The sequence below is a fragment of the Akkermansia massiliensis genome, assembly GCF_018847375.1.
Classification (GTDB): Bacteria; Verrucomicrobiota; Verrucomicrobiia; order Verrucomicrobiales; family Akkermansiaceae; genus Akkermansia; species Akkermansia massiliensis.
The window spans coordinates 2,473,393-2,531,063 of sequence record NZ_CP072036.1 but is presented as its reverse complement, the minus strand read 5'-3'; the positions used below and the strand labels follow the sequence as shown (position 1 = coordinate 2,531,063).

Here is a 57,671-nt window from a genome sequence, read left to right as displayed (position 1 = left end):
AGAAGAACTGGCCCAGGGAGTCCTGGCCGGGAACCGCGCCCTGCTGGGAAGGGCCATCACCCTGGTAGAAAGCAACGCCGCTAAAGACCAGGAAGCCTCACGGGCGCTCATCTCCAAGCTCCTGCCCCATTCGGGCAATGCCGTCCGCATCGGCATCACGGGCGTTCCCGGCGCGGGCAAATCCTCCTTCATTGAAGCCTTCGGCACCTACCTGTGCAAAAAAGGCTTCAAGGTGGCCGTGCTGGCCATTGACCCGTCCTCTTCCGTTTCCCGCGGTTCCATCATGGGGGACAAAACCCGCATGGAAGAACTCTCCGGGGAGGAAAACGCCTTCATCCGCCCTTCCCCCTCCGGCGGCTCCCTGGGCGGCGTAGCCAGAAAAACGCGTGAAACCATGATCGCGTGCGAAGCCGCGGGCTTTGACATCATCCTCATTGAAACCGTCGGCGTCGGCCAGTCGGAAACCACCGTCCGTTCCATGGTGGACATCTTCATGCTCCTGCTCATCACCGGAGCCGGAGACGACCTCCAGGGCATCAAGCGCGGCATCATGGAGCTGGCGGACATCCTGGTAGTCACCAAGGACGACGGCGACAACCGCCAGCGCGCGGCGGCCCACTGCCAGGAACTGAAAATGGTGCTCCATTACCTGCAAAGCCCCACCCCCGGCTGGACTCCCTCCGTCCTCACCTGCTCCTCCCTGGAAGGGCGCGGACTGGACACCATTGAAGAAACGCTCTTCCGCTTCCGGGACAGCATGAAGGAATCCGGCTTCTGGTACAACCGCCGCCGGAACCAATCCCTCTCATGGGTTCAGGCCCTGGTGCATGAAGCCCTGCTCACCGCCTTTGAACAGCATCCCGCCGTGGCGTCCCGCATGCCCGTCCTGGAAAACATGGTGGCCGGGGACAAGATGGACCCCGTCTCCGCCGCGCACGACCTGCTGAGCCACTTCACTTATCCCGTGCCCGGACATTGAAGAAATCCGCCAGCACCCTGGCGTACACCTCCTTCTTGAACTCCGGCAGCCACTCCAGCCTGAACTCGGAGGGAGCTATCCATTTGCAGGCGCAGAACTCCCAGTGGTCCAGGCTGGGCTCCGGGGCGTCCGCATGCAGCCGGCACAGGAAATACTCCTGCTCCTGCCCCACAAAAGGCTGCTGCCGCTTCTCGCGGACGTAATCCAGCACCTCCGGCGGATAATCGTAACGGTACCCGCCCCGGGATTCCACAACATCATACTGGGACGGCAGGAACCCCACTTCCTCCCGGACTTCCCGCTTCACTGCCTCCGTGGCAGTTTCTCCCGGATCAATCCCCCCCTGAGGGAACTGCCAGGCCCCTTTCTGCCTGGAACGTTCGCAAACCAGCAGCTTTCCGTCCTCCCGGACCAACAGCCCCGCCACATTGGGACGATACAATCTTTCCATGCCTTCTTACCTAGCACAACATTCCCTGCATTTCCAGCCATGTTCTTCCACAAATTTGCTACAGGCATGTAAAAATGACTCGGATACAGACACTTTATTCTCCCCGCCAAACAACTCCGGATATAAATCACAACCCATCAGCAGGATAAGTAATATAAAAAAACAAAAGACACCCTACCTGGTTGTGGAATTTCCTGTTAAATATCCAGAAAACTCTGGTAGTCAAACATTAACATACTGCCATTTTCCGAACATTGTTCTTTAACGGCAAGTCTATTTTCCTGCAAGGTGAAAACTGGCTGACTGGCCGCTCTTTTACTTTTCACGTCCCGTTAATAAAAACTGATCATGAAAATAAAAATCAATTATTTCGCTGCCATGTTGCTGGCAATGTTCGCAGGAGGAGGCATAGGCGCCCAGGGCGCAGAGCAGCCTAAAAAGGCGACAAGCCATACTATTGAATACAACCAAAAATTTCTCGGCGCTCATGGCCTGGACGAGAACGACAAACAAGACTTTCAGGATGCTGAAAAGGGATTCATGGCAACCCTCAAGGACCCGAACATTAAAAACAAGGAGGGACGGACAGTCTTTGACATCTCTGCCTTTGACTTTACCAAGGACAAACCGGCCCCTGATACGGTGAACCCGAGTTTATGGCGCGTTTCCCAGCTCAATGCCAAAAGCGGGCTGTTCAAGGTCATGGACGGCATCTACCAGATTCGCGGGTTTGATCTTTCTAACATGACCATCATCGAAGGAAAGGAAGGCCTCATCATCATTGACCCCCTCATCTCGGAAGAAACCGCAAAAGCGGGGCTTGACCTCTACTATCGGGAAGTGGAACAGCCGGAGACTGGGAAACGTCCGGTCAAGGCAGTTGTATACACGCACTCCCATGTCGACCACTTTGGCGGAGTCAAGGGAGTAATATCGGAGCAAGACGTCAAATCCGGTAAAACGCAGATACTGGCGCCGGAGGGATTCCTGAAAGAAGCCGTTTCCGAAAACGTCTATGCCGGCAATGCCATGGGGAGACGCTCCACGTACATGTATGCAGCGCCCTTTAACAAGGGGCCGGAGGGTACCGTAGGCTCCGGCCTGGGAACCGCCAGCTCCAGCGGAACCATTACAGTCATTCCGCCTACCGATACAATCACCAAAACGGGTGAAACAAGAACGATAGACGGAGTGGAGATGGAATTCATGATGGCCCCCGGAACGGAAGCCCCTTCTGAAATGCTGATGTATCTTCCTCAATTCAAGGCGCTTTGCAGTGCGGAGGACGCGACCCACACCATGCATAACCTTTATACCCTGAGAGGAGCCAAGGTTCGGGACGCAAGCAACTGGTGGAAGGCTCTTGATGAAGCCATCCAGCGTTATGGAGACAAAACGGAAGTCTTATTCGCACAGCACCACTGGCCGAGATGGGGGAAAGAACGCATCAGCCAGTTCCTGGCCAAGGAACGCAACGGCTACAAATACATGCACGACCGGACGTTGAACCTGATTAACAAAGGATATACGCCTGTAGAAATTGCGGAAATGATCAAGCTGCCGCCGGAAATCGATAAGGAATGGTACTTCCGGGGTTATTACGGCACGCTGAACCACAACGCCAAAGCCATTTATCAACGGTACATGGGCTGGTATGACGGCAACCCGGCAAACCTGTATGCCCTGCCGCCCGTGGAAGCGGCCAAGCGCTATGTGGAACTGGCGGGAGGTGCCGACAAAATGATAGACAATGCCCAAAAGGCCTTTGACAAGGGAGACTACCGCTGGACTGCCGAAGTATTAAAGCACGTGGTTTTTGCCGATCCCCAAAACAGCAAGGCAAGAAATCTGGCGGCGGACGCTCTTGAACAGCTTGGCTACCAGGCGGAATCCGGCCCCTGGCGCAACGAATTTCTCGTCGGAGCCTACGAACTGAGAAACGGTCTGCTTCAGAACCCTCTGGATCTTGTATCCAAGGATATTCTGTCCAACCTCACGCCGGAAATGCTGTTTGACTACATGGGCATCAGTCTCAATGCCGAGAAATCCAAAGGGAAAAAGCTCGCTTTCAACTGGATAGACCAAAACGGAAAACCATACGGCTTCTGGGTTGAGGACGAAGTACTGATGTACCGAGAAGGAAAACCGGTCGATCATCCTGATGCAGTAATTACCGGAGACAAGCTCAACTTCACCCTTATTGCCATGCAGGCCATGCCCTTGAAGGAAGTCCTGGACAAGGGCATGATCAAGATCGAAGGCAATACGGACAAATTCAAGGAACTGATCGGATGCATGGACAAGTTCAATGGAAACTTCAACATCATAGAACCCTGACATTCATTGTCTTTTTTTAATGAAGCCGTTTTCCCCAGAGCCTGGGAAAGCGGTTTTTTGTATATATTCCTGGCACAGAGCGAACAAGCTCCTCCGTTCCTTGGTATCAGCATACCATAGTTGCAGCTTTGTTAAAATATACCCCCATTACTACATTATCATTTACTATATCAATTGGTGCTATTGCTACATACCCCTTACTCAAAGAAGAACTCATCAAGTGGCTCTATTCCCTCTTTTTCCAAGGGGTTCCCAGACTCCAGCACTCAACCCCACACTTCCTTCTTGAACTCGGAAGGGACTATCCACCTGTAGGCACAGAACTCCCGGTGGTCCAGGCTGGGCTCCGGAGCGTCAGCATGCAGTCAGTGCAGGAAATACTTCTGCTCCTGCCCCACAAAAGGCTGTTGCCTTTTCTCACGGACATAATCCAGCACCTCCGGCGGATAATCATAACGATACCCGTCCCGGGACTCCATAAGATCATACTGGGACGGCAAAAATCCCACTTCTTCCCGGACTTCCCGCTTCACGGCCCCCAGAGCCGTTTCCGCCGGATCAATCCCTCCTTGGGGAAACTGCCAGGCCCCTTTCTGTCCGGAACGTTCACAAACCAGCAGCTTTCCGTCCTCCCGGACCATCAACCCCGCCATACAATCTTTCCATGCCTTTTTATCTAGCACAACTTCTCTGGCATTTCCAGCCATGTTCTTCTACAAGTTTGCTTGGGTCATGTAAAAAGGACCGAATACAGACACTTTATTCCCCCTTCCAAACAACTCCGGATATAAATCACACCCATCAGTAGGATAAGTAATATAAAAAACAAAGACTCTATCCTTGGTGGTAAAATTTTCCGTTAAATATCCATAAAAAACTGATATTAAAAACAAGAAGGAGCGGAGGATCTTTGACATCTCTTCCTTTAACTTTACCAAGGATAAACCGGTCCCCGATAGAGTGAACCCGCGTTTATAGCAAAAGATAATATGATCAACCATCAATAATAGAAAACATCCAATAAAATTTTAAATATATTTGGATAAATATTGATATAGAGCATCGTATCAGCTTGGAGAATGCATGGAGGATTGGCAAGATTAATATTTCCAAAAGGAGCAAGGAAAATAAAATGAATATGTATTTCTATTAAGAAATATTTTTATTAGAACAATACGCCTTTAACCCTATTTTGGATGCTGAGCATAAAAGTAATAAAAGTGTAGGAACTAATATGGAAGAGGACAATCCAATTAATGGAGATAAGTAATTGGCAAAAGAAACCATACATCCTGTCCCAATAGATTTTCCTGTTGTTAGAAACTTCTTTTGTTCTTCAGTATATTCGCTACTTCCACAAACAAGTTTATCAAATTCATTTTTAATCCGTTTCCAATATGATTTGCTATTATCTGAATCACAAGAAACTCCTCCAAATCGTGCAGTTTGTATAGGCCCCTTTGATGTTATCCATAATTCTGCTGCTTTTTCTATGCCATATGCAGAGACTAATTTTTCTATTATATTTCTTTGATATGATTTAAGAATCGGATAAATGTCAGAGCAAGATATTTGTTCAATTTCAATCATAACATTTCTTTAATATGATTTGCAGAGATACAATAAGATGTTTGGTTAAGTTCATGAGGATTAATTCCAGCTATGTTTATTCCACAATCTGTAGCATATGCTCCAATTAATAATCCAACAATTCTTCCATTTTTGCAATTAAATACCATTGATCCTGATTGTCCAGGGCGTGTTTGTATGTTTATTGTCGCATATTTTGATTTTATACCTGAAGTTTCAAGAAGCATTTTTGCCCCTATTTCCGTTTCTTGATACGTTAAAACTCTTCTCGCCATTACACAGTGGGGAAATCCAAGTATACCGACTCTATCGCCAACAAGAATGTTGTCTAGTGATTCTAAAAAAGGCAGATTGCCTCGGAATGTTAGATTTGCTTTTAATACACATAAATCAGTTATAGGATTAATATCTTCTATTTTTGCGTCTACTGGACGACATGAACTATCTGAGCAGTCTTGATAATCGTTTATGGAATTAATATGAGGTAACAGTACACATAACCCTTCTTCTGAATCACCCACGACATGACGTGCCGTAATAATTTTTCCATCATTAGATACAATAAATCCTGTACCGAGTAACGACAACATTTTGGATAATGGATCTATTTTGCCAATGAGTAACACAATCTTAGAAAAATCAAACATATTTACAATATGTAGAAAAAAATAATAAATGACAACTCTTTTTTTCTAATAATTCCCCCACGCCCCTATAAAAAATTATAATAAATTGATAATCAATATCTATTCGATAAAAAAATTAAGATTAGATAAAAAGGAATATGAACTCTCCTAAATCTGTGATGAGGATGGGTTACCTAATGATGGAAGAATTCAGTCAATATATTCACAAAATAGTAAATATAACTAACACATAACCAATGCAAAATACTACTAGAGTCCAGAGTACTTTAATAGATTTTCCTTCACACGAGCTAACGACTGATGTTAAATAGAACCATGAAACGTTTTCTCCTTTCCGCATTGGCGCTCTGCGTTTGTGCTGCGGCTCCGCTTTGTGCTCAGTCCAAGACGGGAACTCCTGCCCAGTCTACGGATGATTACAACCAGAGCCAGTTCTGGATCGGTAATTTTCCGGAGGGGCAGTATGTGGTGCATCTCAGCCGGATTGTGGCTGTGGCGCAGCACAAGTACATTCTGGACAATGCGTGCATGGTGTATGAAGTGACATTGGTCACCATGGGGAATACGCCCACCAAGTTTTATTATCTGGAGCCCCTGGGGCAGAATTCCGGCATCAATGCCATTAAGAATGTGACCGACCGGGCGAAGGAACTCGGTTCCGGCACCGTCAACCGGGCGACGGGAGGAAGCATTGATCCGGATACTACCGTTGCCAAGGCTTACCCGAACACGAATACCGTCGAGTTCCGCGTAGCCACTCTGGAACAGCTCAACAAGATGTACGCCTCCCTGCTCAAGGCGTGGCAGGACGGAAAAGGGAGGACCTTCAAGCCTTGAAGGTAGTGATGAGAGTTTAGTGAGTAGTGATTAGATTTTAAATTCGCGGACTATAAGTCCGGATTTTTTACACTAAACTCTCATCTCTAATCTCTCATCACTGTTAAATGTATTTCCTCTCCATCATGTGGGCCTTCAAGGGGTCCGCGGCGAAGAGGTGGGTGAGGCCGATCGCCAGGGCATCCGCGGCATCGGATTCCGGCGTTTCCCGGAGTTCCAGCAGGGCGCGCACCATGAAGGCGACCTGCGCTTTTTGAGCGGCCCCCCGCCCTACAACAGAGAGTTTCACGCTTTTGGGAGAGTATTCCATGATCCGCAGTCCGGCTTCCGCCGCGGCAATGACCACGGCCGCCTTGGCCGCGCCCATCGTGATGGCCGTCTGATGGGACTGGACGTAGATGATGCGTTCCACCGCCATTTCATCCGGTTCCCATTTGTCAATGAGGTTGCCCAGGTGCTGCTTGATGGCAAGCAGGCAGCCGGACTGGGACACACTCCGGGGAATGGAGAGCGTTCCGTAGTCCAGCGCGCACGCCCGGCGATGGTCGCCCTCCACCACGGCATAGCCCGTGTTGCGGATGGCCGGGTCTATGGCAAGGATGCGCATGGGATGATATTCATTCCCGCAGAGAGAACCTTGTCAGCTCCCCCTTAGCGTCTGCGGCGCTTGGGACCGGCGGGTTTGACCTTGCGGACGGATTTGACGGGCTTGTCTTCCAGCAGGGCGGTGTACGTGTAGTCGAAGCCGTCCAGCTTTTTGCGTTCAATGGGCTTTCCGATGAAGTTTTCCACAGCCGTGGCAAAGTCCACTTCATCCGCCGTCATGATCGTGAAGGCGTCTCCGGAGGCTTCGGCACGGCCGGTACGGCCGATGCGGTGCACGTAGTCTTCCGCATTTTCCGGCACCCGGTAGTTGATGACGTGGGTCACGCCGCTGATGTCAATGCCGCGCGCAGCCACGTCCGTAGCCACCAGAATATCATATTTGCCGCTTTTGAAGCCCTTGAGCGCTTCCATGCGTTCCTTCTGGGGAATGTCGGAGTGCATGACGGCCACTTCCCCGCGGTAGCCATGCTGCTTGAGCATGCCGCACACGGCGTCCGCCTCCTTGCGGGTACGGGTGAAGATCATGACGGAATGGAAGTCCGTCCCCTTGAGCAGGGCCAGCAGCAGTTCGTCCCGCTGGTCCAGCGCCACCGGGTAAAAGGCATGGCTGATGGTGGCGGCCACTTCGCGCCGGGCGATGGTGACTTCTGCCGGGTCCGTCAGGCACCATTTGGCAAATCCGGCGATGACCGGGGGCATGGTGGCGGAGAAGAAGAGGGTCTGCCTGCCTTCCCACGGGCAGAGGTTGACGATTTTACGGACGATGGGGAGAAAGCCCATGTCCAGCATGCGGTCCACCTCATCCAGCACCAGGGCCTTGACTTCTCCGAAGCGCATGGTGCCGCGGTAGAAGTGGTCCACCAGGCGGCCGGGCGTTGCCACCACGATGTCCGCTCCGTTTTTCAGGTCTTCCGTCTGCTTCCCGTAGCCCACGCCACCGTACAGCAGGGCCACTTTCAACCCGGTGAATTCGCCGTATTCGGCAAAGGCTTCCGCCACCTGGTCCGCCAGTTCGCGGGTGGGTTCCAGCACCAGTATCTGGGGCTTGCCGATGGGTTGAAGCTTTGTCAGCAGGGGGAGGGCAAAAGCGGCGGTTTTTCCCGTTCCCGTCTGGGAGGCCCCAATGAGGTCCCGGCCCTCCAGAATGATGGGAATGGCCTGCTCCTGAATGGGGGTGGGATGTTCATAACCGCATTTTTCCACCGCCTTCAAGACGGGTTCCGATAAACCTAATTCTGAAAATAACATTGATCTTGTATGCTTGCTAGAGAGTAGAGCACGTCCCCGCGCAGCGGCGCGGGAAGCGTGGTCAGGAGATGAACGGATTGGTCAGTAGTTCATTCTTCACGGTGGTGTACGGTCCGTGCCCCGGGAAAATCATGGTCGTGGCGGGCTGGTTGAGCACTTTCTTTTCTATGCCCTGTTTCAGCAGGCGCAGGTTCCCTCCCGGAAGGTCCGTCCGTCCGATGGAACCGGCAAAGATAACGTCTCCCGTGAACATGATTCCCTCGTCCGGCAGGTCGTAAACGATGCTGTCCGGAGAGTGTCCCGGCACCTGGTGCAGATGCCACAGCAGGCCGCCCCAGTTTGCCGTGTGGATGTCCGGCGTGAGTATTTCATCCACCACAAACGGCTGTACGTTGAGGGGAAGCCCCCAGGCGTCGCGCGCCATTTTTTCCAGCGTCAAGTCTTCAGTGTAAGGCTGTCCGGCATGAATGCGGCAGCCGAAGATCTGGCGCATGCGGCAGGCGTCCTCCACGTGGTCAAAGTGCTGGTGCGTGATGAGAAGGTCCGTGATGATGATATCGGGCTTTTTGGAGTATATCCAGTCCGCGAAGCCGGACGGAGCGTCCACCGCCACGTAAGAGTTATCCTTCGTCTTGAAGAGATAACCATTACAGGAAGCTACTCCACCCGTATAAACGCGAATCCGATCCATGAGCAGGGATTGTAGTGAGATCGTCCGGAATATCCAGTATAAAGACGGTTTCCTTCAATTGCTTTCTGTCATCTTCCCGCGGGGGTGGCCGTCACACCAGGCTCCAGGGAATGACGCTTCCGGCCTCCATCGGCACCACTTTCTGTCCATGCCCCTCGTAGGCGGCCGGCACCAGCATTTCCCGCCGCTGCAGGCGCACCGTCCTGGCAGGAGGCTTCAGTCCGTACAGGGAACAGGCATGGCCGGAAACGAAGCCCTGCAACCGGTCCAGGGCGCCGTGTCCGTCAAACAGGGCCGCCAGGCGCGGCAGGGCGATGGGAGCGGTGAATACGCCGGCGGCGCAGCCGCACGCTTCCTTGGCGTGGACGGGATGGGGGGCGGAGTCACTGCCGAACATGAGGCGCGGATGTCCGGATAGGGCAGCTTTCAACAGCGCTTCCCGGTCTTCCGGCCTTTTGGCGATCGGCTTGCAGAAGAGGTGGGGGCGCAGCATGCCCCCGGCCACGTCGTCCAGCGTGATAAGAAGGTGCTGGAGGGTTACGGTAGCCGCCAGGTTTTCAAATTCATCCAGCAGCCGCACGGCGGAGGCCGTGGTGATGTGTTCCATGCAGATGGTCAGCCGGGGGAAGCGGGTGGCCAGATCACGGTAAACGTCCAGGAATTCGGCTTCCCGGTCCATCACGAATCCGTGGCTTTCACCGTGAACCAGCAGCGGAATGCCCATTTCCTGCATGAGGGACATGGTGCCCTCCGCATCCTTCATGGCCCTTACGCCTCCTTCGCTGTTCGTGGTTGCTCCCGCTGGGTACAGCTTGATGCCGAATACCAGTTCCTTGAGCGTAGCCAGTTCCTTTTCGGAATAGGAGCGGAAGAACGCCGTCATGTACGGCTGGAAGACGTCTCCCCCGCAAGCGTCCAGCACCCGCTGCCGGTAGGCCTGCACCGCATCCGCATCCGCCACAGGGGGCACCAGGTTGGGCATGATGACCGCCCCGGCAAAGGAGGCGGAGCTCAGGGGTGCGACCAGTTTCAGCATGTCGCCGTCCCTCAGGTGAAGATGCATGTCCAGCGGGGAGTGCAGTTCCAGAATCATGCGGGTATCATGGGGGAAGATTGTGGCGAAATCAAGCATGGTCCCCTGCTCCGCGGAAAGGAGGGGTTTGGCGGAGAGAAGGAGAAGGGAGAATAAGAGCCTCCGCTCCCGGTTGGATGCCTTTCATTCAAACCGTGGGGATTTATGCAAAGGCACCACCCCTGCCGGGATGCGTCTTGGGAAAAAACAGGCAAACGAACAGGTGCCGGAGAACCGGACAATCCCAGGGCACAAAAAAGCCGCCCGGAGGCGGCCGTTTCTTCTTTGAAACAAGGTGGCGAAGCGGACGGGGCTCGAACCCGCGACCTCCAGCGTGACAGGCTGGCGCTCTAACCGAACTGAGCTACCGCTCCCTGACCTTGAATGTTGTTCCTGCCTTGCGGCGAGGACGTGGAGGCTTATACACGCCTTTATACCCCAGTGACAAGAAAAAAAGACTTTTTTTGAAACTTCCGCAACCTCCGGCGGTTTGTATGGTGAAGGAGCCGTGATTTTTCATTTTTCCGATTTATTTCGACACGGCAACAAATTCTCAACTTTATTTGTTTTAGTTTGACAACAATTAACCGGTTTTGACATAACAGCCCCATGCTTCAACCTGCCGTGGATATCACTACCTCCGTTCACAAGTTCGAGACCATCCTTTACCAGTTTAAAAGAGATAACTTGAATGAAGTGGACCAGAGCCACTATCAGAAGATCATGGGGCTCTCCGTCCGGCAGATGAATGCCCTGGGCGCCCTGAACCGGTTGATGACCAACCGCCATGAAGGCATTCCCCTGAAGACGCTCGCCCACCATCTCCGCATGAGCATTCCCTCCACGTCCCTGCTGGTGGACAGCATGGTGAAGAAGGGCCTGTTTGACCGCAAGGAGAACCCGCGCGACAGGCGTTCCCTGTGCATCCGCCTTTCCGAGGAAGGGGAGTCCAGGTTCCAGCTGCTTTACAACGGCATGAAGCAACGGCTGGACACCCTGTTCAGCACCCTGGCGGAGGAGGACAAGGAGAATTTCTGCCGCATTGTGGATACCCTTTACAACCACGTTTACAGTAAATAATACCATATGAAAAAACATACGCACCAACGGAAGGTTCCCCTCCGCCTGCTGGCCGGATCCGGCCTGCTTTTCTCTCTGCTTGTTCCGGGTTATTCCCAGGGAGCGCCGGGAGGGGCCGCCAAGCCCAGTACCGTACTCGTCGAGAAAGCGACCGCCATCGACAGCGCGGTGAACAAGAAATACATCGGCCAGGTGGAAGCCATTGACCGGGTAACCGTACAGCCCCGCGTTTCCGGCAACATCGTGGCCACCCGCTTCCGGGAAGGCAAGGTGGTGAAGAAGGGAGACCTCCTTTTCGAGATAGAAGACACGCGCTACAAGGCGGCCGTGGAGGAAGCGGTGGCCAAGAAGGCCCAGCTGGAAGCCAAGCTGCTTTACGCGAAGAACAGCTTTGAACGCTATAACAGGCTGCTGGCCTCCAAGTCCGTCTCCATGGATACGGTGGAAAACGCCAAGAGCACCATGCACGCCCTGGAAGCGGAGATCCAGTCCGCAGACGCCGCCATCACGGTAGCGAAGGATGACCTCAATTACACCAAACTGACGGCCCCCATCACGGGACGCACGGGACGCGTCACTTTTTCCACGGGCAATTACATCACGCCCACCTCCGGTTCCCTGGTGACCATCACGGGCATTGACGAGGTGTACGTGAAGTTCCCCATCAGCGAACGCGATTTTCTTTCCCTGTTCGGCACCCAGGAGAAGATGAAGAAGGACGCCCTGGTGTCCGTCAACCTCGCCAACGGCAAGGCATATGACCAGCCGGGCAAGATTTTCATGACGGACAATACCGTCCAGCCGACTACGGACACCCTGAACGTCTGGGCCAGGTTCCCCAATCCGGAAGACGTGCTGACGCCCGGCGGCGTGGTCACGGTGAATCTTTCCAAGAAGAACGTGGACCGCTTCCCGGCTGCCAACATTTCCTCCGTGATGCACGACGCCTACAAGAGCTACGTTTACGTGGTGAATGACCAGGGCGTGGTGGAGCGCCGCGACGTCACGCTGGGCAACACGGTCAATAATGAACAGTGCTTCAGCTCCGGCGTGAAGGAAGGGGAAGTCATCATCATCGACGGCATGCACAAGGTGCGTCCCGGCGCCAAGGTGAATCCGGTGTATTCCGCTCAAAACTGATCATCCCATGATTGCGGACCTGTTTATCAAACGCCCCAAATTCGCCATCGTCATCGCCATCCTGATGATTCTGGCGGGCGGCATCTGCCTGAAGCAGCTGCCCATTGCGGAGTATCCGGAAATCGCCCCCACCAGCATCAATGTGCAGGCCACTTACACGGGCGCGAGCGCCCAGGTGGTGATGGAGACGCTGGCCTCTCCCATTGAGGAGGAATTGAACGGGCTGGAAAACCTGCTTTATTTCTCCTCCAAGTCTGACAACACCGGCGGTTATTCCCTGTCCCTGACGTTCAAGAGCGGCACGGATTCGGACATCAACATGGTGAACGTCCAGAACGCCCTGAAGCGCGTGGAGTACAAGTTGCCCAAGGAAGTGACGGACCAGGGCATCAAGATACGTAAGCGCTCCTCGGACATCCTGGGGTTCTTCGCCTTCCGGTCCACCAGCATGAGTTCCCTGGAGCTGAACAACTTCGTCAAGTCCAGGGTGAAGGATGAAATCGCCCGCGTGCCGGGCATCTCCGCCGTCAACCTGATGCCGGAAAAGAATTACAGCATGCGCATCTGGCTGGACGCCCTGCGCATGTCCGCCCTGAATATCACTCCGGATGACGTCTCCAACGCCATCAAGGCGCAGAACGTCCAAGCCGCCGCCGGTTCCATCGGCTCGGAAGGGGAAAACAATTTCATCCAGTACAAGGTGAACGTCACCGGGCGGCTTCAAACCGTGGAGGAGTTCAGCAAGATTATCGTCCGCACCGGACAGGACGGCCACGTCACCCGTCTGGACGACATCGCCCGCATTGAGCTGGGCGCGGAGACCTACACGGGCAGCAGCCGCAACAACGGGGAGGATTCCGTGAACATGGCCGTGTACCGCCTGGACGACGCCAACGCCCTGGAAGCCATGAACGGCGTGAAGGATACGCTGGTCAAATTGCAGGAACGCTTTCCGGACGGCGTGAGCTATGTCGTCAGTTACGACCCCACGCAATACATTTCCGCCACCATGGCGGAAATCGTGGAAACGCTGATTATCGCCCTGATCCTGGTGGTGGGCATCACGTACGTGTTCCTCCAGGACTGGCGCGCCACCCTCATTCCGGCGCTCGCCATTCCCGTCTCCCTGATCGGCACCTTCGCCATCCTGCTGCCGCTGGGCTTTTCCATCAACGTGCTGACCATGTTCGGCCTGATTCTGGTGATCGGCTCCCTGGTGGACGACGGCATCATCGTGGTGGAGAATACCATGCGCATTCTGGAAACGGAGGACCTGACCCCGGAAGAAGCCACCAAGAAGAGCATGCACCAGATTACGGGGGCCATCATCGCCACCACGCTGGTGACGGTGGCCATTTACGTGCCCATCGCCTTTTTCGGCGGCATGGTGGGGAACATTTACATGCAGTTCTCCGTGACCATGTGCGTGGCCCTCTGCCTTTCCGCCATCAATTCCTTGACGCTCAGCCCCGCCCTGTGCGTGCTGCTGCTGAAGAAGAAGAAAAGGAAGCAGAGCAGGTTCAGCCCCTTCCGCCCCTTCAACGCCACGCTGGAATGGGCGCGCAAGAGCTATATCAAGTGCGCCGGCATCATGGTGCGCCGCGCCTGGCTCACGCTGATTCTGCTGGCCGCCGTGCTGGTCGGCAACTGGAAACTGTTTGAGACCGTTCCCAAATCCTTCCTTCCCCCGGAAGACAAGGGCACCGTCTTCTGCGACATCCAGCTGGCTCCGGGCGCTACGCTGGGCCGTACGGAACAGGCCATGCGCAGCGCGGAGCAGAAGCTCATGAGCATTCCCGGCGTGCGCCAGGTTTCCTCCACCTCCGGGTTCAGCTTCATGGGCGGCAACGGGGAAAACCTGGGCATGTGCATCGCCCAGCTTGACTCCTGGGACAAGCGCAAGACTCCGGAGCTTTCCCTGGATTCCATCATGCAGAAGGCTTCCATCCTGTGCGACGAGATTCCGGCGGCCAAGGCCACCGTGTTCAGCCCACCCGCCATCATGGGCCTGGGCTTGACGGGCGGCGTCTCCTTCATGCTCCAGGCCAGTGGCGAAGAAACTCCCAAGGACCTGGAACGCGTGACGAACGAACTGCTGGACAAGATCAACAAGCTGCCAGGGGCCATGTACGCCCGCAGCGCGTATGAGGCGAACACGCCCCAGCTTTTCCTGAACATCGACCGTGAAAAGGCGCAGAGCATGCACGTGCCCGTGAACCGCATTTTCACGACGCTCCAGAGCAAGCTGGCCTCCATGTACATCAATGATTTCAACCTGATCGGCTACACGTTCAAGGTGAAGATGCAGTCCGCGGCGGAAGACCGCACCAGCATCAACGACATCATGAACACCTACATCCAGAACGACCAGGGCCAGATGGTGCCGCTCAGCTCCGTAGCCACCCTGTCCTACATGGTCGGACCGCGGCAGATATCCCGCTTCAACCAGCTCATGTCCGCGGAAGTGACCGCCCAGGCCAAGCCAGGCGTCAGCAGCGGAGAGCTGATGAACCAGATTGAGGCCCTTCCGCTGCCGGAGAATTATTCCATCACCTGGACGGACATGAGCTACCAGGAACGGCAGAATGACGGCAAGATCGTGCTGCTGATGGGCATGGCCCTGCTCTTCGGCTACCTGTTCCTGGTGGCGCAGTATGAGAGCTGGACGGTCCCCATTTCCGTCATCGTCTCCGTCTCCGTGGCCCTGCTGGGCGCCCTGCTGGGCCTGATCATCTGCAACACTCCCCTGAGCATTTACGCCCAGCTGGGGCTGGTGATGCTGGTGGGCCTGGCCGGGAAGAACGCCATCCTGATGGTGGAGTTCTCCAAGATGGAGCGGGAGCGCGGCGTGCCTATCCAGGAGGCGGCTCTGGAAGGGGCCCGGCAGCGTTTCCGCGCCGTGATGATGACGGCCATTTCCTTCATCATCGGGGTGTTCCCCATGGTCATCGCCTCCGGCGCGGGCGCGGCAAGCCGCAAGGCCATCGGCATCTCCACCTTCTACGGCATGATTCTTGCCACCGTGGTGGGCATCCTGTTCATTCCGGCGCTGTACGCCATGTTCCAGCGCTACCGTGAATGGGTGAAGGCCCTGTTCACCGGAAAGGCGCAATAACGGGAGAAAAAATCCCTATTTGGAAGACGGGGCGGCTTTGCCGCTCCGTCTTTTTTGCGCTTCATCCCATATCCGGGGAGAATGCGGAAAAGAAGCCGTCCCTTCCCCTACTCGTACAAGTACAGGTCAAAGCCTTCAAACCGTTCCTTCAGGGATGCATGGCCAAGCTTGTCCTCAAACGGCGGGAGGAAAGTATCCGCCGGATATTCCCCCTTTACTTTGGAGACCCACATGCGGGACATGAACGGCATCATGAGTGAAAAAATTTCCGCCCCGCCGATGACCATGACTTCCGGGTTCATCAGCTCCAGCCGTTCCAGTTCCTCCACGGAATGGATCACCTGAACCCCTTCCGCCGTCCAGGCCGGATCACGGGTCAGCACGATGTTCTGCCTGCCGGGGAGCGGCCTGCCGATGCTCTCATATGTCTTACGGCCCATCAGCACGGGATGGCCCGTCGTGATGCGCTTGAAAGTCTTGAGGTCGTCCGGCAGGCGCCAGGGCAAGGCTCCCCGGTAGCCGATGCCGCGGCCGGAGGCCATGGCGACTACTCCTGTATAAGTAACGGGCTGTGACATGATGGATCAAGGGGTGGAATTCTAAACGGAAACGGGCGCCTTGATGTGCGGCAGGGGATCGTACCCCACGAGTTCAAAGTCTTCATACCGGAACCCGTCAATGGTTTTCACCTCCGGGTTGAGCTTCATGACCGGCAGAGGGCGCGGCGTGCGGGAGAGCTGTTCCCTCGCCTGGTCCAGATGGTTCCGGTACAGGTGCAGGTCTCCGAAGGTATGGATGAATTCCCGCGCCTCATACCCGCATACCTGCGCCACCATGAGCAAAAGCAATGCGTAGGAGGCTATGTTGAAGGGAACTCCCAGGAACAGGTCCGCGCTGCGCTGGTAAAGCTGGAGGGAAAGCCCGTGCTTCCCTTCTCCCGGCTGGGCGGGAATCACGCAGAACTGGAACAGGGAATGACACGGAGGGAGCGCCATGTCATCCACCAGGGCCACGTTCCACGCGCTGACGATGTGCCGGCGGGACCACGGATTGTTTTTAAGGCCGTCAATCAGTCTGGCAATCTGGTCAATGGGCTTCCCGTCGTTCCCCGGCCAGCAGCGCCACTGCGCGCCGTACACGGGGCCAAGCTCCCCGTTTTCATCAGCCCATTCATCCCAGATGGTAACGCCGTTGTCTTTCAGGAACTTGATGTTGGTCTCCCCTTTCAGGAACCAGAGCAGTTCGTAAATGATGGAGCGCAGATGGAGCTTCTTGGTGGTCAGGCACGGAAAACCGTCGCGCAGGTCGTACCTGCTCTGCCGCCCGAACACACCGATGGTGCCCGTTCCGGTACGGTCTTCCCTCCCCACCCCGTTGGTCAGGACATCCTCCAAAAGTGCCAAATACTGTTTCATTCCCTTAATTTACGCTTTTCTAATCCCTGGACCCGTGATAATACGAGCATGCGCTACTTTAGTACCATCTCCAGCCTCAAAAGCCAGCCTTTTCACCGCTTCCCGCCGTTTTCCCCCCCTCCGCATCTTTTCCGGTTTCCGTTCCATGATCATCCCTGAAGAGCCATACTTGGGATTTGCCGCCCTCTGCCACATTGCAGGCGCCTTCTGCCTCATTCCGGCCCTGCTCCACACGCGCACGCCGCAGGGGACCATCGCGTGGCTGATTTCCCTGCTGGCCTTTCCATATATAGCGGTTCCCTTTTACCTGATTCTGGGGCGACGCAGGTTCAGCGGGTATGTGGAAACGCGGCGGAAACAGACGGACCCCGAATCCTCCTGGGGGGAACTGACGGATAAAATCACGAACTGCATGACCCCATATACCGTCCAGGCCGCCAATGCGCCCGGAAAAATCATGCACACCCTTTCCGACATCGTGCGGCTGCCCGTATGCCGGGGGAACTCCTGCCGCCTGCTGATTGATGCGGACCACGCCTTTCCCCGCATTTATGACGCCATCATGAACGCGGAGCATTACATCCTGATTGAGTTCTTCATTATCAAGAATGATTCCGTGGGCCAGAACCTGAAAGACCTGCTGATTGAACGGGCCAGGGCCGGCATCCGCATCTACATGCTTTATGATGAAATCGGCTCCCACAAGCTCCCCCCCGGCTACATCTCCGCCCTGCGGAAGGAGGGCGTGAACATTGAGCCTTTCAACGGAAAACGCCACTTCCTGAGCAACATCCTGCGGCTGAACTTCCGCAACCACCGCAAACTGGTGGTGGTGGACGGGGCCACCGCCTTCATCGGCGGCATGAACATCGGGCGGGAGTACCTGGGCAAGGGAGCCCTGGGCTACTGGCGGGACACGTTTGTGCAGCTGGAAGGCCCCTCCGTCCAGCAGACGCAGATCAGCTTCCTGGAAGACTGGAACTGGGCCATGCTGAAATCCGGCCCCTCCTCCCTGCCCTGCCTGTGCTGGGAAATCACGCCCCAGCGGGAGGATGAAACCGTGCTGATGCTTCCTTCCGGCCCGGCGGACGTCATCCCCGCCTGGAAAACCGCGATCATTGCCCTGGCGAACAGAGCCCGGGAAAGGCTCTGGATAGCCACCCCCTACTTCGTCCCGGACGAAGGGGTCATGGCCGCCCTCCAGGCCGCGGCCCTGCGTAATGTGGACGTGCGCATCCTGCGTCCGGAACGGGCGGACCATATTCTGGTGAAGCTGTCCTCCTTCACCTTCCTCCGTGACCTGGACACGTACGGCATCCAGGTATGGGCCTATCAGAAAGGGTTCCTGCACCAGAAGGTGATCCTGATGGACGACGACATCGCCACTGTGGGCACCGCCAACCTGGACAACCGCTCCCTGGCCCTGAATTTTGAAATCACCGCCGTCATCCACTCCCCCGCCGTCTGCGCGGAGGTGAAGGAGATGCTGGAGAAGGATTTTTCCTCCTCCAAAAAGGAATCCCTGGAGGATTACAACAACAAATCCCTGGGGTTCAAGATGCTCTGCAACCTGGCCCGGCTGATGGCTCCCGTGCAGTAGTTCTTGCGGTGAATCCGCTGTTGTACGCTTGACCTGAAAGGGAGGCTGTGAGAAAATCACCCTCAAGAAGCCACCTCTTCAATTTTTAACAATAGTTAACTAAATAATGAATCCTGTTACATTCAATTGTACCGTTCTGCGCGACGGGCACCAGTCCCTGGCAGCTACCCGCATGAAGACGGAAGATATGCTGCCCATCGCCCCCATTCTGGACTCCATGGGCTTCAGCGCCCTGGAAACCTGGGGCGGCGCCACCATCGACGCCGGACTGCGCTTTTTGAAGGAGTGGCCCTTTGACCGCCTGGACGCCCTGAAGAAGGCCGCCCCCAAGACGCCGCACATGATGCTCCTGCGCGGCCAGAACATCGTGGGCTACACCAACTACGCGGACGACGTGGTGGAAGCCTTCGTCGCCATGAGCGCCAAGCACGGCATGAACATCTTCCGCATTTTCGACTGCGTGAACGATCCGCGCAACATGGAAACCTCCATCCGCGCCGCCAAGAAGGCCGGAGCCCAGGCCCACGGCACCATCTGCTACACCACCTCCCCCGTGCACACCACGCAGAGCTTCGTGGACATGGGCCGGGAACTTGCGGACATGGGGGCAGACGCCATCGTCATCAAGGACATGGCCGGCCTCATCCCCCCTTATGTGACCCATGAACTGGTTAGCGCCCTGAAGAAGGACCTGAATATCCCCGTCTGGATCCACACGCATGACACCGCGGGCCTCGGCGCCTCCACCTACCTCAGCGCCATTGACGCCGGGGTGGACGCGTGCGACGTCTCCATCTCCCCCTTCGCCAACGGCACGGGCCAGCCGGACTGCCTGCGCATGCTCGCCCTGCTGAACGGCAATCCCCGCAAGCCGGATTACGATGCGGACAAGCTCATTGAGGTGTCCGAAATGCTCAAGCCCGTTTATGAAAGCCTGGGCAAGTTCACCTCCCACCGCAACGAAGTGGTGGACTCCGACACGCTCCGCTACCAGGTGCCCGGCGGCATGCTCTCCAACTTCCGCACCCAGCTCAAGGAACAGGGCATGGAAGACAAGTTTGAAGAAGTGTTCGCGGAAATCCCCGTGGTCCGCAAGGCCCTGGGCTGGATTCCGCTGGTGACCCCCACCTCCCAGATTGTGGGCGTGCAGTCCATGCTGAACGTGAAGTTCGGCCGCTGGAAGAACATCACTCCCCAGGCGGCGGACATCGCCCTGGGCTACTACGGCCGCACCCCGGCCCCGGTGGACCCGGAAGTGCAGAAGCTCTGCGCGGAAAAAATGGGCAAGGAACCGATCACCTGCCGCCCGGCGGACCTGATCAAGCCCGGCATGGAAGACCTGCGCAAGAAGCTCGCGGAAAAGGGACTCCCCACGGACGACGAACACTGCGTGATTTACGCCATGTTCCCGCAGCAGGTGGAAGACTTCTACAAGAAGCCGGAACCGAAGGAAGAAGCCCCCGTGCAGGTGGACACCGCTCCCGCCGCAGCTCCCGTAGCCGCTGCGCCTTCCATGACCGTCATTGACAACGGCATCACCGCCCAGGTGAGCGGCCCCTCCGGTTCCCGTGACCTGACCATCGTCATCAACGGGCAGTCCCACTCCGTGAAGGTGGAACGCGTCGGCTAAAAATCTCCGGCATACCGGATAAAACCACTTGCGGGCGGTCCCCTCCATGAAAGGGACCGCCCGCTTTGCCATTTACGGATTCCTGAAAATCCATCCGCCGCGGCGCTAACCTACTTGGTAAAAACCAGCATCTTTCCAGCCAATTTCTGGCTGAGGGCAGTTGCCGGAATTTTCTTGACGGAACCGGGCTTGAGCTGATGGGTTGCCCCCAGGGAATCAACTGCCGTCGTGCTCTGTTCCGAGTCACAGGAATAATACTCCAGGGCAGTGCTGTCCTTGTCTTTGCCCCACCAGGATTCCAGCACGTCCTGAATGGCGTTATTGCTAGTCCGTAAAACATTCAGGTCAAATAGGAATTTTGCGCCCCAATGGTAGGTGTCCGCCAATTTCCTGGACGCATGGGCCACATTCTTCTGCACAACGCACCAATGAGCGCGAATTCCTGAATTATCGGGTTTGCCAGAGGCGTCCACGCAGAAAGGAACCATGCAGAGGCCTCCGCCATTCAGCGTTTCAATGATGGCAGTGACGTCACAGGCAACAGACTGACACTTGATTTTGGTGGACTCCAGACCCTTGATATAATCGGCCATGGAGGGAGTAGCGTCATATAATTCTCCAATAACGGTTTTCCCGTCCTTTTTGAATTTGTTCCTCAGGGATTCCCTGGTTTTGTCCCCGTCTGCCGTGGCGGGGATTTTAATATCATAAAGATATTCCAAGACAAAGGAGAGGGCATAAAGACCACAGGTCGGTCCCCTCTGAGACTTGAATTCAACGTTCCGGCCTTCCGGATTGGTAACTGTAATAGACATAATTCAATAATGATGGCGTGGGGGATTCATTTCCCTCACGCCGCCATCACATCACCGGAACGCGTCTGGTGCACGCTCCGCCATGCCTCCGGGCATCTTTACTTTCCGGAATGCCGTATCAATCCCGTGGAAAGGAAATGCTCTGGAAGATCACCTTTCCCGGGGAGCCACCATGTTGATGTTGGGAATGATCAGGCTGAAGATGACGAATGCCGCCAGATAGGCGCTTCCGCAGACCATGAAGATGATGTCGTACCCATGGGAGGCATTTCCCTGGGCGGCGAACCAGGACAGGGTAAAGCCCACTGCCGTCTGGAACAGCACGCTGCCGATCTGCCCCGCCATGCCGGAAAGGCCGGTGATGGATGCCACGTCCGACTTCGGGAACATGTCGGAACCCAGCGTGTACACGCTGGCGGACCACGCCTGGTGCGCGCCTCCCGCCAGCCCCAGCACCGCCACGATGGTCCACATGTCAAAGTACTGGACGAAGACCACCGGAACCACGCAGCAGGCAAAGACGAGCATGGAGATTTTCCTGACCTTGTTCAGGCTCCATCCACGGTTTGCCAGGAATTTGGTCAGGGTGCCCCCCAAAATGCTCAGTACGGTCACCAGGGCGTAAATGACGATCAGCGGCAGGGCGGATTCCTTGATGTTATAGCCAAAGTGCTTGCTGAAAAAATCCGGCAGCCAGAAGAGGAAGAACCACCAGATGGGGTCCGTCAGGAAGCGCACGAGGATGAGGCTCCAGGACTGCCTGTAAGCCAGCAATTTCCTCCACGGAATAGAAGCCCTGACTTCCTCCTTTTCCGCCTGCGCCAGGGCGGCGGATTCCTCCGCCAGCTTCACGCGCGGGTTCTTCGGCATCCGGAGCCAGAATATCACCCAGATAAAGCCGAGAACGCCGGCTGCAATGAAGGCGGACTGCCAGCCCCACGCGGCGGCAATGAACGGGATGGTGGCCGGAGCCACCAGCGCCCCCACGTTCGCGCCGGAATTGAACAGGGTGGTGGCGAACACGCGTTCCCCGGAGGAGAACCAGTTGGTCACCGTCTTGATGCTCGCCGGGAAGTTGCCGCCTTCCCCCAGGCCCAGGATAACGCGGCTGAGGCCCATGGATTTGGCGCCTACGGCAAAAGCATGGGAAAGCGCGCCCACGCTCCACCAGATGATGGAAATGGCAAAGCCCATCCGCGCGCCGTATTTGTCGATAATCCACCCGAACATGGTCAGGCCCACCGCGTAGGAAGCCTGGAAGATGGACATGATCATGCCGTACTGGGCGTCCGTCCAGCCCAGTTCTTGGTCCAGAATGGGTTTCAGGATGGAGAGAATCTGGCGGTCAAGGTAGTTGATCGTCGTCGCCGCAAAGAGCATGAAGAGAATCATCCACCGGAAGGAGTCCTGCCTTGGTTGTTCCTGGAGCATGGGTAAAGCGCAGTTGGTTGTTAAAGGGCGTCTGCCTTCAAGGCTTTCAGGGCTTCCCGCGTGCGCCTGCCTATTTCCTCCCAGTCTCCGGCCTCAATGAGGGGAGATTCGCAAATCCAGGAACCGCCGCAGGCGGCCACTTCCGGGATTTCCAGCCAGGAGCCGATGTTGCCCGCGTTAATGCCGCCCGTGGGCATGATGCGCACGCCCGTATGGCGGAACGCGGCCAACAGGGATTTAAGCATCCTGACGCCTCCCGCGGTCTCCGCCGGGAAAAACTTCTGGAACAGGCAGCCCAGGGAAAGTGCCTGGCTCATTTCCGAGGCGGTGGAGACGCCCGGCACAAACAGGAAATCCATCCCTGCGGCGGCTTTCACCACCTGCGGGTCAAAGCCGGGAGCCACGCCGAACGAGGCTCCGGCCCGGCAGGCGGCCTGCGCCTGTTCCGGCGTCAGCAGGGTTCCCGCGCCCACCAGCATTCCGGGGACTTCCCGGGAAATGCGGGCAATGGCTTCCGCGGCGGCTGGCGTTCTGAACGTGATTTCCATGCAGGCGCAGCCGTTGTCCAGCAGCGCTTTGGCAAGGGGTACGGCCTTGTCCGCGTCATGGATGACGACGACGGGGACAAGCCTGATGGCGGATAATTTTTCCAGCAGTGTCTTCATGGTTTAAAAGTTGAAATATTGTTTGGCGTTCCTGTAGGAGATGTCCGCCGCCATGGAGCCTACCATCTCCATGTCGTCCGGAACCAGGCCCTGCGCCATGTCACGCCCCAGGACGCGGCACAGGATGCGGCGGAAGTATTCATGCCGCGTATAACTCAGCAGGCTGCGGCTGTCCGTCAGCATGCCCACGAAGCGGGAGAGCATGCCGAGCTGGCTGAGGGTTTCCAGATGGCGGGTCATGCCGTCCATCTGGTCCAGGAACCACCAGGCGGCCCCGTACTGCATTTTTCCGGCCGTGACGCCGTCCTGGAAACTGCCGCAGAGCACGGCCAGGGCGGCGTTGTCCCGCGGATTGAGGTTGTACAGGATGGTGCGCGGCAATGTTCCCTGTTGAGCGGAACGGTCCAGCAGACGGCCCAGCGGGGCCATGTACGTGAAATCCGCTATGGCGTCAAAGCCCGTATCCGGCCCCAGGTCCCGCAGGGCGGCTCCGTTCGGGTTCCTGAGCGCGCCCACATGAAGCTGGCGCACCCAGTTTTTCGCGGAATCCAGCTCCGCGAAGTAGTCCATCAGGTAGTTGGAGAAACGGACCGCATCCCCGGAGGCGATGTCACCGCCCCGGAGAGCGGAGGCGAACAGGGCGGCGGCTTCCTCTCCGGACAGGCTTTCCTCGTCAAACGCTTCAAGTGAGTGGTCCGAGAGCTTGCAGCCGTGACGGGCAAAAAAGTCATGCCGGGAGGCGAGCGCTTCCCTGAAAGCGGCCAAATCACGGATTTCCATGCGGGATGCCTGTTCCAGGCGCGCCACCCACTCCCGCCACGCACTGCCCTGGTGGACGGCGCGCGCCTTGTCCGGGCGGAAGGTGGGGAGCAGTTTGACGGAATCCCCGGAAGAGGCATGCCTCCGGTGGGCGGACAGGTCGTCGCAGGGGTCGTCCGTGGTGCAGACGGTCTCCACGTTCATCCTTTTCAGGATATCCAGCGCGCCCATTCCTCCGGACTGAAGCATGGAGGAGGTTTTTTTCCAGACCTCGTCCGCCGTTTCCGGACTGAACAGAATGCCGGAAATGCCGAAGGGGCGGCGCAGTTCCAGATGCGTCCAGTGGTACAGCGGATTGCGCAGCAGGCGCGGCACCGTAGCCGCCCAGGCGTCATACTTTTCCCGGTCCAGAGCGTCTCCGGAACAGAGGCGTTCCGGAATGCCGTTCGTCCTCATGGCGCGCCATTTGTAATGGTCCCCGTCCAGCCAGAGCTGGGCGATGTTGGAGAACTGGCGGTTGTCCACAATGGCGGCGGGGTCCAGGTGGGAATGGTAGTCGATGATCGGCTGTCCTTCCGCGTACTCATGAAAAAGCGTCCTGGCCTGGGGAGTGTCCAGCAGGAAATCGTCGTTGATAAACATGGCGGCAAACGTTGGCGGTTATACTCCGGAATAGGCCAGAAAGCCCCCGTCCACGGGAATGATGATGCCCGTCACGAAGGAGGCGGAAGGAGAAACGAGGAAGCGGAGCGCCCCGCAGAGGTCCTCCGGCTCACCGAAACGGTGCATGGGAGTCTTGGCAAGCACTTTGCGGCCGCGCGGCGTGGGGGTTGCCCCGTCCTTTTCCATCATCAGGAAGCGGTTCTGCTCCGTGATGAAGAACCCGGGGGCTATCGCGTTCACGCGGACGCCCAGCGGGGCCAGATGCGTAGCGAGCCACTTGGTAAAATTGTCCACCGCGGCCTTGGCGGCTCCGTACGCGCCCACCTTGGTGAGAGGCTGGAAGGCAGCCATGGAGGAGATGTTGACGATGCACCCGCCGGAGGCGGCCAGCAGTTCCCCGAACACCTGGGAAGGCAGGATGGTGCCGATCATGTTGAGGCGGTTCACGTACTCAAAGCCCTCCATGTCCATGCCGAAGAAGCCTTGATCCGCCGGAGTGTCCGGCATGCATTGCTCCGCCGGGCTGGTTCCGCGCGGGTCATTGCCGCCCGCGCCGTTCACCAGGATGTCCAGCCTTCCCCATTCTTCCTTCACGCGGGAACAGGCCTGTTCCAGAGCGGCCTTGTCCAGCACGTCCGCAGCCAGCACCAGCGTCCGGCCCAGACCTTCCTCCGCCAGCTTCCGCTGGAGGTCTTCCAGCTTGGAGCGGGTACGGCCCAGGAGGGCCACACTGGCCCCGGCCTTCAGCAGGTCACGGGCCATCACGGAACAGAGCACGCCCGCGGCCCCGGTCACGACAGCGGTTTTTCCCGCCAGCGGACGGAAGGACTGGAGCCCCATCGCCAGGCCGCGCAGTTCCGCCAGGCCGATCACGCGGCCGCCGTAGGAATACCCGGCATAGCAGTGCTTCTCCAGGTCAATGTCCATCAGCTTCCCATGGTCCGGGCGCACCGGAATGCGCCAGTCCGGCCATCCCGCGGCCTTGCGGCGGGCTTCCTCGTCCAGCAGGCACTGCATGGCATAGGCCATGTCCGTATGGCCGCAAAGGTGGGAACCGGATTCCCGGAAGCTTTCATGATCCGCGTCAAACACCGTATTGCGGAAGTGGGCGAAATACACCCTGTCCGCAAACTCCTCCATCAGCAGGTGCGGCGCATTGGAATAAAGGCCGCCCAGGGAGCCGGTGCAGAGCGTGAAGCCGGAATGCATGGAGGGAACCTCCCGCACCAGTTGGCGCATGTCCTCCTCATCACTCATGATGCGGGGAAGGCCGAAGATGGGGCGGGGAGGGTCATCCGGATGAATGGCCATGCGGATGCCCGTTTCCTCGCACACGGGCATGATTTCATTCAGAAAGTCATACAGGTTCCGACGCAATTGCGCATCGTCAATGCCCTCGTAGCGTTTGAGCATTTCCCTGAACTGCTCCGGCGTCAGGTCATCCACCGTGCCGGGCAGGCCCAGCAGGATGGAATCCGCCAGCGCCTTGCGGGCGTCTCCGTCCATGGACTGGAAAAGTTCGCGGGCGCGCGCAACCGTTTCCGGCGCGTAATTGTCCGCTGCCCCCGCCCTCTCCAGAATAAATAGGTCAAACGCGGCCACGCGGACGGCGTCATACTTCAAAACGCTGCTGCCGTCCTCCAGCGGAAAAGCCAGGTCGGAACGCGTCCAGTCCAGCACGGGCATGAAATTGTAGCACACCACTTTCACGCCTCCTGCGGCCAGGTTGCGGAGGCTCTGCTTGTAAACCTCCAGATAATGCTTCCAGTTTCCCGAACGCGTCTTGATGTCTTCATGGACGGCAATGCTTTCCGCCACCACCCATTTCATCCCTGCTTCTTCAACCATCCGCGCGCGTTCGGCCACGGCCTCCCGCGTCCAGAGTTCCCCGCACTTCACTTCATGCAGGGCCGTCACAATGCCCGCGGCTCCGGCCTGGCGGATGTCCCTCAACGTCACAGGATCACTTGGACCGTACCATCTCCAGCTTTCAATCATGTCAGGAAGAATTAAAGGGTTAACGGTCCACGCGGGCGGTTCCGCCTTTCATCACTTTTTCCACTTCCGCCAGCGTGGCCGTGGAGGTATCCCCCGGAGTGGTCATGGCCAGCGCGCCGTGGGCACAGCCGCAGTTCACGGCGTACTGAGGCCCCTTGCCGGACAGCAGGCCGTAAATCAGGCCGGAGGCAAAGGAATCCCCGCCCCCCACGCGATCCAGGATTTCCAGGTTCGGGAAGGAAACGGAATCATAAAATTCACCGTCGTAATACAGCATGGCCGCCCAGTCGTTCAGCGTGGCCGTTCGGGCCACGCGCAGCGTAGTAGCCGCGGCCTTGAAGCCGAACTCCTTGACGGCACGGCGGATCATCCGGCGGTAGGACTCATGGTCAATGCGGGAAAAATCCTCCGTGCTCCCTTCAATGGAAAGTCCCAGGGACGCCTGGAAATCCTCTTCATTGCCGATCATCACGTCCACAAAGGGGGCGATGGCCCGGTTCACCTCCTGCGCACGGGCCTGCCCCCCGATGCTCTTCCAGAGGGAGGGGCGGTAATTCAAGTCATAGGAAACGATGCTCCCGTGCCTGCGGGCGGCCTGCACGGCTTCCTGCACCACGGCGCTGGTCGTTTCCGAAAGGCCCGCGTAAATGCCGCCTGTATGGAACCAGCGTACGCCGTCCCTGCCGAACAAGGCATCCCAATCCACCTCGCCGGGCTTCATCTGGCAGGCGGCGCTCAGGCCGCGGTCGGAACAGCCCACGGCGGCGCGCACTCCATAGCCGCGCTCCGTAAAGTTCAGACCCACGCGGCAATCGCGGCCAATGCCGTCAAACGGCTTCCAGGACACGTAATCCATGTCCAGGCCGCCCTGGAGCATGCAGTCTTCCAGCAAACGCCCTACCGGGTTGTCGCAAATGGCGGTAACGATAACGCCGCGCATCCTGAAGCAGCGCCTTAGCCCGCGGGCTACGTTGTATTCCCCTCCGCCCTCGCACACGCGGAAAGAACGGGTGGTATGGATGCGCCCTTCTCCGGGGTCCAGCCTCAGCATCACTTCACCCAGGGAGGCAATGTCCCAGCGGCATTCCTGTTCTGATTTAATAGTTAAAGACATATAAAAGCATCAAATGGTACGGTTCTGCTTAGTATAAAAGAACTGTTTTTCTCCACAAGGGAAAACGGCAGAAAAAGACCAGACATGCGGCAGAATATTGCTATTGAAAATGTTCCACCCTGCGGAAAATGTCTTTGCCGAATACCTTGGGGAATATTCTTCATCCCGTCCAACGCCTGGCAACCTTCTACGATCTCCACGTTTCCAGGCCTTCAACCTTTAAAAAATGGGAATCATTTTTTCTCTTCCATCCTCCGGCAATTCCTTCCACCCATGAATCAATGCCTTAACTAACAGTACGTTTGACGGTTTATCTTCTTTCCTATACCATCCTGCCGTGAGCCGCCATCCCCGCCCCATCCGTTCCCCGGAAGAAATTCTGTCCGCAAAGCTTCAGGCGGGAGAGGAAATCCTGTGGACGGCACATCCGGAAGAACGCCTCTGAACCTGGACCGTCGTAAAACGGCTGCTGCAAGGCTGCATGCTGCTGGCCGTGTTCATGACGGGAACAAGATGGGTATGGTCACACTCAGGCCTGGCGTTCCTGCTTCTGCTCCTGGCCTCACTTCCCGTTTCCTATATTCTCCTGATTTTCTTAATTAACTTTCTGGCGGCCCCGTGGCTGGAACGCCCGCGCAGACGGAACAGCCTTTATGCCGTGACGAACCGGAGACTGATCACCATCATCAAGCCCAACACGCTGTTCATCACGGAGACAGTCCGGACCTATCCTATCCGCAAATTGAAATACGTGCACCAGAAATTGCACAAAAACGGCACGGGCCATCTCATTCTGGGATACGGCAGGCGCAGGCAATTCATTATTGAGAACGTACCGCAACCCGGAGAGGTTGCGGACCTGCTGAAAAACAGAATCAGGAAGGGAAATCTTCCCTCCTGATTGAACACTGTTTTTTCCTCCCCTGCCTATTCTCCTTCCTGCCTCATCAGGGCGAACTCCCGTCTGGTGGTCCGCCTTACCCGCCAGAGCAGAAGCACGGCAGCCACGGACAAGCCGATGATGAACCCTATCCAGATGCCGCGCGCGCCCATAGCCGGAACAATCCAGTTGGTACGGGCCAGGATGTAGCACACCGGGAACCCGACGATCCAGTAGGAAAAGAAGGTGATGACGGTGATGGAAGCCGTGTCCCGGAAGCCTCTCAGCACCCCGACGGAGAGCACCTGGAGGCAGTCCGGAAGCTGGTAGGCCGCCGCCAGAATCAGCAGGACGGAAGCCGTGCTGACAATCATCTCCGAATCATTGTACAAGTGCACGATCTGCTCCCGGAACAGGGTGATGCCGCCAAAGGTGCACAGGCAGATGGTGAGCACCAGCACATAGGAGGACAGGACGGCGGATTTGGTGCCCGCCAGGTCCTTCCTGCCGTGGTGGTACGCCACGCGGATGGAGGCCGCCAGACCTACGGAGAGCGGAAGCATGAAGACCAGGCCGCCCACGTTCCCGGCAATCTGGTGGCTGGCCACCTGCGTTTCTCCCAGCGGGGCCAGCACCAGCGCGGCCGCGCAGAAGAGCATCACCTCGCACAACTGGGAAACGCCGATCGGCACGCCGAGCCGCATGAGGTGAGTGATGACGGAAGGCGTGGGACGCCGCCAGGAAACGATGTGCCTGCGGTACGGCCTGTGCTTGGGATTGAGGTAGACCAGCAGGAACATCAGCAGGAATTCAATGTAGAAGATGACTGCCGTGGCCGCGCCGCACCCCGCTCCGCCCATGCGGGGAAAACCGTACAGGCCGAAGACGAAGATGTAGTTCAGCGGGATATTGAGCAGCAGGCCGCACAGCCCCACGTACATGGCGGGCCGGGTCATGTTGGACCCCTCGTTCAGGCTCTTGAGGGCCACGAATCCCAGGTTGGCGGGCAGTCCCCACATAATGGCGAACATGTAGGCGGAAGCCATCTGGCACATGGCGACGTCATCGGAAATCCAGCCGAACACGTTTCTCAGCACATAAATGACCGGCATGGAAACCAGGCTGAGCATCAGCGCCAGCCACAAGCCGTGGTTGGTCATGTAACCCACGCGGCTTTCATGGCTTTTCCCCCGCATGTTGGCAATCACGGGGCCGATGATCATCAGCACGCCGCAGGCGAACAGCGCTACAGGCAGATACACGGAAGACCCCAGCGCTACGGCGGCCATGTCCGTCACTCCGGCGCGCCCGGCCACAATGGCGTCCACCGCTCCCATGCCCACAATGGAGAGGTTGACCACCAGCACCGGGAGGGCTAGCGGTATCAGTTTTTTCATCTCCTTCAAATTCCACGTCTTATTCATTTCTTTCTTTCCTTCCATGCATTCCTCCTTCAGGGAGCCGGAACATGCCGGCAAACAAGCCGGACCGGAGCGACAGGCTCCAACCCGGCTTCAAGGTTAAGGGTATCAACCGGACCGGGGCCTCCTGCCCCGTCCGGACATTCAGCGGTCAAGCACCACACGGGCGCATTGTTCAGCCACCTGGCGGAACGCGGCGGAAACCGGGTTCTGCTCAGGGTCTTCCAGAGCTACAGGACGGCCTTCGTCCCCGCCGGAGCGGGTGGCGATGTCCAGCGGAATCTTGCCGAGGAGGGGCACGCCCAGCTTGGCAGCTTCCCGCTCGCCGCCGCCTTCGCCAAAGATGTGGTAAATCTTGCCGTCGGAAGGGCATTGGAAATAACTCATGTTTTCAATCACGCCCAGAATGGGGGTTTCCACCCGTTCAAAGAGGCCGATGGCCTTGCGGGCGTCAATCAACGCGACCTCCTGCGGGGTGGTGACCACCACTACGCCATCCAGTTCAGCCGTCTGGACAATCGTGAGCTGAATGTCTCCGGTGCCGGGCGGCAGGTCCAGAATCAGGAAATCCACGTCCCCCCACGCCACGTTGCGCAGGAACTGCTGCACGTAGCGCGTCGCCAGGGGGCCGCGCACCGCCACAGGATCGGATTCGTTAATCAGCAGCCCCATGGAAAGGAGCTTCACGCCATGGGCCGTTACCGGAAGAAATTCGTCATTCTCATTGGCGCCGGGACGTTCCTTGGTGCCGAACATCAGGGACATGGAAGGGCCGTAAATGTCCAGGTCCACCAAGCCCACGGAATAGCCCAGCTTGCTCAGGGCCACCGCCAGGTTGGCGGAAACGGTGGATTTGCCCACCCCTCCCTTGCCGGAGGCCACGGCAATCACATGCCTGGCGCCGGGAACGGAGGATTTCCAGGTGGAGGGGTCATCGTTGATTCCCTTCTTGGCTTCCGGGGCCTTGTGCTCAATGTTGACGTCGCAATGCTTCACGCCGGGCAAATGCTTCATCACGCCGTGGACGCCTTCAAAAATGTAACGGGGAATATCCGCATTCTTGCTCTCAATCACCAAATCAATCGTGACGTTGTTTTCAGCGTCAATGTCGATCTTCTTCACCAGCCCGAAGGATACGATGTCGCGGCTGAAACCCGGGAATTTAACCGTGGTCAGCGCGGCCCGTATCAGCTCCGGAGTCAATTCCTGTTGTGTCGTCATGTGTCTGAAATACTAATGGTTGCCATAAACATTCCGCCCCCCGCGCCTCCGGAACGCAGCATGCGCCGGAATACAGAGATAAGGGGACGGCAAAACCGGGAAGCAAAAATACTCCCTTTTTTATTTTTGACAACGCCTAATTCAGACAAAGCAACTTTTTGCCTGCCGGATATTCACCTATCCGGATACCTGAAAAATGCGGGACAGCCACAGCCCCGCTATCGTTAAAAAGAAGAAAAAACAGGGGGATTTATTCCCCCTGCTGCTTCAGCGTTTCCCGGATATCCTGGAGAGCGGCGATGAAATCATCCAGAATTTCCGCGGGAACCATGATCCGGTCCCGGTTGGAACTCACCTTTTCCGTAATACGCACCACTTTGCCGCGCGCATTCTGTTTGAGATCAAGAAAGAACGTCTTGCGTTCCGCAATGATTTTTTCTGTGCAAATAATATCGTCCTCCACGGCTGTAATCTTCCTCCGGTTGAATGAGGCTTTCAGGATAGAGTTTCCCTCTCGGCGGGTCAATGTTTTATTTGCAAGGGCAGATACACCGAAACCTACGGGCGGGGATGGACGGAACAGCACTCCTTCCACCGTGTTTTTAGCTGCAACACTGAAATAATTAACAAACAATCTCTAAGAATCATACTTCAAGATCAACTCTAACAAATAATAAAATGGTCTCAAAAAATGAACACAACCTAGCCGCCTCATTTATGGCAAGCAACTATCAGGAAAATTTCTGAAAACTCTTTTATTCTTTCATCTGACGACGTGTTTTTGGTTCGTTATTCTTCTCATAAAAAATGTTTGACATGATTATTTCCTGCACCATTATTTTATTTCCTTTATAGTTCATGACTTATGTTGAAAATAAGAATACCTTCTCCTCTTTTGTACGGTATGATTTTTTCTTCCTGTTTTGTGTTTCAGCTTGCCGCAGATGACACCGAACCTTCAGAAAATATCATGGAAATCATCTCAGAAACGTCCAACTATTCAGCCAGGATTGCACGTAATAAAGATGCTACTGAGAAAGAAAAAGAAAAGGACAAAGAGCGCAAACGCATTGGCATTGGAGAAGAGGTAACAGTAACCCTAATCAGTAAAAAGAATGTCCTTCTGGAGCCAAAAGAGAAGATCCAATGGAAAGTAAAAAAGGGAAAAGAACTAATTATGGGAGAGTTAACCAATGAGAAGGATAAACCAGAATCAGCAACCTTCCAAATAAGCCCTTATACCAGCAAAGAGCAAATTCAACAAGCCGGTGGTCTTGTTATAGAGGTTCAAACCCAGCAGGGAATAGCTCTTCCTGAGCCAATCGAATTCGAAGTCGTTTTTCCCGAACAACTCACCGCAGAACATGAAACTCTGGGAGGCATCCTCAAAGGAGTATCTTTACCTGATTGTCCTGAAAACGGTAGTAATGTTCCAGGAGCTTCCGCTGCACTTCAAGTATCAGTTCATCCTCTTGACGTATGCTATGCTGGAGTCAGGATTATCGAAAAAGACAAAGGGTTCGAAGGTCCGGTGGGAAGCCTTGCCGAAAAACATGATGCTGACAGTAACTGTATTATTACCAAGGAAAACCGTTTCGAAAAAACTGATCATATACGAAGTAAGATATCTCGGAAAATCTTGAATGAAATCAAGTCCCTTGATGATCAAGGAAATCCCATTTACAAGCATTCCTATCCCAATGAATTCACCTGGAAATGTCTTTTCAGGACGTTCAAATCCCCAGACATGAAAGGGATTTGCGATATTGCTACTGTTTACCAACGTTTCCATATTGACAGGAAGCCAAACGATCAATTTTATATAAGAGTTAAGAAATTTCTTGTCGATCCGCAAAAAAAAGAAGAATGCTCTGTTGAACGAACGACGGGCGGTAATCATATTTTCAAACCATAATATTCTCTTGTACTTATGCATCCCATTATACATTCCCTTTCCATGATTGTGATGACGTTCCTGTTGACGGCAATCCCAAACATTCAGGCAGCAGAGTCCATCATGAAGAAATTTCATATCCCTGTTAGTGAACAAGCCCGGAAATTTAATGACGAACCTTTTTTAAAAAAACTCAAGTTACTTTTAGAACAAGGAGAATTGGAGAAATTCTATGAAACGGTAAAACCCGCCATTGACCAGCATGAATTATACACAGATCCTAAAATACTAGTTGGAGACCAGATAGATAGACAACTGCTGATTGACAGCTATGTCGTTTCAGCTCCTCTTTTTGAAATGGAGGAAAACGACCCTCTCCACGAGGGCAGCTTTTTAAAAAGCGATATTAAACTCAAGGAAAGAGTCATGGATGATCTGTACATTATTTCAAAAACAAATCTCGCACAAAACAGGCCGCCATCCCAAAAAAAGGAAACAGCTCGATTATGTTCCATCTATGCAGCAATTACGGTACGGACGCTACGCAATTATTACCGGCCCAATATAGAAGAAGAAAATCGCAACTACCAGAAAAAGCGGGAAACTGCGTGGCAAAAGGCCTTCATGGACAAATGGAGCCAATTCGTTAAGGAAGAGGAATTATACGAGAGGAATTGGAAACAGCCTGAAAGTGAGGCAGACAAAGCCAAAGATCAGGAAATGGAAGAAAAAAGAAAAGCCTATGAGAAAGCTATACGGGAAAAATACGATAAACAAAGAGATCTGGCCAATAAAATGGTGGTCAAGGAACTCAGAAATTCTTCAATTGAATGGTATTTTCACCGCCGGGAAGGAATCCTAATCAACATACTTCTTCTTAATTATCCTGAGAAATCCTCTGAAATATTTAATTACCTCAAGATGGCAGGTTATGAAGAAAAAGAAATGATGCCGTTGGTTGATCGAGCAATCGGTAGAAATAAAAAAACAGAGTTTCTATATCAAAGTAACTTAGGACGAAAATTTCTTAAAGAAAAAGAGAAGTAAACCCATAAAAAACAGTAGAGAACTACTGTCCTGCTTTTACAGTTGAGTCCAAGTACGCCTGGTTAACTCAATGAGTTAACCAGGTGTAGTGCGTTATTCCCTCTAAAAGACAACAAATTTCCGTAACATCAGCATTCCGCGCGCCATCTGGCCTGCTCCGTCTTGTAGAGCTTGTACGTGACGGCGTCCGCCAGGGCTTCCAGGCTGGCCTCAATGATATTGTAGGAGACGCCCACCGTGGTCCAGGTGGCGACGCCGTCCGAGGATTCAATGAGCACGCGCACATTGGAGCCGGTGCCGTTTTCCTCCGCCGCGTCCGGAATGTTCGTCCGGGTGGGTGAGAGCACGCGCACCTTGTAGTCAATCAGGTGCATTTGTTCCAGTTCCGGGTACCAGCGCGTCAAGGCGCGGCGCAGGGCGCGGTCCAGCGCATGCACGGGGCCGAAGCCGCCGGCGGCGGTGTGCTCCACGTTGCCGTGGACGTCCAGCTTGAGAGAGGCTTCCACCATCATGTCCGGATCCATTTCATGGCGGGAGGTAAGCACCACGGTGCGCAGGATGTTGAAGTACGGCTTCAGCGCGCTGTCCGGCATGTGCCGCAGGAAGAGCAGTTCCGCGCTGGCCGGGGCAGCCACGTAGTCATACCCCAGCGCGGCGTTTTTTTTCACGGCGGCGGAGAGCACGTCCAGAAGCGGGTCCCCTTTCTCCAGTTCAAAGCCCAAGGTACGGGACAGGGAAAGGATGTTGCTTTTGCCCCCCTGCTCCGTCATCAGCACGCGCTGGGCGTTCCCCACCAGGGAGGGGTCAATGTGCTCGTACAGGGCGGAGTCCTTCATGATGGCGCTCACATGCACGCCCCCCTTGTGGGCGAAGGCGGCGTTCCCCACAAAGGGCTGCCGCCGGAAGGGGGCCAGGTTGGACACTTCCGAAACGAAGGCGGCGGTGGATTTGAGGCGCGTCAGGGAGGCGTCACTGAGGCAGGAAAAGCCCTCCATCTTCAACTGAAGGTTGGGAATGACGGAGCACAAGTTGGCGTTTCCGCAGCGTTCCCCGATGCCGTTCACGGTGCCCTGCACCTGGACGGCCCCGCTGTTCACGGCGGCCAGGCTGTTGGCGACGGCCAGCTCGCAGTCATTGTGGGCGTGGATGCCCAGGGCGGCATGCGGAAGGCGTTCCCTGACCGTCCGGATGATGGAACCGATTTCCTCCGGCATGGTGCCTCCGTTGGTATCGCACAGGACCAGGCAGTCCGCGCCGTGCTCATGGGCGGCGCGGAGCACGGCCAGGGCGTATTCCGGGTCCCGCTTGAAGCCGTCAAAAAAGTGTTCCGCGTCAAAAAAAGCTTCTTCCAAATTCTTTTTAAGGAAGGAGATGGAGTTGCCGATGATTTCCAGATTGCGTTCCCGGGAGATGCCCAGCGCCACTTCCACATGGCGGGGGCAGGATTTCCCGAAGATGGCGGCCACCCGCGCGCCGCTGGAAACCAGGGCGTTCAGCGTGGGGTCCGTCTCCGGCGTACTGGACGGATGGTGCGTGCTGCCGAAGGCGGCCAGCTTCGCATTCCTGAGCTCCACGTCCTTCATGGCCTTGAAAAATTCCGTCTCCACCGGGTTGGCGCCGGGCCAGCCGCCCTCAATGTAGTCCATGCCCAGATAATCCAGCTGCCGGGCGATGCGGACCTTGTCCGTCGCACTCAAGTTGACGTCTTCACTCTGCGCTCCATCGCGCAGCGTGGTATCATAGAGGAAAATTTTGGTGGACATCGCCTTTGTTCATACATGCAAACGCGGTTCCGTTCAAGACCGGGGCCCGGTTTTTCCCCGGATGCAGACACGAAAAGCACAAGGCTTGAAGGGGGAGAGGGCTTCCGGTAGGATAGCCGCCATGCGGTTACCCAGGCAGTTTTTCCATCTCCTTCTCCTTTTTCTTTCCGCGGCCCTTCCCTCTCCGGCGGATTCTTCCACCCACCCTTTTCTGGACAAGAGCCGCCCCATTTGCTGGAACCGCCTGACCCCGGACAGGCTGGAACCGGACATCCGGGAAGCGATGCGCCTCACCCGGTCCGCCGTGGAAGAGATCAGCCGTCTCCAACCGGAGGAAATGACGTATGAAAACACGTTCGGCGCCCTGGAATGCAGCAATGACCTCCTCATGGAAGGCATGCGCAAGGCCTATGTCCTGAAAAGCCTGTGCGACAGCGCGGAACTGCGCAAGGCCATGGATTCGGTTGCGCCCCGCGTGTCCGCCTTCCTTTCCTCCGTCACGAAGGACCAGGCCCTGTGGAACGTCCTGAAAATCGCTGAGGAACGCCTGCGGCAGACCAATCCGGGCCCGGAACAGAAACGGTACATGGAGCTGACCATGCAGAGCTTCCGGGACAACGGGGCGGACCTGCCGCCGGACAAGCGCGCGCGGCTTGAGGTAATTGACAGGGAATTGACTCTCGCCTCACAGCGTTTCAACAATCTGTACATGGACGCGCGGAAGTCCTGGACCTGGACGGTGCGGGACGCCGCCTTTCTGGAAGGGATAGACAACAACGCTCTTCAACAGGCGCGGGAGGAGTTCCAGTCACGCAGCCCAGGCCATTCCGGCCCGGGCTGGACGTTTACGCTGGATTCCGCGGCTTCCGCCCGGGTGATGGAGAAGGCGCACCGCGAAGAATGCCGGAAGGATTTATGGGAACATCTCCAGACCGTCGCCACGGGAGCATGCGATACGGAACCCGTCATCCGGGAGATTCTTTCCCTGCGCCGTGAAAAGGCGCATTTGTGCGGGTATGGAACGTATCCGGATTACGCCCTGCGGGAGAGCATGGCGGGAAACGGGGAAAACGCCATGAAGTTCGTGAATGAGCTGCTGGACAAGGTAAAAGCCCCCTTTTTCCGTGAAATGGAAGCGCTGCGCCAACTCAAGGCCCGTCTCACGAGACAGGAAAACGCCCGTCTGAATCCCTGGGACGTGGCGTATTACACCAGCCTCCAGGCAAAGGAACAGTTCCGGCTGGACCAGGAGGAACTGCGCCGTTACTTCCCCCTTCCCCGCGTGCTGGACGGCCTGTTTTCCCTGGCGGAGCGGTTATACGGCATCCGCGTGGCGGAGGTTCCGGCAGGGGAAGGCGCAGGAGCCGTGGGGACCTGGCATCCGGACGTGCGCTTTTTCACCATTGAGGACGTCAGGGGCAACCGCCTGGGATCCTTTTACCTGGACCTCTTTTCCCGCAAAAGCAAAAGGGTCGGAGCATGGATGAACGCGCTGGACACGGGGAGCCCGGCCACGCGGGAAAACCCGGGCAAGCCCCGCCTGGGCATGGTCTGCCTGAACCTTCATCCCTCCGCAGAAGGAGCTGCGGTGCTTCTTTCACATCAGGAGACCAGGATTCTGTTCCATGAATTCGGCCATTTGCTGCACCTGATGTTCACCCGGGTTTCCATTCCCTCCCTGGCAGGGACCAGCGTGCCGCGGGATTTTGTGGAGGTTCCCTCCCAGTTCATGGAAAACTGGTGCTGGCATCCGGACGTGCTGAAAAGCTTCGCGCGCCATGAAAAAACGGGGTTCCCCATTCCGGAGGAAATGCTGCGCTCCCTGGACGCTTCCCGCGGCAATACGCCCGCCCTCGCCCTGGCCGGGCAGCTCCTGTACGCAAAAATGGACCTGGCCGTGCACACGGACCCGGAACGCTTCGCCGCCGGCCCCCTGGACGAGGTGGACGCCGCCGTAGCCGGAGACATGGATTATTTCAAGGATTTCAAACGAACCGGCAAGCTGCGCACGGCGCGCCATTTGTTTTCCTCCCCGGCGGGTTATGCCTCCTTTTACTTCGCCTACCGCTGGGCGGAAGTTCTGGACAAGGACATTTTCGAAGCTTTTGAACGGGCCGGAGGACCGGACAGGGAAACCGCCCGGAAATTCCGTAAGGCCATTCTGGAAAAGGGATATACGGTCCCGCCCATGCAGCAGTTCATGGATTTCATGGGCAGAAAACCACGCATGGACGCCATGCTCCGCAAGAGGCGGCTGGCCTCCTGAACGAAGGCGCGGATAGGATCGCCGTTCCGCCTCCGCAGAGGAGCATGGAGGAGTCAACATATTATACATTTGTTTAATTAAATTATCCCTTCAATATGCAAAGGTTACGGATATTTCACAAGAATCAGAACACATCTTTGCGTTGACTTTATGAGAAAAAGAAGCAAAATTTGCTCGCTCTGCCGCATCTTCCGGCACCAGCTTGCAACCAACCGCATCCATTTATGTACAACAAGCCTTTGACGATTGCCGCCACAACTCTGCTCCTGTGCTCTCCGGTGATGATTTTAACTTCCTGTGAAGGGAAAAAGGATTCAGCAGGCCAGATGCCGGCGCTCGTTCCCGAAGTGCAGGTGACCAAGCTGGTAACCAGGGACGTTCCCATCAGGCAGGAGTGGGTGGGCACCCTGCGCGGTACGGAAGATGCTGAAATCCGCTCCCAGGTGACGGGATACCTTCTTTCCAAGGATTACAAGGACGGCGCCTATGTGAAGAAAGGCCAAGTGCTTTTCCAGATTGATCCCCGCCCGTTCCAGGCAACGCTGGACCAGGCCCAGGGGCGCCTGGAACAGTATGAAGCCACGCTGAAGAAGTACAAGCTGGACGTGGAACGCTACACGCCGCTGGTAAAGACCGGCTCCGTCAGCCGCAAGCAGCTGGATGACGCCCTGCAGCAGGTCCAGGAAACGGAGGCTGCCATCGCCACGGCAAAGGCCCAGGTGGACGAAGCGAAAATCAATCTTAAATTCACCACCATCACGGCCCCCATTTCCGGTCTGGCGGGCCTGGCAACTCCTTCCATCGGCAACCTGCTGACGCCCTCCAGCCCCAATCCGCTGACCACCATTTCCGCCATTGACCCCATCCGCGTGGACTTCTCCGTGAGTGAACAGGACTTCCTGAACTCCATGGACAGCAACCTGGCCAAGGAGAAGCACCTCAAGTTTGACGTCATTCTGGCCAACGGCACGGAATTCCCCATGCAGGGCGAACCCGTAGCCATTGACAGAAACGTGGACGCCCAGACCGGCACGATCAACATCGTGGGCCATATTCCCAATCCGAACCTGACGCTCCGTCCCGGCATGTTCGTCCGCGTCCGCGCCACGGTGAAGACTTTGGAAAACGCCACGCTGGTTCCCCCGCGCGCCATCCTCTCCGCCCAGAGCGCCAAATTCATCATTTATCTGGATGACAAGAACGTTCCCCACATGCAGGTGGTGAACCTCGGGCCCGTGGTGGACGGCATGCAGGTGATCAACATCGTTCCCATGCCGCACTCCTCCTTCACGAAGGACAGCCCCATCGTAGTGGAAGGAATCATGCAGGCGGCCAAGCTCCAGGGACAGTCCCCCGTGAAGCCCCTGCCCTACAAGCCTGTCGTTTCCCAGCCCGTCATGCCTTCCGTAGGAGCGCAGTCCTTTGAAAAGGCCAAGACGCCCGAAGGCATGAAGCACGACGAAGCCCAGCCCGCCGCCAAATAATCCCCCCCTCTCCTGGGAAGCCCCTCTCCCCTCCCCGCCTTTCCCGCGCACTCTCATGATTTAATACCATGTCCAGCTTCTTCATCAAACACCCGACCATCGCCATCGTCATCTCGATCGTGATGATCCTGCTCGGCGGACTGTCCCTGATGGGGCTCCCCATTGAGCAGTACCCGAACATCGTCCCGCCCACCATCAAGATGCAGGCGACCTATCCGGGCGCCAATGCGGAGACGGTGGCCAACTCCGTGGCCTCCCCCATTGAGCAATCCATTTCCGGCGTCGTGGGGATGGACTACATGACTTCCACCAACGCCAACAACGGCATCTGCTCCCTGAGCATCGTCTTTGAAGTGGGCACGGACCCCAACATGGACCAGACGCTGGCCTACATGCGCTACGGGCAGGCCACCGCCCAGATCCCTGCGGAAGTCTCCCAGATGGGCATCACCATCACCCAGTCCACGGGCAGCCCGCTGGCCGTAATCAACCTGTATTCCCCGGATGACAGCCTGAACGCCATCTTCCTGAGCAACTATGCGTACGTGAGCCTGGTGGACCCCGTGAAGCGCGTTCCCGGCGTGGGCGACGTGCAGGTGTTCGGCGCAGGACGCTACGCCATGCGCATCTGGCTGGACACCACCAAGATGGCCGCCCAGAACATCTCCGTGGGAGAAGTCCAGTCCGCCATCCGGGCGCAGAACACCGTGATTCCCGGCGGCCAGATCGGCGCGGAACCGGCCCCTCCCGGAACGGAATTCACGTACAGCATCCAGACCAAGGGCCGCCTCCAGACTGCGGAGGAATTCGGCAACATCATCATCCGTGCGGACGGGAACAAGCTCCTTTACCTGAAAGACATCGCCAAGGTGGAACTGGGTTCCCAGACCTACAACGTATCCAGTAAATACAACGGCAGGGATTCAGGCGCCATCGCCGTGTATGCCGCCCCCGGCTCCAACGCCATCAATACGGTGGACGCCCTGGTGAAGCTTTTTGAAGACCGCGCCCGCAGCTTCCCCGCCGGGATGGAGTACAACGTGACGCTGGACACCACGCTGGCCGTGCGCGCCTCCATTGAGGAAATCGAGCACACGCTGGTGGAAGCCCTCCTGCTGGTGGTGCTGGTGGTGTTCGTCTTCCTCCAGGGCTGGCGCGCCACGCTGATTCCGGCCATTGCCGTGCCGGTCTCCATCATCGCCACCTTCGCGCTGTTCCCGCTCCTGGGCTTCACCCTGAATACCATCTGCCTCATGGGCATGGTGCTGGCCATCGGCCTGGTGGTGGACGACGCCATCGTGGTGGTGGAAGCCGTGGAATCCCATATGGAGCGCGGCCTCACGCCACGCCAGGCGGCCTTCGCCGCCATGGAGGAAGTGTCCGGCCCCGTCATCGCCATCGCCCTGGTGCTGGCGGCGGTGTTCCTGCCCTCCCTGCTGCTGCCGGGCATTACGGGCACGCTGTTCCAGCAGTTCGCCGTGACCATCGCCATTTCCATGCTGATTTCCGCGTTCAACGCGCTAACGCTGTCCCCGGCCCTCTCCGCCATCCTGCTCAAGCCCAAGGACCCGAACAAGGGCGGCCCGCTGAAATTCTTCTACCGCATTTTCAACCGCGGTTATGACGCTACGGCCAGCGGCTACACCAAGGTGTGCCACTTCCTGACCCGCAAGCTCATCATCTCCATTCCCCTGCTGGCCCTGATCGCGTACGCCATCCTGCCCGTAGCCAAGCAGATTCCCAACGGCTTCCTGCCGGACGAAGACCAGGGTTACCTGTTCTCCGCCCTGATCATGCCGGAAGCCCGCTCCCTCCAGCTGACAACGGCCGCCGCGGACAAGGTTTCAGACCTCATCCGCCAGAACCCGAACGTGAAGGACGTGATCGCCATTTCCGGCTTCAGCCTGCTGACCGGGGTGCAGAGCACGAACAACGCCTTCTTCTTCGTCATGCTGAAGCCCTGGGAGGAACGCCCCAATCCGGACCAGAGCGCCAAGGCGGTCACCGCCCAGCTCAACGCCCTGCTGAGCACCAAGGTTCCGGAAGGCATCCCCATGTGCTTCCAGCCCCCGGCCATTGCAGGGGTGGGTTCCGCCAACGGCGTCACCTTCATGCTGGAAGACCGCGACGGCAAGGGCACGGAATACCTGGCGGAACAAACGGACATTTTTGTGAAGGAAGCCAGCAAGCTCCCGATATTCGACCCGCAGAAGAACGGCGGCGTGCGCAGCGTGATGTCCTTTGCCGTGGAACAGAAGGACGTGCGGCTGGATGAAGAAAAATGCGCCACGCTGGGCGTCAGCATCAGTGAGGCCAACAGCCTGCTCCAGGCCTACATGGGCTCCCTGTTCATCAACTACATCACCCTGTACGGCCAGCAATGGCAGGTGTACATCCAGGCGCAGGGCAGCGACCGCACCGGAACGGACATGCTCAAGAACTTCTATGTGAAGAATGACTCGGGCAGTTCCGTCCCCCTCTCCACCCTCGTGAAGATCACGGACATCAAGGGTCCGGAATTCCTGCTGCGCCAGAACCTGTACAACTCCTCCAAGCTCATGGTCACCCCGGCCCAGGGCTACTCCAACTCCCAGGCCATGGAAGCGCTGGAACAGACCTTTGAGGCCAGCATGCCCACGGACATGGGCTACAGCTACGCAGACATGAGCTATCAGGAACAAAAGATCCAGAACGGCATCGGCATCGTGCAGATCTTCCTGCTCTCCTCCGTCTTCGTCTTCCTGATCCTGGCGGCCCTGTATGAACGGTGGTCCCTGCCGCTCAGCATCTTCATGACGGTGCCCATCGCGGCCCTGGGCGCTTTCCTGGGCCTGTACTGGTTCGGGTATGAACTGAACCTGTACGCGCAGATCGGCCTGGTGATGCTCATCGGCCTGGCGGCCAAGAACGCCATCCTGATCGTGGAATTCGCCGTCATTGAAATGGAACGCGGCAAGACGCTGATGGAAGCCACGCTCTCCGCGGCCAGAATCCGTCTGCGCCCCATCCTGATGACCTCCTTCGCCTTCATCCTGGGCTGCGTTCCGCTGGCCCTGGCCTCCGGTTCCGGCGCCTACTCCCGCAACATCATCGGTATTGTGGTGATTGCCGGGATGACGATGGCGACGGTAGTGGGCGTCTTCCTGATCCCGTGCTCCTTCTACTTCATCATGAAGCTTTTCCGTGTCCGCATCGCCCGGAAGACGGTGGAAACGGAGGATCCGGATGAAATCATCGCCCGGAAGCACCTCTTCCATGAAGCCCATGAATCACTGAAAGGGTAAAAACCGCCCTTGAAACCATTTAAAAACAGACAAAACGCCATTATGCGACCGAACCAATACATCACACGCGCCATCCTGCTGGGCACGGCCATCACGGCTTCCTCCTGCATGATGGGTCCCGACTTCAAGCCGGTGGACATGCCCATGCCCACGGCGTTCAGAGGAGCCTCCGCGGCCACGGAGTCCATTGCGGACCTGCCCTGGTGGAAAGTTTTCAAGAACAAGGATCTCCAGGACCTCCTGACGGATACCTACCAAAACAACCGTGACCTGAAGGCCACCATGGCGCGCGTGGAAAAGGCCCGCCAGTACATCACCATCACGGAAGCCCCGCTCTTCCCGTGGGCGGATTATTCCGGCTCCCTCAGCAAGGGCTCCAACTACACCAGCGGCAACGTGGTCCAAACCTCCGCCGTTGGCAATACCTTGACGCCCGGATCCATTGACGCCGGCATCTCCTGGGAGCTGGACATCTGGGGCAAGACGCGCCGGATGACGGAAGCGGCCCGCGCAGACTACCTCGCTTCCGAAGAAGGCCAGCGCGCTCTCATGCTCTCCCTGCTCCGCCAGGTGGCCGACTCCTACCTCCAGCTCCTCCAGCTGGACGAACAGCTTGCCATTGTGCAGAAATCCGTGGAATCCTATTCCGAAAGCCTCCGCCTGTTCGACGAACAGCTTGAAGGCCAGGTGGGCGACAGGCTCCAGGTAGCCTCCGCCAAGGCCGCCCTGGCTTCCTCCCAGGCACAGATTCCCGCCATCCAGATGCAGATCGCCAATCTGGAAAACGCGGTCTCCGTCCTGGCCGGACGCGCTCCCGGCCGCATCCGCCGTTCCGGCAGCACCCGTGACATCGCCTACAACGTGAAGGTTCCCGCCGGCATTCCGGCCTACATCCTTTCCAGAAGGCCCGACGTCCGCCAGAGCGAATACCAGTTGCGCGCGGCCAACGCGGAAGTGGGCGTAGCCATTGCCAACTATTTCCCGACCATTTCCCTGACGGCGGCCGGCGGCCTAGCCTCCGCGGACCTGCGCCACGTGCAGGGCCGCCGCGGCGGCTGGGGCTTTGGAACCAACCTGACCGGCCCCCTCTTCCAGGCGGGCAAGCTGACGGCTTCCGAAAAGGCAGCCAAGGCCGAATTCCTGGCAGCCAGCAACGACTATGAACAGACGGTGCTGAACGCCCTGGCGGAAGTCTCCAGCACGCTCATCCAGCGGGCCAAGCTGCGCAATATCACCTCCATCCAGTCAGAGGCCGTGGAAGCCTACCAAACAGCGGTGAAGCTCTCCTTTGAGCGCTACCGCACGGGCCTTTCCAACTACATTGAAGTGCTGTACGCCCAGCAGAACCTGTACCCTGCGCAGATTCAGCTTTCCCAGTACTACTATCAGCACGCCAGCACGCTGGTTTCCCTGTACACGGCCCTGGGCGGCGGCTGGAACATGAGCCACAAGGCTATCATGGATGGCCCGCCCAAGCGATAAAAAACGCTCCTCCCTTAAAATCGGGAGTTTCCTTGACTGTTTTTTTCATTCCCCGGCAAGTACAAGCTTGCCGGGGAATTTGCTCTCCGGCGGAGCGGAAAACAGGCGCGCCGCCTTCCCAGTCCCTGGCAGGCCGGGCATCCGCGGTCTTCCCGCTTCCGGCAGAAGGGATTGATGAGTCCGGAGCGGGACGGTCAATGGATTATCCACTGTTTGCGCCGCTTCACGGATTGCCGGGCATCGCATCTCCTGCCCACCTCCTTTTTCCCTTTCCCCGGCTCGGGTTCCGCGGGGGACGGAAGCAGTTTTGGAATTGATTTGGAACCAATTCATTTACAATCAAGATAGCGTAAAAGAATTGCATCGTGTTTTTCAGGAATTAATTATCCACGATTTTTCTATTCCATAATTACGGGCAACTCCATACTGCTCCTGCTCTTACAGCTGATTTCAAGCGCCTGGGCGGATTCCTAATCCGTCAACAATTAAAAATATTAACGGTAAATGTATTGTTTATCATAAAATATTGATATTCATCATAATTTAAAAGATCTGGTCTTTTCAGGACAATTCCTTTTCCCATGATTCTCTAGCCTTTATCCATGCTTGCATTGGATGGGTCCACAAGCGGATTAGGAATTCGATAAAAAACGGACGTTCTCTTGCGCGGGAACATTTCTCCAATCCGTACAGCAATCAATATGAAGACCACATACCTGACCCTCCTGGCCGCCGTTCTGGGAGGCAGTCTATCCTTCGCCGCTTCCATCAATGGAATGGATCCCTCTTATTCAAAGGGTTACACCATTTATGACGGAAGCAACGGAGACACCCTGAATGTTTCCTCTCCCTCCGTGCCCGTGCATACCGGCTCCGGAGCCACTCCATGGACCATGGCCCTGACCATTTCCGACCTGGGCACCACCTCGGGGACGGATGTAGGCCTGCTGTTTACCTATAATACCACCTCCAATTACAAGAACCTGGAGGGGATGGGTTACCGGCTGACGGAGTCGGGAGACCTCACTCTATGCGCAGGCGGCTTTAACTACAACGGAGGCACGGCAGGCACCTCCCCCTGGAAAACGCAAACGCTTTCCGGCTATTCCGCAGGACAGGCCCTTACCCTGTTTTACACATACAATGACGGGAATGTCACTATTTCCGCCATGCTGGGGGACGATACGTCCACCCTGACCACTCTGGCCTCCCTGAACGGCTCCGGGGTCAAATTCGGCAGCGTCACCATGAACCAGCTCAATTTTTCCGCCAAGGACGGTTCCGGAAACACCTGGACTCCTCCGGACGGCGTCACCGGGGAATATACCCTGAACAATTTTGACCTGTACCTGGGAGCACTGACAGAAGACCAGATGAAAGAATACGCCTTGAGCGCCGTTCCGGAGCCGGCCGCGGCCTCCCTCGGCCTGCTGGGCCTGGGCATGCTGCTGGTACGCCGCCGGAGAGCCTAGCCTTTTCCAGCCACGGCCATCCCTGTCCATTCAGGGATGGCCGTTTTATTCACTTTTTTCAAACATCCGTTTCATTCCCCTGCTCCCCTTGATGAAAACCAGGCTCCCTCTCTCCCTCCTGGCCGCCCTGCTGGCGGTTTTCCCCTCCGCCATCGCCGCCCCTGCGGGCACGGACCTGGGCAACGTCATGTACGTAGGCGATTCCATCACCCACGGCATGAACAGCGGCACTTACCGCTGGGCCCTCCATAAAATATTTGCGGACAACGGCATTTCCTACCATGCGGAAGGCGTGAAAACCGGCAACTATTCCGGAGGCGTCACCGCGGGAACCTCCTACGGCGGCCAGGTTTTCAACAACGAACATTCCTCCCAGGCAAGCGCAAGGGCCTGGGAAATATCCGGCAGGAAAACCGGAAGCAGGTTTGACGGCTCCAACATCTCCAACTGGCTGGGGCTTTCCGATGCCAAAGCAAACGGAGCAGCCTACCAGGGCCCGACCTTCACGGGAACGGACACACCGGATACCTTTTTCGTGATGATCGGCACCAACGACCTTCTCTCCGACGGCGACAATTCCACCCTGGACAGCCGTCTTGATTCAGTCACCCGGGATCTTCTGGCGGACATGGACGCCATCGTAGACACCATGCACGCCGCCAACGGCAACGCGAACGTCATCGTTCTCACCATTCCCTGCTGGACCCAGCATTCCAACGGCAATTCGGACGCCACCCACCAGGCGGTGGAAACCTATAACGCCTCCCTGAATTCCTGGGGGCAGTCCAGGCAGGGCGTCACGGTCATCGACGTCAACAGAGGGATCATTGACGTGGCTTCCTCCAAGCCGTTTTACGGGGTGCGGTCCATGTTCAACAATCCCGCGGCGGACGGACTCCACCCCAACACCCAGGGAGACCTGCTCATGGCTGGCAACATCGCCAAAGCCATGGGCTATGCGGGCCGCTCTGCCGGACAACTGCGCCGGGACGCCGGGGAAATGGCCGTCAACTTCCACCAGGGCGCAGGAGCGCCCGCATGGACCGGAGTGCAGAACCTGGCGGATGCGGGCTTTTCCGTATCCAACATTGGCGTGAACGCGGAAGGAATCAGCCTGGGACAGGCGGGGACAAGTTCCATTTCCCGGACATGGACGGAGGGAACGGCCCTGAAAAACGGCTTTACCTTTGATTTCAACCTGGTCCTGGGAGACGGGGCGGCAAACGGCTGGAATCTCTCGGACCAGTTCAGCGTCAGCCTTGGGAACGGCTCTTTTTACGGCACGCTCAACATTAACGAGGCCTATATCAAATGGGGGGATACCATCCTGTATTCCCTGGACATGTCCGCCAATACGGAAAACCTGCGCATGGCCTACGTCACGGGCAATGAGCAGGAAGGGCTGAAAGGCGGCTATTACGTCTGGCTGGGGGACATGCTGATCGGGGAAGCGCTTTCCGTCACCTCCGGTTCCGGCTGCAACGGCGTCATCATCCAGTATGACGGCAGCGGAAACGCCATCCTGAAAGACCTGTCCATGGATGGCACAGGATCGTATGCCCCACCCACTTCCGGGCTGGTCAATGAAGAGAACGCCTTTATTTCCGCCGGAGCGGACTCCGGGGGCTCGTCAGGCACTCCGGAGGGCAACATCGCGTGGCCGGAAACTGGCTTCACGCATTCCGCCGCCAACCAGAATTGCTCCGGCGTCTTCGATGCCCGCGCCCAGGCGGACGCCTCCTCCGGGAGGCTGGGAAACTCCGTGAACGTCACCATCACTTCCGGAAACGCCACGCATGTGTATGCCAGCACCGGCAATTATACGGGGGACATCTGGCTGACCATCGCCAAGGAAGGGCAGGCCTCCGCCTGGTACGGGGCCCATGGAAATTCCGGAACGCTGAACGGGAATGCCGCCCTGCGCTTTACGGACGCCGCCACGGGCGGAAGCACCGTCTTCGGCGCCGTGAACGCCTCCGGCGTGACCGGAAACGTTTATCTGGAATTCTCCGCGGAAAACGCCTCCTTCGGCACCTTCACCAGCAATAACGCCTCCTCCGTGGTCGGATCCTATGCTACGGATATCAAGGGGAACGTGGACATCTTGATTAACTCCGGCTCCTTTTCCAGCCAAATCATGGGCGGCATTTACGCGAATGCCAACAACGGCACAACCACCATCGGGGGAGCCACGCACGTTTACGTCAACGGAGGCTCCATTAACGGAGACGTGATGGGGGGAGGCCTGACAGGCTGCATTTCCGGCGGTTCCAACGCCACCGTCACGGGCGGAGTCATCGCCGGCTCCGTTTACGGCGCAGGCAAGGGAGGCTCCATCCGGGAGGGAAGCGCGGTACGCGTTACAGGGGGCACCATCAAGGGGGATGTGTATGCGGGAGGCTCCGGCGGCACCGTTCAGGGAAATACGTCCGTCACCGTGGCCGGAAACTCCGCCACGCTTCACAACGGGAAGTCCTGGAGCAGTATCTCCGGGGGCGGTTCCGGCGGCGCCGTCAACGGCAGCTCCATCGTGCGCATCCAGGATCTTTCCTCCGGGACGGCGGCCTACGGTTTTGACAAGTATGCCGGAACCATCAGCGGCGGCACGAATGTGAGCGGCGGCAGAAGCCTGGTGCTGGACCATGTGACCGTGGAGCATTTCCAGGCTTCCCTGAGCGACTTCACCCATGTTTCCGCCGTCAACCAGACCCGCACCACGCTGGATTCCCTGGGAGGAGCGCTCACCGTGACCATTGAAGCCGGAAGCGGACTCGTCCTGAACGGAGTTTCAGACATGACCACGCTCATTCTTGGGGAACACGCCTCCCTGACTCTTCAGGGACTTACCGCGGACAAGGTCATCGTGGACATTACGGGCACCAGCCACTACACGCTTTCCCTGACGGAGATTCCCGCCAGTCTGGACAACATCAAATTCCTGAACAACGGCGTCCTGTACGATGCGGCCATGTCCACGGACCCCCAGGCCAATTCCGCCATGGTCTTCGCCCAGGCGCCGGAGCCGGGGAGCGCTTCCCTGGGTCTGGCCGGACTGGCCGCCCTGCTGTGGCGCAGGCGCAGAAAAATCTTCCATTAACGGCCCTTTGTTTTCTTCAGGCCCTGATGGACGAAAGAAGCCCCCGCAGGCGTATGCCGCGGGGGCTTCCCATGGAAGGAAACGAAAGAGGAGGCGTATTGCTACGCCCGCCGGGCGCTTCATGGAAGCGCAAGGCTTCAGGCTCCCCTGTTTTTAAACAGCTCCAGCGCAAGCTGGGACCAGGTTTCCAGCTTCTCAAACATCTCCCCGGACAGTTCCTCCGGGGCCACGAAACGGAGATTGGCCAGCGCGGCTTCATTCGCGCGCACCCGGTCCGTATCCAGCTCAAACAGATGGACGATGCCCAGATGCACGGCTCCCACGTCATTGGAATCGTCATTGATCACGCCTAGCACCCGCTGGGTGCAGCTCCCGTCAATAACCAGTTCCTCGCGGATTTCACGCTCCACCCCGGCCAGATAGGTGGAAACATCGTCATGGCCGGACTGGCGGTCCACCGGATTGATATGGCCTCCGATGCCGATGGAGCCCTTGTCATGCAGCCGGGCCTCACCGCCGGAGCCGCCGCGCGTGTAATGCAGGATGCGGCCCTGGTGGCAGAAAATGGCATAGGCGATGATCTGCTTGTGGGAGGGGTCGTTTTCCGCCGCCTCCCGGTCCATGAAGGAGGAGACCCCCGGCTTCATGAACGCATTCAGATAATGATCCCCGCCTTCCCGGTGTCCCTGGAAATAACCCGCTTCTTCAAACGTGGCGCGGGGAACCACCAGAACCTGTTCTCCATTGTAACGTGACATGGAGACACCCTACCCGTTTTGACCCCGCGCTCAACAAAAAAGGCGCGGAAACGGCAAATTTGAGCCCCTTCCGGAACGGCCCCGAACGGCTTTCCGCCTCAGGAAATATCCCGGACTTCCACGCCGTGGTTCCGGAACCGGCGCATGATGCTTTCCAATTGATCCGTGCTCATGAGCTTGAGCGGCAGCCACAGCACCAGCTTCTTGCCGAACAGGAACAGCAGGGCGTGGCGCGTCTTGCACAGGGTAGTGAAGCGGTCGTAGGGGATATTCATGGGCTCGACGTCCTTGCTGGAGAAAGTCATGTAATCCTCATGGAAGACGTAATCCTTTTCCTGATGGTACATGGGCACCTTCTTGTTCGCGGCCAGGGCGGCCTTCGCCAGAAAGGGAACATAGAACCAGGACAGGATGATCGCCATCAGCGCCCCGGCCAGGGACAGCCACGCGAATATGGGCAGCGGGCGCAGGGAGAAGGAGTACAGCGTCATCAGCACAAAAAAGGCGGTGATGGCCAGATCCAGCGGTTTCTTCCACTTGGGGCGCACCGTATTGTACCACATCACCAGCACCTGGGTCGCCAGGCGGTCGGAAGGCACGGGCTTGACGAGTTTGATGACCTCTGAATCCTGCATCATGGCGGCAGGGTAGCTTCATTCCCGCGGAAGAGAAAGCCTAAAAACAGGCCGTTCCGCCGCGTTTGTGTCAAAAAAGCCGCGTCGGAAAGGCGCAGGGGTCCTTTTTGTCCGCCCCAATTCACAGGGAAAGCCTCCTTCCCCGTACGCAGGCCAGAATTTCCTTGATAATCATGGTTCCCTTCATAGAATTAAAAGCCAAAAGCCTTTAGCAGACCCGGTGGCAGACAATCTTCAAATTCACGTACGCACGTTCCAGCCCGCAACCACTCAGGAACAGGCTCTGGAAACCTTGACGGATTCCATGGCGGAAGTCCTTGACGAACGTCAGCTAAGGCACATCAAGAATGCGGTCCTTCTGCGCGAGGAAACGCAAACCACCTATCTGGACCACGGCCTGGCCGTCCCCCACGGGCGCACCAGCGCGCTGGACTCCATGCAAGTCACCGTAGGCATCAGTCCGGAAGGCGTCCTCTGGCCGGATGACGCACGCAATGCCCACCTCATCGTGATGCTGGGCGTTCCCACCGCCATGGTGACCGGCTACCTGACCACCATGCAGAAGTTGCTGCGGTGGCATAAAAACGCTCCCCTGGGCCCCAACGGGGAATGGACGGGAGACGAAGCCAGCCTGCTGGCGTCCCTTCAACACGCCCTGCAATGACGGACAAGAAGAACCAGCCTGCGGCGAAGACGCGCATTTCATGGTCATGGCTGCGCATGGCGCTGAGCCTGCGTGAAAAGGTCAAGCTGGGTGACAAGCAAGTCATCTTCATCTGGGCAGTCGTCGTCGGCGCGCTGGGCGCCCTGACGGCCCTTGTTTTTGAAATGGGGGTGGAACTGGTGCAGGACGTCCTGACGGGACGCACCAGCTACAAGCAAATCCAGGTCTTTCAGGAAATGGCCAGCCAGGACTGGGCCTGGTGCATCTTCGTTCCGGCGGCGGGCGGCCTGCTGGCCGGCCTCACCCTTCTCTTCACCCACCGCTTTGTCCCGGCCAAGGCCACGGAATACATGGAAGCCGTGGCGCTGGGCAACGGCTATGTGCCGCCCAAGCCCAGCCTGCTGCGCTCCCTGTCCGCCGTTTTCTCCGTAGGTTCCGGCGCCTCCATCGGCCGTGAAGGCCCGCTGGTGCAGGCCGCCGCCGTGGTGGGGTCCGCCCTGGGCCGCTTCTTCCATCTCTCCGCCCCGCGCCTGCGCCTGGTGGTTGCCTGCGCCGCCGCCTCCGGCATGTCCTCCGCCTTCCATACGCCCCTGGCCGGCGGCCTGTTCGTGAGTGAAATCGTGCTGGGCGCGCTGACCATTGACTTTCTCGCCCCCCTGCTGGTGGCGAGCTGCGCCGGATACTTCACCATGGGCCTGTTCCATGAACCGGCCCCCATCTACCAGCTCCAGCAGGAAGTGTCCCTGACGGGCAACCAGCATGTGCTCTGGTGCGTTCTGCTGGGCGCGCTGGCCTCCCTGGTCGCCAGCTTCTGGCTCCTGATCCTCAAAAAATCGCGCCAGTACCTGAACGGGAAGCGCCAGTGGCTTCCCGTGCGCCTGATGGCCGCAGGGATGCTGGTGGGCGTCATCGCCATCTTTTACCCGGAAATCGTGGGGAACGGCAAAAACATCATCACCTCCCTCATTCATTATGAATTTGACGCCACGAGGGCCGGCATCCTGCTATTCCTGAAAATCTTCACCGTCGCCATCGTCTTCGGCGTGGGTACGGTGGGGGGCGCCCTGACGCCCAGCCTGACCATCGGGAGCGTCTGCGGCTTCCTGTTCAGCGCGGCGCTCACCCAGCTCGGAGTTCCGGGGGACCATGCCATCGCCTATTCCCTGGTGGGCATGGCCGCCTTCTTCACCACAGCGGCCAACGCCCCCATCACCTCCCTGGTGCTGGTAGTGGAATTCACCATGGCCGGGCACATGATGTTCCCCCTGATCATCGGCGTTCTGGTCTCCTACGGCATGGCGAGGCTCACCAAGGCCCAGTCCATGTACCATGATTCCCTGGCCTTCGGACCCAGAAGCACCTTTGACAAGCCCCTGGCCCAGGTGCAGCTCCAGGACGTGGCGCGCAAGGACCCGCCCGTGGTCCACCCGCTGGATAAATTCGGCACGATTGCCTCCATGCTCATCAAGAACCCGGCGCAGCCCATCTTCGTCACCTCCCCGGCGGGCAAATACCTGGGCAGCGTGGTAGCGGAAGATGTGGCGGCCTTCGCCCGCAACAAGGAACTGGCCCAGGCCGTCCTGGCCATGGACGTGCTGCGCAGCGACATGCCCACGCTTCCCGCGGACATGCACCTTCCGGAAGCTCTGGGCATCTTCTCGCGCCCCCACTGCTCGGAATCCCTGGCGCTGGTGAACCCGAACAACGATCTGCTGCTGGGAGTGGTCAACAAGACGGACCTTTACCTGGTGCTCTCCGAAATCATGCGGCGGGAAAAGCTGCAATAGGAGAGGCGTTTTCCGGGCCGCGCCCTGGTTCCGGGAAGACCCGCGGGAAGCGCACCAGGCCCCTGGGGCTCTTAAAAAATACACGGACAAAGGCAACCCTCTCCGTTAATTCAAAGGAAGCCTTCTCTTTTCTCTTCGTCCGCTGGCTCCCTTTTTCTTTTCCGTCGCCGCATTGGCATGCGGCGCTCCCGACGGAATTCAGGGAATAAAACACCGCGGCCTTCTCCGGCGCCTCATTCCTCCGCAGACCTTTCATGAAAAAAGACGGGGAAACGCCGGCATGGCTGCGCCGCTGCCATCCGGGCAAAGGGCTTCCCGGTCTTTCCCAGCAGCATCCTGTCCGGCGTTCACCGGAGGCGGGCTCTCCCTTTCCGAAAACACGGACCCGCTTAAAAACGCATTTTTTCCACCCTCTTTTTTCGCAATAGGGGTCAGGTTAAAAATAACAACAAACTTGCATTTTTGACCTCATCCGGTACGCTTCCGGCATGAGCCGTACCCTGAGAATAGAATACCCTGGAGCGGTCTATCACGTGCAGAGCGAGGGCAACCGCGGAGACGCCATTTACCTGGACGACGAAGACAGGGAAACCTTTCTGCGCACTTTCCAGGAGGCGGCCCGCAGAAGCGGCTGGACCGTGTACGCCTATGCCCTGATGGCCAACCACTACCACATTCTCTTCCAGACCGCGCGCGCGAACCTGGTGGACGGCATGAAATGGCTCCAGACTGCCTACACCCAGCGTTTCAACGCGCGCCACCGCATGCGGGGCCACCTGTTTGCGGGCAGGTACCACGCCATGGTGGTGGAAGCGGAAAACGCCCACTATTTTTCCACCATCATCGACTATATCCATCTGAATCCGGCGCGGTCCGGCCTGGCACGCCGCCACACGTTCCTTTCCGGCTGCAAATGGACCAGCCTGCCCGCATGGCTGGACGCGCCCGCCAAAAGGCCCAAGTGGATTCATCCGGAGCGCGGCCTCGTCTGCTTTGGCTGCGACGACACGGACGACGGCCGCCAGAAGTACCTCAACCACCTGATGGGCCGCTTTGAAGCGGAACGCATGGACGAACGCTCCCTGCTCCCCGCCGGCCATGTGGGCCCCGGCACCGTCCAGCGGGGCTGGTGCTACGGCTCCAGCGCCTTTCGCGCCAGGCTGGTGGGCGAACTTCCCCGGCTGGCGCGCAGAAAGCCCGTCACGACGGGCATGCGCGCCTCGGAAATAGGGGAATACCAGGCGGAGATCATTGTGAAAAACGGCCTGAAGGCGTTCGGGCTCTCGGAGGAGGACTTGCTCGTCACGCCCTACAGCCATCCGTCCAAGCTCATCATTGCCCTGGCCATCCGGCAAAGCACGCTGGTTCCGTACGCCTGGATCAGCAACCGCCTGCACATGGGCATTCCCAAATCCATGGGCACCCTGCTCCACCGGGCCAAGAAGATGGCGGAAACGGACTTGAAGACGCGGGCATGGATCGAACGCCTGACCGCCTGATTTTTCCCTGCGGGAGCGTCCAAAAGAAGCTTCTCCCGGCCCGTCACATGGAAAAATCCGGAGGGAGGGAACCATGCCGTCCCTCCGGACATCACCCCGTGACAGGATAAAGAACGCCGGAGCGAACGATGTTATGCCCTGCGCCGGCGCACCAGCATAGCGGCCAGGCCAAGCAATCCCATGGATGCCGCAGCCGGTTCCGGAACAACTGAAAACGCCATGGCCGCAACCCCGGCTTTCTGCCCTCCGATACGGAAATCAAGAGTATCCGCCGTCGCCTCCCCTGTCCATTTGACCAGGGTCAGCTTGCCGTTGGCGAAGGAAGGCGTGGACGAAAAACCGGTCCCGTCCGTTGCCGCGTATTCAAAGGTGCCGGTGCCCCCGGTCACGGTAGTGGCCCCCGGAGCGGCCACGGTACTGGAAATGAACATGTAAAATGTCACCGTGTCTCCCACCGTCAGCCCCCCCAATTGAATGGAGGATGTGGTGGAGCCTCCGGCGCCGGGAGCCATGTAGGAAGACAGCGCACCGTAATCAAAAGAACCGAGGGTATTGACCAGATCCGTCATCGCCGCCTTGTTCTGGTAATAGGCGTAATAGGCAGGGTCACCCTCCCCGGGAGTTACGGCGGAAAGCTCCGTGTTAAAGAAATTCCCGGCGCTTTTAACGATTTTAAGCGTGTAGGGAGTATCGCTTCCGGAAGCGTCCGCCAAGGGGAGAACAGCCGCAGCATTGGAAGTGTACTGGTTCATGCCGTCCCTTCCTGGGCCATCCCTGTACACGTCCACAAAAACGGAAGCCGCTTGGGCGATGGAAAAAGCCCCTCCGGAAATAAGCAGGAATAATGTTTTCTTCATGGTTTTTGACTATTCTGACAATGGAGGCCAGTTTAAGGATTTTGAATCCGGACAATCACGCAAGACGCAGAAAACCGCCTGTTTATAAAAAATGTCCCGTCCATTCATCACAGGCGAATTCCGTCTGTGGCACAGCGGCGTTTCCTGATAACTTTTTCTTTTTCATTCATTCCTTATTGACACCGGATTCAAAATCCGCCTCCGGGGAAAAAGAAGCCGGATTACCAGGTATATCCTCCGGTTTCCATCCCCCGGAATATGCCGTATGAACGAATATCCATCGTCCATAGGGGTCAGTTTACAAATTACAACATGAAAAGATATTTTCTATTTTCCTGCTGACCCTTTACACTTTCCGGGGAAAAAAATGATTGCCAGTCCGCGCCGCGGAATGATAAACGAAAAGCGCGTGCGAAAAACCGCGCGTGAAGCGTCAACCCAAATACAACAACAGAGAAGATGGCACAGACATATTCCCAGCGCGTGCTCGACTTGGTGAAAACCAGGAACAGCCACGAAAAAGAATTCATCCAGGCCGTTCAGGAAGTGCTCAACACGATTGAGCCGGTTCTGGCCGCGAATTCCAAGTATGAAGACCACGCGATTCTGGAACGGATCGTGGAACCGGAAAGAACCATCCTGTTCCGCGTGCCGTGGATCGACGACCGGGGGAAGGTTCAGGTGAACCGCGGGTACCGTGTGGAATTCAACAGCGCCATCGGGCCGTACAAGGGCGGCCTCCGCTTCCACCCCAGCGTGAACCTCGGCATTCTGAAGTTCCTGGGCTTTGAACAGGTTTTCAAGAACTCCCTCACCACCCTGCCCATGGGCGGCGGCAAGGGAGGCTCCGACTTCGACCCCAAGGGCAAGAGCGATAATGAAGTGATGCGCTTCTGCCAGAGCTTCATGACGGAACTCCAGCGCCACATCGGCGCGGATACGGACGTTCCCGCCGGGGACATCGGCGTGGGCGGCCGCGAGATCGGCTACCTCTTCGGCCAGTACAAGAGAATCCGCAATGAATTCACCGGCGTTCTCACCGGCAAGAGCCTGAACTGGGGCGGTTCCCTCATCCGTCCGGAAGCCACCGGCTACGGCTGCGTGTACTTCGCCCAGAACATGCTCGCCACCCGCAACGACGATTTGCAGGGCAAGGTTTGCCTGGTGTCCGGCTCCGGCAACGTGGCCCAGTACACGGTGGAAAAACTCAATGAACTGGGCGCGAAGCCCGTCACGATGTCCGACTCCAACGGCTACATTTACGATCCGGACGGCATTTCCCCGGAAAAACTGGCCTGGGTCATGGAACTCAAGAACAATCGCCGCGGCCGCATTGCGGAATACGTGAAGCAGTTCCCGAAGGCGCAGTACTTTGAAGGCCAGCGTCCCTGGAGCGTTCCGTGCGACTGCGCCTTCCCCTCCGCCACGCAGAACGAAATCAACGGAGAAGACGCCCGCACCCTCATCAAGAACGGCTGTACCCTGGTGGCGGAAGGCGCCAACATGCCCACGGACCTGGAAGGCATTGAAACCTACCTGGCCGCCAAAATCCTGTACGGCCCGGCCAAGGCCGCCAACGCCGGCGGCGTGGCCACCTCCGGTCTGGAAATGTCCCAGAACAGCCAGCGCCTCTCCTGGACGCGGGAGGAAGTGGACCACAAGCTGAAGAGCATCATGGCCAACATCCACGCGAACGCCCTGGCCCACGCCCAGGAATACTCTTCCGACAAATCCTTCACCAACTACGTCACCGGCGCCAACATTGCCGGCTTCGTGAAGGTGGCGGATTCCATGATCGACCAGGGAGTGGTTTGAGTCCCGGTTGTGACACACTTGCTGCCAACGTAAAACACAACAGAAGCGCCGGGTTCGCCCGGCGCTTTTCTTTTATTCCTTTCAAGGGGCCTCTCCGGCCCGGAAATAGCTTTAAATGCTGCGCCCGGCAGAACGAGCATGAACATTCCACAGAAGGATTTCTCTGCCTGAAAAACTACTCCCGATTCCAAAAGGAACGTTCACCGGGAATTCACGGCAACAAATCCCCTGGTCCGGACCGGGAGACAGAATGGAAAAACGGAACCGGCATTTCACCGGACAACGGCCACGGATGTATTTTCCCCATCCCGGTTGCGAACCCGTTTCCATCAATAAAACGGCCGGCGCAATTCTTCCCGGTTCAAATCGTCAAAAAACCGGAGCATTACTCCTTCAGCAGACGGCAGACGGCCTGGGCCGCGTGTTCCGCCGCTCCGCCCTGCCCCAGCTTGTCGGAGGCCT

The 57,671-nt window shown here is 57.4% G+C and carries 46 protein-coding genes, 1 tRNA gene and 1 pseudogene (2 of these 48 only partly in view); 21 read left to right on the top strand and 27 right to left on the bottom strand.

Features of this window, described 5'->3' with window-relative positions; genetic code table 11:
- Nucleotides 1–979: the 3' portion of a methylmalonyl Co-A mutase-associated GTPase MeaB gene (meaB, locus tag J5W70_RS10580; RefSeq protein WP_022397960.1), read on the top strand. 41 nt of this gene lie to the left of the window's left edge; the window shows 979 of its 1,020 coding nt (coding positions 42–1,020); its start codon lies beyond the left edge, outside the window; the stop codon is at nucleotides 977–979.
- Here the strand turns inward: meaB and J5W70_RS10575 are convergent.
- Nucleotides 954–1,430, bottom strand: a complete 477-nt coding sequence (locus tag J5W70_RS10575; RefSeq protein ID WP_022397961.1) for an NUDIX domain-containing protein — start codon at nucleotides 1,428–1,430, stop codon at nucleotides 954–956. The genes meaB and J5W70_RS10575 overlap by 26 nt on opposite strands.
- Nucleotides 1,431–1,745: 315 nt before the next feature.
- Nucleotides 1,746–1,919, bottom strand: a complete 174-nt coding sequence (locus tag J5W70_RS10570; protein ID WP_215837058.1) for a hypothetical protein — start codon at nucleotides 1,917–1,919, stop codon at nucleotides 1,746–1,748.
- A 51-nt stretch (nucleotides 1,920–1,970) separates the two neighbouring features.
- Here J5W70_RS10570 and J5W70_RS10565 point away from each other — a divergent pair, with 51 nt between their 5' ends.
- Complete coding sequence (locus J5W70_RS10565) at nucleotides 1,971–3,767, top strand: alkyl/aryl-sulfatase (protein WP_215837057.1); 1,797 nt, start codon at nucleotides 1,971–1,973, stop codon at nucleotides 3,765–3,767.
- Nucleotides 3,768–4,132: 365 nt separating this feature from the next.
- Here J5W70_RS10565 and J5W70_RS10560 read toward each other — a convergent pair whose 3' ends face one another.
- From J5W70_RS10560 to J5W70_RS10550, 3 genes are all read right to left on the bottom strand, one after another.
- The gene (locus tag J5W70_RS10560; RefSeq protein WP_180973761.1) at nucleotides 4,133–4,420 is read right to left on the bottom strand and encodes an NUDIX domain-containing protein; all 288 of its coding nucleotides are present in this window, start codon (nucleotides 4,418–4,420) and stop codon (nucleotides 4,133–4,135) included.
- Between the two features lie 496 nt (nucleotides 4,421–4,916).
- Nucleotides 4,917–5,357 (bottom strand): hypothetical protein, encoded by a 441-nt coding sequence (locus tag J5W70_RS10555; protein WP_146020024.1) that lies wholly within the window; start codon nucleotides 5,355–5,357, stop codon nucleotides 4,917–4,919.
- The gene (locus J5W70_RS10550) at nucleotides 5,354–6,004 is read right to left on the bottom strand and encodes a S1 family peptidase (protein ID WP_022397964.1); all 651 of its coding nucleotides are present in this window, start codon (nucleotides 6,002–6,004) and stop codon (nucleotides 5,354–5,356) included. The genes J5W70_RS10555 and J5W70_RS10550 overlap by 4 nt, the downstream gene beginning before the upstream one ends.
- Before the next feature lie 315 nt (nucleotides 6,005–6,319).
- On the opposite strand from J5W70_RS10550, the gene J5W70_RS10545 reads away from it, so the two are divergent.
- Nucleotides 6,320–6,841, top strand: a complete 522-nt coding sequence (locus J5W70_RS10545; protein ID WP_022397965.1) for a hypothetical protein — start codon at nucleotides 6,320–6,322, stop codon at nucleotides 6,839–6,841.
- Between the two features lie 103 nt (nucleotides 6,842–6,944).
- Here the strand turns inward: J5W70_RS10545 and ruvC are convergent, their stop codons facing one another.
- The 5 genes from ruvC to J5W70_RS10520 all read right to left on the bottom strand — a co-directional run bounded on the left by ruvC (nucleotide 6,945) and on the right by J5W70_RS10520 (nucleotide 10,832).
- A complete protein-coding gene (gene ruvC / locus J5W70_RS10540; RefSeq protein WP_022397966.1) occupies nucleotides 6,945–7,448 on the bottom strand; it encodes a crossover junction endodeoxyribonuclease RuvC in 504 nt (167 codons plus the stop codon).
- Between the two features lie 44 nt (nucleotides 7,449–7,492).
- Nucleotides 7,493–8,695: a DEAD/DEAH box helicase gene (locus J5W70_RS10535; protein ID WP_022397967.1), complete on the bottom strand. Its 1,203-nt coding sequence runs from the start codon at nucleotides 8,693–8,695 to the stop codon at nucleotides 7,493–7,495.
- A gap of 61 nt (nucleotides 8,696–8,756) precedes the next feature.
- Nucleotides 8,757–9,386 carry an MBL fold metallo-hydrolase gene (locus J5W70_RS10530; protein WP_022397968.1) on the bottom strand — a complete coding sequence of 210 codons (630 nt, stop codon included), beginning with the start codon at nucleotides 9,384–9,386 and terminating at the stop codon, nucleotides 8,757–8,759.
- Between the two features lie 91 nt (nucleotides 9,387–9,477).
- The gene (gene pyrC, locus J5W70_RS10525) at nucleotides 9,478–10,479 is read right to left on the bottom strand and encodes a dihydroorotase (protein ID WP_215832996.1); all 1,002 of its coding nucleotides are present in this window, start codon (nucleotides 10,477–10,479) and stop codon (nucleotides 9,478–9,480) included.
- Between the two features lie 275 nt (nucleotides 10,480–10,754).
- A tRNA-Asp gene (locus J5W70_RS10520) sits at nucleotides 10,755–10,832 on the bottom strand.
- A 235-nt stretch (nucleotides 10,833–11,067) separates the two neighbouring features.
- Between J5W70_RS10520 and J5W70_RS10515 the strand changes: the two genes are divergently transcribed.
- From J5W70_RS10515 to J5W70_RS10505, 3 genes are read left to right on the top strand one after another with little or no spacing between them, the layout of a single operon-like run.
- The gene (locus J5W70_RS10515) at nucleotides 11,068–11,538 is read left to right on the top strand and encodes a MarR family winged helix-turn-helix transcriptional regulator (RefSeq protein WP_022397970.1); all 471 of its coding nucleotides are present in this window, start codon (nucleotides 11,068–11,070) and stop codon (nucleotides 11,536–11,538) included.
- Between the two features lie 6 nt (nucleotides 11,539–11,544).
- Entirely contained in the window at nucleotides 11,545–12,678 is a 1,134-nt protein-coding gene (locus J5W70_RS10510) for an efflux RND transporter periplasmic adaptor subunit (protein WP_022397971.1), read from the top strand.
- Between the two features lie 7 nt (nucleotides 12,679–12,685).
- Entirely contained in the window at nucleotides 12,686–15,793 is a 3,108-nt protein-coding gene (locus tag J5W70_RS10505; protein WP_022397972.1) for an efflux RND transporter permease subunit, read from the top strand.
- Nucleotides 15,794–15,900: 107 nt separating this feature from the next.
- Here J5W70_RS10505 and J5W70_RS10500 read toward each other — a convergent pair whose 3' ends face one another.
- Both J5W70_RS10500 and J5W70_RS10495 read right to left on the bottom strand, forming a co-directional pair.
- Complete coding sequence (locus tag J5W70_RS10500; RefSeq protein WP_022397973.1) at nucleotides 15,901–16,371, bottom strand: dihydrofolate reductase; 471 nt, start codon at nucleotides 16,369–16,371, stop codon at nucleotides 15,901–15,903.
- Between the two features lie 21 nt (nucleotides 16,372–16,392).
- Nucleotides 16,393–17,208: a thymidylate synthase gene (locus J5W70_RS10495; protein ID WP_022397974.1), complete on the bottom strand. Its 816-nt coding sequence runs from the start codon at nucleotides 17,206–17,208 to the stop codon at nucleotides 16,393–16,395.
- Nucleotides 17,209–17,353: 145 nt separating this feature from the next.
- On the opposite strand from J5W70_RS10495, the gene cls reads away from it, so the two are divergent.
- Both cls and J5W70_RS10485 read left to right on the top strand, forming a co-directional pair.
- Nucleotides 17,354–18,808 (top strand): cardiolipin synthase, encoded by a 1,455-nt coding sequence (gene cls / locus J5W70_RS10490; protein WP_022397975.1) that lies wholly within the window; start codon nucleotides 17,354–17,356, stop codon nucleotides 18,806–18,808.
- Nucleotides 18,809–18,914: 106 nt separating this feature from the next.
- Nucleotides 18,915–20,438: a pyruvate carboxylase subunit B gene (locus J5W70_RS10485; protein ID WP_022397976.1), complete on the top strand. Its 1,524-nt coding sequence runs from the start codon at nucleotides 18,915–18,917 to the stop codon at nucleotides 20,436–20,438.
- A gap of 110 nt (nucleotides 20,439–20,548) precedes the next feature.
- On the opposite strand, the gene J5W70_RS10480 is transcribed toward J5W70_RS10485, so the two are convergent.
- The 7 genes and pseudogenes from J5W70_RS10480 to J5W70_RS10455 all read right to left on the bottom strand — a co-directional run bounded on the left by J5W70_RS10480 (nucleotide 20,549) and on the right by J5W70_RS10455 (nucleotide 27,883).
- Entirely contained in the window at nucleotides 20,549–21,253 is a 705-nt protein-coding gene (locus J5W70_RS10480; protein WP_022397977.1) for a hypothetical protein, read from the bottom strand.
- Between the two features lie 150 nt (nucleotides 21,254–21,403).
- Nucleotides 21,404–22,684, bottom strand: coding sequence for an MFS transporter (locus tag J5W70_RS10475; RefSeq protein ID WP_022397978.1), 1,281 nt, complete (start codon nucleotides 22,682–22,684; stop codon nucleotides 21,404–21,406).
- Between the two features lie 20 nt (nucleotides 22,685–22,704).
- Entirely contained in the window at nucleotides 22,705–23,349 is a 645-nt protein-coding gene (gene eda, locus J5W70_RS10470; RefSeq protein WP_022397979.1) for a bifunctional 4-hydroxy-2-oxoglutarate aldolase/2-dehydro-3-deoxy-phosphogluconate aldolase, read from the bottom strand.
- Between the two features lie 3 nt (nucleotides 23,350–23,352).
- Nucleotides 23,353–24,750, bottom strand: coding sequence for a glucuronate isomerase (uxaC, locus tag J5W70_RS10465; RefSeq protein WP_022397980.1), 1,398 nt, complete (start codon nucleotides 24,748–24,750; stop codon nucleotides 23,353–23,355).
- Between the two features lie 18 nt (nucleotides 24,751–24,768).
- Nucleotides 24,769–25,611, bottom strand: a complete 843-nt coding sequence (locus J5W70_RS12995) for an SDR family oxidoreductase (RefSeq protein ID WP_343123163.1) — start codon at nucleotides 25,609–25,611, stop codon at nucleotides 24,769–24,771.
- Nucleotides 25,600–26,769: pseudogene (gene uxuA / locus J5W70_RS12990) on the bottom strand (mannonate dehydratase); the annotation flags it as partial. The pseudogene uxuA and the gene J5W70_RS12995, both read right to left, overlap by 12 nt.
- Nucleotides 26,770–26,788: 19 nt before the next feature.
- On the bottom strand, nucleotides 26,789–27,883 hold the full coding sequence (locus J5W70_RS10455; RefSeq protein ID WP_022397982.1) for a sugar kinase: 1,095 nt from the start codon (nucleotides 27,881–27,883) through the stop codon (nucleotides 26,789–26,791).
- A 481-nt stretch (nucleotides 27,884–28,364) separates the two neighbouring features.
- Between J5W70_RS10455 and J5W70_RS10450 the strand changes: the two genes are divergently transcribed.
- Nucleotides 28,365–28,784 (top strand): hypothetical protein, encoded by a 420-nt coding sequence (locus J5W70_RS10450; RefSeq protein WP_022397983.1) that lies wholly within the window; start codon nucleotides 28,365–28,367, stop codon nucleotides 28,782–28,784.
- A gap of 26 nt (nucleotides 28,785–28,810) precedes the next feature.
- Here J5W70_RS10450 and J5W70_RS10445 read toward each other — a convergent pair whose 3' ends face one another.
- From J5W70_RS10445 to J5W70_RS10435, 3 genes are all read right to left on the bottom strand, one after another.
- Complete coding sequence (locus J5W70_RS10445; RefSeq protein WP_180971123.1) at nucleotides 28,811–30,187, bottom strand: MATE family efflux transporter; 1,377 nt, start codon at nucleotides 30,185–30,187, stop codon at nucleotides 28,811–28,813.
- 141 nt (nucleotides 30,188–30,328) lie between these two features.
- Complete coding sequence (locus J5W70_RS10440) at nucleotides 30,329–31,405, bottom strand: Mrp/NBP35 family ATP-binding protein (protein ID WP_022397985.1); 1,077 nt, start codon at nucleotides 31,403–31,405, stop codon at nucleotides 30,329–30,331.
- Between the two features lie 250 nt (nucleotides 31,406–31,655).
- Nucleotides 31,656–31,868, bottom strand: a complete 213-nt coding sequence (locus J5W70_RS10435; protein WP_012421062.1) for a DNA/RNA-binding protein — start codon at nucleotides 31,866–31,868, stop codon at nucleotides 31,656–31,658.
- A 441-nt stretch (nucleotides 31,869–32,309) separates the two neighbouring features.
- Between J5W70_RS10435 and J5W70_RS10430 the strand changes: the two genes are divergently transcribed.
- The gene (locus tag J5W70_RS10430) at nucleotides 32,310–33,320 is read left to right on the top strand and encodes a hypothetical protein (RefSeq protein WP_180973760.1); all 1,011 of its coding nucleotides are present in this window, start codon (nucleotides 32,310–32,312) and stop codon (nucleotides 33,318–33,320) included.
- Nucleotides 33,321–33,362: 42 nt separating this feature from the next.
- A complete protein-coding gene (locus J5W70_RS10425) occupies nucleotides 33,363–34,346 on the top strand; it encodes a hypothetical protein (protein ID WP_102742217.1) in 984 nt (327 codons plus the stop codon).
- Between the two features lie 128 nt (nucleotides 34,347–34,474).
- On the opposite strand, the gene cimA is transcribed toward J5W70_RS10425, so the two are convergent.
- The gene (cimA, locus tag J5W70_RS10420; RefSeq protein ID WP_102736659.1) at nucleotides 34,475–36,109 is read right to left on the bottom strand and encodes a citramalate synthase; all 1,635 of its coding nucleotides are present in this window, start codon (nucleotides 36,107–36,109) and stop codon (nucleotides 34,475–34,477) included.
- A gap of 121 nt (nucleotides 36,110–36,230) precedes the next feature.
- Between cimA and J5W70_RS10415 the strand changes: the two genes are divergently transcribed.
- From J5W70_RS10415 to J5W70_RS10390, 6 genes are all read left to right on the top strand, one after another.
- The gene (locus tag J5W70_RS10415; RefSeq protein WP_022397989.1) at nucleotides 36,231–38,375 is read left to right on the top strand and encodes a M3 family metallopeptidase; all 2,145 of its coding nucleotides are present in this window, start codon (nucleotides 36,231–36,233) and stop codon (nucleotides 38,373–38,375) included.
- Nucleotides 38,376–38,599: 224 nt separating this feature from the next.
- Nucleotides 38,600–39,859: an efflux RND transporter periplasmic adaptor subunit gene (locus tag J5W70_RS10410; RefSeq protein WP_102722257.1), complete on the top strand. Its 1,260-nt coding sequence runs from the start codon at nucleotides 38,600–38,602 to the stop codon at nucleotides 39,857–39,859.
- Nucleotides 39,860–39,927: 68 nt separating this feature from the next.
- Entirely contained in the window at nucleotides 39,928–43,143 is a 3,216-nt protein-coding gene (locus J5W70_RS10405) for an efflux RND transporter permease subunit (protein ID WP_022397992.1), read from the top strand.
- A gap of 42 nt (nucleotides 43,144–43,185) precedes the next feature.
- Nucleotides 43,186–44,625 carry an efflux transporter outer membrane subunit gene (locus J5W70_RS10400; protein ID WP_022397993.1) on the top strand — a complete coding sequence of 480 codons (1,440 nt, stop codon included), beginning with the start codon at nucleotides 43,186–43,188 and terminating at the stop codon, nucleotides 44,623–44,625.
- A 701-nt stretch (nucleotides 44,626–45,326) separates the two neighbouring features.
- On the top strand, nucleotides 45,327–46,097 hold the full coding sequence (locus J5W70_RS10395) for a PEP-CTERM sorting domain-containing protein (protein ID WP_022397994.1): 771 nt from the start codon (nucleotides 45,327–45,329) through the stop codon (nucleotides 46,095–46,097).
- A 91-nt stretch (nucleotides 46,098–46,188) separates the two neighbouring features.
- Nucleotides 46,189–49,194 carry a GDSL-type esterase/lipase family protein gene (locus tag J5W70_RS10390; protein WP_022397995.1) on the top strand — a complete coding sequence of 1,002 codons (3,006 nt, stop codon included), beginning with the start codon at nucleotides 46,189–46,191 and terminating at the stop codon, nucleotides 49,192–49,194.
- Between the two features lie 137 nt (nucleotides 49,195–49,331).
- Here the strand turns inward: J5W70_RS10390 and J5W70_RS10385 are convergent, their stop codons facing one another.
- Together J5W70_RS10385 and J5W70_RS10380 are read right to left on the bottom strand one after the other, a co-directional pair.
- A complete protein-coding gene (locus J5W70_RS10385) occupies nucleotides 49,332–49,952 on the bottom strand; it encodes a hypothetical protein (protein WP_022397996.1) in 621 nt (206 codons plus the stop codon).
- A 98-nt stretch (nucleotides 49,953–50,050) separates the two neighbouring features.
- Nucleotides 50,051–50,590 (bottom strand): YcxB family protein, encoded by a 540-nt coding sequence (locus J5W70_RS10380; RefSeq protein WP_022397997.1) that lies wholly within the window; start codon nucleotides 50,588–50,590, stop codon nucleotides 50,051–50,053.
- Nucleotides 50,591–50,807: 217 nt separating this feature from the next.
- Between J5W70_RS10380 and J5W70_RS10375 the strand changes: the two genes are divergently transcribed.
- The 3 genes from J5W70_RS10375 (at nucleotide 50,808) to J5W70_RS10365 (ending at nucleotide 54,537) form a co-directional block, all read left to right on the top strand.
- A complete protein-coding gene (locus tag J5W70_RS10375) occupies nucleotides 50,808–51,251 on the top strand; it encodes a PTS sugar transporter subunit IIA (RefSeq protein ID WP_180971054.1) in 444 nt (147 codons plus the stop codon).
- Nucleotides 51,248–53,038, top strand: a complete 1,791-nt coding sequence (locus J5W70_RS10370; protein ID WP_022397999.1) for a chloride channel protein — start codon at nucleotides 51,248–51,250, stop codon at nucleotides 53,036–53,038. Before J5W70_RS10375 ends, J5W70_RS10370 begins: the two co-directional genes overlap by 4 nt.
- A gap of 488 nt (nucleotides 53,039–53,526) precedes the next feature.
- Entirely contained in the window at nucleotides 53,527–54,537 is a 1,011-nt protein-coding gene (locus J5W70_RS10365) for a transposase (protein ID WP_022398000.1), read from the top strand.
- A 131-nt stretch (nucleotides 54,538–54,668) separates the two neighbouring features.
- Here J5W70_RS10365 and J5W70_RS10360 read toward each other — a convergent pair whose 3' ends face one another.
- Nucleotides 54,669–55,394 (bottom strand): PEP-CTERM domain protein, encoded by a 726-nt coding sequence (locus tag J5W70_RS10360; protein ID WP_022398001.1) that lies wholly within the window; start codon nucleotides 55,392–55,394, stop codon nucleotides 54,669–54,671.
- Between the two features lie 459 nt (nucleotides 55,395–55,853).
- On the opposite strand from J5W70_RS10360, the gene gdhA reads away from it, so the two are divergent.
- Nucleotides 55,854–57,209, top strand: coding sequence for an NADP-specific glutamate dehydrogenase (gdhA, locus tag J5W70_RS10355; protein WP_022398002.1), 1,356 nt, complete (start codon nucleotides 55,854–55,856; stop codon nucleotides 57,207–57,209).
- A gap of 385 nt (nucleotides 57,210–57,594) precedes the next feature.
- On the opposite strand, the gene lpxB is transcribed toward gdhA, so the two are convergent.
- On the bottom strand, nucleotides 57,595–57,671 hold the end of the coding sequence (gene lpxB / locus J5W70_RS10350) for a lipid-A-disaccharide synthase (protein ID WP_257228274.1). Its footprint extends 1,030 nt past the window's final position; 77 of the gene's 1,107 nt are visible here — the last part of the coding sequence; its start codon lies beyond the right edge, outside the window; it ends in the stop codon at nucleotides 57,595–57,597.

Excerpts from the sequence above, each read along its gene's own strand:
- J5W70_RS10575 (WP_022397961.1), bottom strand. The coding sequence starts at position 1,430 with ATGGAAAGATTGTATCGTCCCAATGTGGCGGGGCTGTTGGTCCGGGAG.
- J5W70_RS10570 (WP_215837058.1), bottom strand. The coding sequence starts at position 1,919 with ATGAGCGCCGAGAAATTTTTGGTTGTATTCAATAGTATGGCTTGTCGC.
- J5W70_RS10565 (WP_215837057.1), top strand. The coding sequence starts at position 1,971 with ATGGCAACCCTCAAGGACCCGAACATTAAAAACAAGGAGGGACGGACA.
- J5W70_RS10560 (WP_180973761.1), bottom strand. The coding sequence starts at position 4,420 with ATGGCGGGGTTGATGGTCCGGGAGGACGGAAAGCTGCTGGTTTGTGAA.
- J5W70_RS10555 (WP_146020024.1), bottom strand. The coding sequence starts at position 5,357 with ATGATTGAAATTGAACAAATATCTTGCTCTGACATTTATCCGATTCTT.
- J5W70_RS10550 (WP_022397964.1), bottom strand. The coding sequence starts at position 6,004 with ATGTTTGATTTTTCTAAGATTGTGTTACTCATTGGCAAAATAGATCCA.
- J5W70_RS10545 (WP_022397965.1), top strand. The coding sequence starts at position 6,320 with ATGAAACGTTTTCTCCTTTCCGCATTGGCGCTCTGCGTTTGTGCTGCG.
- ruvC (WP_022397966.1), bottom strand. The coding sequence starts at position 7,448 with ATGCGCATCCTTGCCATAGACCCGGCCATCCGCAACACGGGCTATGCC.
- J5W70_RS10535 (WP_022397967.1), bottom strand. The coding sequence starts at position 8,695 with ATGTTATTTTCAGAATTAGGTTTATCGGAACCCGTCTTGAAGGCGGTG.
- J5W70_RS10530 (WP_022397968.1), bottom strand. The coding sequence starts at position 9,386 with ATGGATCGGATTCGCGTTTATACGGGTGGAGTAGCTTCCTGTAATGGT.
- pyrC (WP_215832996.1), bottom strand. The coding sequence starts at position 10,479 with ATGATTCTGGAACTGCACTCCCCGCTGGACATGCATCTTCACCTGAGG.
- J5W70_RS10515 (WP_022397970.1), top strand. The coding sequence starts at position 11,068 with ATGCTTCAACCTGCCGTGGATATCACTACCTCCGTTCACAAGTTCGAG.
- J5W70_RS10510 (WP_022397971.1), top strand. The coding sequence starts at position 11,545 with ATGAAAAAACATACGCACCAACGGAAGGTTCCCCTCCGCCTGCTGGCC.
- J5W70_RS10505 (WP_022397972.1), top strand. The coding sequence starts at position 12,686 with ATGATTGCGGACCTGTTTATCAAACGCCCCAAATTCGCCATCGTCATC.
- J5W70_RS10500 (WP_022397973.1), bottom strand. The coding sequence starts at position 16,371 with ATGTCACAGCCCGTTACTTATACAGGAGTAGTCGCCATGGCCTCCGGC.
- J5W70_RS10495 (WP_022397974.1), bottom strand. The coding sequence starts at position 17,208 with ATGAAACAGTATTTGGCACTTTTGGAGGATGTCCTGACCAACGGGGTG.
- cls (WP_022397975.1), top strand. The coding sequence starts at position 17,354 with ATGATCATCCCTGAAGAGCCATACTTGGGATTTGCCGCCCTCTGCCAC.
- J5W70_RS10485 (WP_022397976.1), top strand. The coding sequence starts at position 18,915 with ATGAATCCTGTTACATTCAATTGTACCGTTCTGCGCGACGGGCACCAG.
- J5W70_RS10480 (WP_022397977.1), bottom strand. The coding sequence starts at position 21,253 with ATGTCTATTACAGTTACCAATCCGGAAGGCCGGAACGTTGAATTCAAG.
- J5W70_RS10475 (WP_022397978.1), bottom strand. The coding sequence starts at position 22,684 with ATGCTCCAGGAACAACCAAGGCAGGACTCCTTCCGGTGGATGATTCTC.
- eda (WP_022397979.1), bottom strand. The coding sequence starts at position 23,349 with ATGAAGACACTGCTGGAAAAATTATCCGCCATCAGGCTTGTCCCCGTC.
- uxaC (WP_022397980.1), bottom strand. The coding sequence starts at position 24,750 with ATGTTTATCAACGACGATTTCCTGCTGGACACTCCCCAGGCCAGGACG.
- J5W70_RS12995 (WP_343123163.1), bottom strand. The coding sequence starts at position 25,611 with ATGGGGCTCCAGTCCTTCCGTCCGCTGGCGGGAAAAACCGCTGTCGTG.
- J5W70_RS10455 (WP_022397982.1), bottom strand. The coding sequence starts at position 27,883 with ATGTCTTTAACTATTAAATCAGAACAGGAATGCCGCTGGGACATTGCC.
- J5W70_RS10450 (WP_022397983.1), top strand. The coding sequence starts at position 28,365 with ATGCTGCTGGCCGTGTTCATGACGGGAACAAGATGGGTATGGTCACAC.
- J5W70_RS10445 (WP_180971123.1), bottom strand. The coding sequence starts at position 30,187 with ATGAATAAGACGTGGAATTTGAAGGAGATGAAAAAACTGATACCGCTA.
- J5W70_RS10440 (WP_022397985.1), bottom strand. The coding sequence starts at position 31,405 with ATGACGACACAACAGGAATTGACTCCGGAGCTGATACGGGCCGCGCTG.
- J5W70_RS10430 (WP_180973760.1), top strand. The coding sequence starts at position 32,310 with ATGATTTTTTCTTCCTGTTTTGTGTTTCAGCTTGCCGCAGATGACACC.
- J5W70_RS10425 (WP_102742217.1), top strand. The coding sequence starts at position 33,363 with ATGATTGTGATGACGTTCCTGTTGACGGCAATCCCAAACATTCAGGCA.
- cimA (WP_102736659.1), bottom strand. The coding sequence starts at position 36,109 with ATGTCCACCAAAATTTTCCTCTATGATACCACGCTGCGCGATGGAGCG.
- J5W70_RS10415 (WP_022397989.1), top strand. The coding sequence starts at position 36,231 with ATGCGGTTACCCAGGCAGTTTTTCCATCTCCTTCTCCTTTTTCTTTCC.
- J5W70_RS10410 (WP_102722257.1), top strand. The coding sequence starts at position 38,600 with ATGTACAACAAGCCTTTGACGATTGCCGCCACAACTCTGCTCCTGTGC.
- J5W70_RS10405 (WP_022397992.1), top strand. The coding sequence starts at position 39,928 with ATGTCCAGCTTCTTCATCAAACACCCGACCATCGCCATCGTCATCTCG.
- J5W70_RS10400 (WP_022397993.1), top strand. The coding sequence starts at position 43,186 with ATGCGACCGAACCAATACATCACACGCGCCATCCTGCTGGGCACGGCC.
- J5W70_RS10395 (WP_022397994.1), top strand. The coding sequence starts at position 45,327 with ATGAAGACCACATACCTGACCCTCCTGGCCGCCGTTCTGGGAGGCAGT.
- J5W70_RS10390 (WP_022397995.1), top strand. The coding sequence starts at position 46,189 with ATGAAAACCAGGCTCCCTCTCTCCCTCCTGGCCGCCCTGCTGGCGGTT.
- J5W70_RS10385 (WP_022397996.1), bottom strand. The coding sequence starts at position 49,952 with ATGTCACGTTACAATGGAGAACAGGTTCTGGTGGTTCCCCGCGCCACG.
- J5W70_RS10380 (WP_022397997.1), bottom strand. The coding sequence starts at position 50,590 with ATGATGCAGGATTCAGAGGTCATCAAACTCGTCAAGCCCGTGCCTTCC.
- J5W70_RS10370 (WP_022397999.1), top strand. The coding sequence starts at position 51,248 with ATGACGGACAAGAAGAACCAGCCTGCGGCGAAGACGCGCATTTCATGG.
- J5W70_RS10365 (WP_022398000.1), top strand. The coding sequence starts at position 53,527 with ATGAGCCGTACCCTGAGAATAGAATACCCTGGAGCGGTCTATCACGTG.
- J5W70_RS10360 (WP_022398001.1), bottom strand. The coding sequence starts at position 55,394 with ATGAAGAAAACATTATTCCTGCTTATTTCCGGAGGGGCTTTTTCCATC.
- gdhA (WP_022398002.1), top strand. The coding sequence starts at position 55,854 with ATGGCACAGACATATTCCCAGCGCGTGCTCGACTTGGTGAAAACCAGG.